This is a genomic window from Desnuesiella massiliensis (assembly GCF_001403615.1).
GTDB lineage: Bacteria > Bacillota > Clostridia > Clostridiales > Clostridiaceae > Desnuesiella > Desnuesiella massiliensis.
Window position 1 is genome coordinate 1 of the sequence record NZ_LN879452.1, and the last position, 57,671, is coordinate 57,671.

A 57,671-nucleotide genomic window follows, 5' to 3' on the forward strand; every position below is an offset into this window, starting at 1 on the left:
TATAAAGGGCGCATGGCGAATGCCTTGGCATCAGGAGCCGAAGAAGGACGCGATAAGCTGCGATAAGCCTCGGGTAGCCGCAAATAGGCTGAGAACCGGGGATCTCCGAATGAGGAAACTCACATGGGAAACCCCATGTATCATACACTGAATAAATAGGTGTATGAGGGTAAACCCAGGGAACTGAAACATCTAAGTACCTGGAGGAAGAGAAAGAAAAATCGATTTCCTAAGTAGTGGCGAGCGAAAGGGAAAGAGCCCAAACCAGAAACTTGTTTCTGGGGTTGCGGACAGAACATAAACGGGAAGGTATTGTAACAGAACACAACTGGAAAGTTGGACCGTAGAAGGTAATAGTCCTGTATGTAAAACAAGAAGATCCTAGTTCTGATCCAGAGTACCACGAGACACGTGAAACCTTGTGGGAAGCAGGGAGGACCACCTCCCAAGGCTAAATACTACCTGATGACCGATAGTGAAGCAGTACCGTGAGGGAAAGGTGAAAAGAACCCCGGGAGGGGAGTGAAATAGAACCTGAAACCGTGTGCCTACAACCGGTCATAGCACTTTAATGTGTGATGACGTGCTTTTTGTAGAACGAGCCAGCGAGTTACGGTATGCAGCGAGGTTAAGTACTTAAGGTACGGAGCCGAAGGGAAACCGAGTCTGAATAGGGCAAAAAGTTGCATGCTGTAGACCCGAAACCGGGTGACCTATCCATGGACAGGTTGAAGCGGAAGTAAAATTCCGTGGAGGACCGAACCACGTTGGTGTTGAAAAACCATGGGATGAGCTGTGGATAGCGGAGAAATTCCAATCGAACTCGGAGATAGCTGGTTCTCCCCGAAATAGCTTTAGGGCTAGCGTCGGATATGAGTAGTGGAGGTAGAGCACTGAATGGGCTAGGGGCCGTATAGGTTACCGAACCCTATCAAACTCCGAATGCCACATACTATAAGTCCGGCAGTCAGACTACGAATGATAAGATCCGTGGTCAAAAGGGAAACAGCCCAGACCATCAGCTAAGGTCCCAAAGTGTAAGTTAAGTGGAAAAGGATGTGGGATTTCTAAGACAACTAGGATGTTGGCTTAGAAGCAGCCACTCATTAAAAGAGTGCGTAATAGCTCACTAGTCGAGAGATCCTGCGCCGAAGATGTCCGGGGCTCAAACTTACCACCGAAGCTATGGGTGTACGCTAACGCGTACGCGGTAGGGGAGCGTCCTGTATGGGTTGAAGTCGTACCGGAAGGAGCGGTGGACTGTACAGGAGTGAGAATGCTGGCATAAGTAGCGAGAACTAGGTGAGAATCCTAGTGGTCGAAAACCTAAGGTTTCCTGAGGAAGGCTCGTCCTCTCAGGGTTAGTCGGGACCTAAGCCGAGGCCGAAAGGCGTAGGCGATGGACAATCGGTTGATATTCCGATACCACTATTAGCGTTATTACCGAAGGGGTGACGCAGGAGGATAAGATGTGCTAACTATTGGATGTTAGTCTAAGCGTTTAGGGAGTTAGGGTAGGCAAATCCGCTCTAACAATCCTGAGGCGTGATGGGGAAGGGAACATGTTCCCGAAGTATCTGATTCCACGCTGCCAAGAAAAGCCTCTAGGGAGTGAAGTAGTGCCCGTACCGCAAACCGACACAGGTAGGTGAGGAGAGAATCCTAAGACCATCGGAAGAATTGCAGTTAAGGAACTCGGCAAATTGACCCCGTAACTTCGGGAGAAGGGGTGCCTACGCAAGTAGGTCGCAGAGAATAGGCCCAAGCAACTGTTTAGCAAAAACACAGGTCTCTGCTAAAGCGAAAGCTGATGTATAGGGGCTGACGCCTGCCCGGTGCTGGAAGGTTAAGGGGAACACTTAGCGCAAGCGAAGGTGTGAACTTAAGCCCCAGTAAACGGCGGCCGTAACTATAACGGTCCTAAGGTAGCGAAATTCCTTGTCAGGTAAGTTCTGACCCGCACGAATGGCGTAATGACTTGGGCACTGTCTCAACTGCAAATCCGGCGAAATTGTAGTGCAAGTGAAGATGCTTGCTACCCGCGATTGGACGGAAAGACCCCGTAGAGCTTTACTGTAGCTTAGCATTGAGTTTCGGTATTGTCTGTACAGGATAGGTGGGAGACTGAGAAACTGGGGCGTCAGCCTCAGTGGAGTCACCCTTGGGATACCACCCTGACAGTACTGAGATTCTAACCGGGTGCCATGAAACTGGTAACGGGACATTGTTAGGTGGGCAGTTTGACTGGGGCGGTCGCCTCCTAAAAAGTAACGGAGGCGCCCAAAGGTTCCCTCAGAACGGTTGGAAATCGTTCGTAGAGTGCAAAGGCAGAAGGGAGCCTGACTGCGACACCCACAAGTGGAGCAGGGACGAAAGTCGGGCTTAGTGATCCGGTGGTACCTCGTGGGAGGGCCATCGCTCAACGGATAAAAGCTACCTCGGGGATAACAGGCTGATCTCCCCCAAGAGTCCACATCGACGGGGAGGTTTGGCACCTCGATGTCGGCTCGTCGCATCCTGGGGCTGAAGTAGGTCCCAAGGGTTGGGCTGTTCGCCCATTAAAGCGGCACGCGAGCTGGGTTCAGAACGTCGTGAGACAGTTCGGTCCCTATCCGTCGCGGGCGTAGGAAATTTGAGAGGAGCTGTCCTTAGTACGAGAGGACCGGGATGGACTGACCTCTGGTGTACCAGTTGTTCCGCCAGGAGCACAGCTGGGTAGCTATGTCGGGACGGGATAAACGCTGAAAGCATCTAAGCGTGAAGCCCACCTCAAGATGAGATTTCCCATAGCGTTAAGCTAGTAAGATCCCTTGAAGAACACAAGGTTGATAGGTCAGGGGTGTAAGCATGGTAACATGTTCAGCTGACTGATACTAATAGATCGAGGGCTTGATCAATATACACGAATCCAATTCTATGTGCAATTTTGAAAGAATATGTTTCTTTCAAAAAATATGTTGACAAAACATATTTGTGAAATTATAATATTAAAATGTAAGGATTAAATATCTGGTGATTATGGCGTAGAGGTAACACTCGTTCCCATACCGAACACGCAAGTTAAGCTCTACCGCGCCGATGGTACTGCAAGGGAGACCTTGTGGAAGAGTAGGTCGTCGCCAGGTAATAATATGGATCTTTAGCTCAGTTGGTTAGAGCAACCGGCTCATAACCGGTTGGCCCGGGGTTCGAGTCCCTGAAGGTCCACCATACGGGGGTATAGCTCAGCTGGGAGAGCACCTGCCTTGCACGCAGGGGGTCAAGAGTTCGAATCTCTTTATCTCCACCATAAAAGCCATGAATTTATTTCATGGCTTTTTATTTTTATATAAAAATATATATTTACAGAATGTTAATTACTATAATTATTAAAATGTATTAAAATGTAATTAGGCTTAAAGAAAGGAGTTCATATGATTTATAGAATAAAACAATTCTATTGGGATTTGTCATCAAGTTTTAAAAAAATAGATTATGATTTTTTAAATAAATATTTAAATAAAGATGAGATAGAGCTATTTGATAAATTATCTAAAAGTGAAAAACATCACTGTGTAAGAGTAGCAAGAAATGCTTTTCAATATATAAATATGAATAAAATATTAGATATAGATATAATGAGAATTATGAAAATATGTTTACTTCATGACATAGGAAAAATTGGTGTGAGTTTAAATGTAATTGATAGGTCAATTTTAGTTCTTTTAAATAAGTTCACTAGAGGTAATTTAAAGAAATATGATAATATGAAAAAGATAGATGTTTTTTATAATCACCCACAAAAAGCTATGAGTTATTTAAGAGATTTTAAATATGATGATGATTTTCTATTTATTATTAGAAATCACCATAATAAGGATGTTAACAATAATAAAACATTAGATATTTTAAAAAAGTGTGATGCTATAAGCTAATAAATACAAAATTATATAGAAATCATGGTGGTGAAATAATGGGTTCAAAAGATAGACGAGAAACTATAGAAAAAAAATTGAATACTTCAAAAGAACCTTTAAAGGGCAGTGAATTAGCAAAAGAGTTTGGGGTAACTAGACAGGTAATAGTTAAAGATATAGCTATACTTAGAGCTGAAGGAAAGGATATTATAGCTACTCCAGAAGGTTATATTATTAATAGTAACAATAGAAATTATATAAAGAAAATAGTGGCTATATGTCATAAAAGAGAGGAGATAGAGGAAGAGTTAAAGATTATTATAAAATACGGTGGTATAATAGAAGATGTAATAGTAGAGCATCCGTTATATGGTGAGATAAAAGCTATGCTTATGATAAAAACCTTAGATGATATGGAGAGATTTATGAAAAACTTTAAGGATGCTAAAGCGGAACCTTTATCTACTCTAACAGGTGGAGTTCACTTGCATACCGTGTGCGCCGATACTGAGGAAGTTATGAAAAAGATAACTGAGGAATTAAGAGTAAAGGGTTTTTTAATAGCGGAATAAATTATTATAGAAGAATATATTGTTTATAGTAATTTAAATTATGATTAGCTATTTATATAGTTTATAAGAGGTGAAAAAATGAAAAAGAAATATGGAATATTCTTTTTAATAATATTATTATTAGGATTATTTATGTTCTTAGATAAAATAGTAGAATTTTGGATTAATATAAAATGGTTTAAAGAAGTAGGATATTTATCTGTATATTTTACGCAAATAATAGCCACTTTTAAATTTATGTTACCTATTTTTATTATAAGCTTCTTTGGCATATGGATTTATTATAGAAGTCTTAGAAAAAGTTTTATTAAAAAAAATAATATTGTAGAAATAAGTAATAAGCAAAAGAAGCTAGAAAAAGCTATATTTTTTGTATTAAATTTTATAATATCTTTTGTTATAGCTTATTTTACAGCTTCCGCTTATTGGTATAGGATACTTCAATTTAGTAACTCTGTAGATTTTAATGTAAAAGATCCTATATTTAATAAGGATGTATCTTTCTATATGTTTAAACTACCCTTAATACAATCAGTATATGGCGCAGTGATGGGAATATTAATATTGCTTGTTATCATAACCTTTATTAGCTATTTCTTAACTAATGCCCAAGATAAAATAAAATCTATGGATATAAAGAATCCTTTTGCTAATGTAAAAGTAATGAAAAGTGAATTTACTAAATTAGCAGGGAAACAACTAGCAATACTTTCGGCCCTAATACTAATAATGATATCTATTCTATATATTTTAAAGGCATATTATTTAGTATATAGTCCAAGGGGGGTAGCATTTGGAGCTAGCTATACAGATGTAAATGTAACTTTAAAGTTTTATAGGGTTATAACGGGTGTTTCTATATTATGTTCTATAGTGGTGTTTATAAGCCTTTTAAAATCAAGAATAAAGCCTATAGTGATATGTATAATAGGTATGGTTGCTTTAATTGGTCTTGAGTCCATTACCTCAAATTTAATTCAGCAATTCATAGTTAAATCTAATGAAATGGAACTTGAAAAGAAATATATAAAATACAATATAGACTACACAAGAAAAGCATTTAATATTGATAATATAAAGGAAAGTGTATTTCAAGTAAAAAATGATTTTACTAAAGAAGATATAAATAGTAATAAAGATATTATAAATAATATTAAAATAAATTCTTTTAATCCTACTTTAGATTTCTATAATCAAGTGCAGAATATAAGGTATTATTATAACTTTAATGATGTAGATGTAGATAGATATAATATAGATGATAAGTATACTCAAATATTTTTAGCACCTAGAGAAATAAGCTCTGATTCCATAGAACCAAACACTTGGCAGAATAAGCATTTAGTTTATACACATGGTTATGGTTTAGTAATGAATAAAGTCAATGCTGTAACCTCAGAAGGACAACCAAGTTTTGTAATCAAAGATATTCCACCAGATAATAGTTCTGGAATTAAATTAGATAACCCAAGGATTTATTTTGGTGAAAATACTAATTATTATGCTATAGTCAATACCAATATAGCAGAATTTGATTATCCTAAAGGTGGAGAAAATCAAACTAATAAGTACAATGGCACTGCCGGCATTAAAATGTCATTGGGTAACAGGATATTATTTGCCATAAATGAAAAAAATATGAAATTTTTATTATCACAAGATATAAATAGTAACAGCAAAATATTAATTAATAGGAACATAGTAAAAAGAGTAAAAAAAATAGCTCCTTTTCTCGAATATGATATAGACCCTTATGTAGTAATAAATAATGGCAGATTATATTGGGTTATTGACGGATACACTACTTCTAATAAATACCCTTTTGCAGAGCCTTATAATAATATAAACTATATAAGGAATTCTGTTAAGGTAATTGTAGATGCATTTAATGGGGATACAAACTTTTATATAGTGGATAAGAATGATCCTATAATAAATAGTTACTCTAAAATATTCAAAGATTTATTTAAGGATTATAATGAAATACCTAAAGAAATAACAGAGCATTTTAGATATCCAGAAGGATTATTTAATATTCAGTGTTCGGTATTAGGAAAATATCATATGACAGATCCACAAGTGTTCTTTAATGGAGAAGACTTATGGGATGTAGCAAAAAATCAGAAAAAAGTAGAAGGAAAATATAACCAAAATGAAGCGTCATATATAATTACAAGACTTCCAGAAGAAAGCAAAGAAGAAATGGTTCTATTTGAGTATTTTAATATGAGGGACAAAGAAAATATGGTAGCTCTACTAGGTGCTCGTATGGATGGAGATAATTATGGAAAGCTCGTTATGTATAAATTTCCTCCACAAAAAACTATATATAGTCCATATTTGTTTAAAAATAAATTCAATCAAGATCCTAACATATCAAAAGAAATTTCATTGTGGAATACTGATGGATCTAGAGTAGAATATGGGGATACTGTAATAGTACCTATAAAAAATTCATTATTATATATAGAGCCTCTTTATTTAATAGCGCAAGGAAAAAACAGTATTCCTGAAATGAAGAGAGTTATAGTATCCTATGGAGAAAAAACTGTTATTGCAGAAAATATAGATAAGGCCTTAGAAAGTATTTTCAGCAGTACTACTACAAAACAAACGGAAAATAATACTACAATTCCTTCTGGAAGTACAGATCGAATAAAATACGCAAAGGATATTTATGAAAAGGCTTTAGAAGCTCAAAAGAATGGAGATTGGGCTAAGTATGGAGAATATATAAAGCAACTGGGCGAGGTTTTAAACGAATTGAACAAGTAAGGTAGTTTCACATCATAGTAAAAGCGTAGATTAGTCTACGCTTTTATAAAATTTTTTGTTAAATATATTCAGGAATTCGTGATACTTTATTGAAAAAATAATATAATAAAAGAGTGTGAAAAAGTGAAATATATAATTAATATAAAATTGGTTAGCTTTAAACTAGGAGGATATAAATGGATTATGATGTATTAGTTCTAGGTGGAGGTATAATAGGATGTGCCGTAGCTTATGAACTTTCAAGATATAATTTAAATATTGCTTTAATAGAAAAGGATTATGATATAGCAGATGATGTGGCCTTAGTAAATACTGCTATAGTTTATGATGGTTCTGAATGTAAGGATAGACTTATGTCGAAGCTGGAAGTTATGGGAAATAGTATGTTTGATGAGATTACATCAAAGTTTAACGTACCCTTTAAAAGAACCGGCTCCCTACTTATAGCAGAGGAAGAGCAGGGAGTGAAAATCATACAAGATATGTATGATAAAGCTAGGCAAAGAGGCATTGATAATATATATTTAATTGATGGTACTGATGCTTATGAGATTGAACCTAATCTTACTACTCAAGTAAAAAAAGCATTGTACTCTAGGAATACTGGAGTAGTTTCTCCTTACGATTTAGCAATTGGTTATGGAGAAGTAGCTTTTGATAATGGAGTAAATTTTAGATTGGAAGAAGAGGTTTTAGATATTCAAAAAATATCCAAGGGATTAAAAGTTACTACAAACAAGAATAAATTTACTTGTAAGGTAGTAGTAAATACTACTCCAGCGGAGCATTATACCATAGACAATGCGAGAACTCACGGAAAAGAAGAACAGAAACAATTAAATTATTTGTTATTAGATAATAAATATAAAAACTATTTCACTAATATAATTTTCTCAGTAAACAGTGACAATGAAATGCTTTATTCCATACCTACGTTAAATGACAGTCTTATCTCTGCCATTAGTACTGATGAAGTTTTAGATTTTGATGCAAAACTTAATAAGATATCTGGCTTAGTTAATGGTATAAGAAAAGAAAATATAAATGGAGTTTTTGATTCAGTATTGCATAATCAAACAATAATTGTAGATGATAGTGACATAAATAAAGGATATATTAAAGTTATGGGAAAACACTATGGACAAGTAACAATTACACCTTCTATAGCTAAAATAATATGTGAAACTATAGTGAGTAATCTAAATTGCAAGCTTAAAAAGAATTTTATTGATAAAAGAAGAGAATTTTATAGGTTTAAGGAATTATCTAAGAGCGAAAGAAATGAAATAATCAGATTAGATAAACGATATGGTAAAATGGTGTGCTTGTGCAATATGGTCACTGAAGGAGAAATTGTTGATAGCATAAGAAGACCATTAGGTGCAAGAACTATAGAAGGCATAAAACGAAGGACAGGAGTTACTTTTGGAAGCTGTCAAGGGGCATATTGTATTAGTAAAATTATATCTATATTAGCAAGAGAAACAGATAAAAAATTATTAGATATAGTTAAGGATTCAAAGAGTTCCAAAATGCTTTCTTCTAGGATTAAGGAATTTGATGAAATGTAAGGAGGAAGAGCTTTGATTTATAAAGCTATATGTAAAAGTTGCGAAAAAAAGTGTGTATTAGATATCTATAGCTATGAAGAGGGAGAGATAGAAGTTAAAGGCAATGAGTGTGAAATTGGTATAGACTATGCAAATGAGGAAATAAATAATACTAAAAAGATATTTACTACCCTAGTAAGGATAAAAGGGTCTGAAAGATATAATGTAGTTCCTGTAAAAAGCAGTGCCCCAATTGACAAAAAACTATGGATAGAATGCTCAAAAGCATTAAGTAGGATATATGTAGGAGCACCTACAAAAATAGGAGATGTTATATGTAAGAATATCCTTAATACAGGAGTAGATATAATTTGTGCTAGAAATGTGGAGAAGAGCTTTTAGTATTGCTCTATTGACAGAAAAACTTCACATATATATAATATAGTAAATAAGTTAATAAAAAAACCTTTGAAGAGGCTAGTATTAAGGGAAATGCTTTAAGAGAGTCAGTGCTTGGTGAGAACTGATAGGTTTGCTTTAAGAATCCACCTCGGAGGGACTGTGATGAGCAGTACGGATAAAACCGTTAGTAAATTAAGAGGATTAGTAGAAATACTAATCAATTAGGGTGGCAACGCGGAGTCTTTTCGTCCCTTTTGGGATGCAATAAGGCTCTTTTTTATTTTGTAAAATTAAGGAGGTACGTATATGTTAGATTTAAAAAGAATAAGAAATAATCCAGAAGAAATCAAAGCTGCCATGGCTAATAGAGGGGAGGACTTTGATCTATCCCTAATAGATGAGATAGTTACTTTAGATGAAAAAAGAAGAGGCATATTAGTTGAGGTTGAAAATTTAAAGAGCAAGAGAAATCAAGTATCTTCAGAGATACCAAAGCTTAAAAAAGCAGGAGAAAATGTGGAACCCATAATGGCTGAAATGAAGAAGCTGGGAGAAGATATAAAGAATTTTGACATAGAAGTAGCAGAAATAGATGAAAAAATAAAATATATAATGTTAAGAATGCCTAATATCCCCAATCCTATGGTGCCAGACGGAAAATCTGATGAAGATAATATAGAGATAAAAAAATGGGGGGAGCCAGTAAAGTTTAACTTTGAAACAAAAGCTCATTGGGATTTAGGAACAGATTTAAATATGCTTGACTTTGAAAGAGCTGGTAAAATAACTGGCTCAAGATTTACAATGTATAAAGGTTTAGGAGCTAGATTAGAGCGAGCTATAATAAACTACTTCTTAGATAAGCATATATTTGAAAATGGATATACAGAAATATTTCCACCTTTTATGGTTAACAGAGATAGCATGGCTGGAACTGGACAGCTTCCTAAATTTGAAGAAGATGCTTTTAAAGTAGCTAATGAGGATTATTTTTTAATCCCTACAGCAGAAGTTCCTGTAACAAATATGTATAGAGATGAAATTCTAAAAGGAGAAGAGCTTCCAGTAAAGCATGTAGCATATAGCGCTTGCTTTAGAGCAGAGGCTGGATCAGCAGGAAGGGATACAAGAGGACTTATAAGACAACACCAGTTTAATAAGGTAGAATTGCTTAAATTCTGTAAGCCAGAGCAGTCTTATGAAGAACTAGATAAATTAGTTCAAGATGCAGAATCTGTATTACAAGGATTAGGACTTCCTTATAGAGTGGTAAGAATATGTAAGGGTGATTTAGGTTTTACAGCAGCATTAAAATACGATATTGAAGTTTGGATGCCAAGCTACAATAAATATGTTGAAATTTCAAGCTGTAGTAATTTTGAGGACTTCCAAGCTAGAAGAGCCAATATAAAATATAAAGAAACACCAAAGGATAAACCACAATTTGTTCATACTTTAAATGGATCTGGAGTAGCTATAGGAAGAACTGTAGCGGCTATACTAGAGAATTTCCAGAGAGAAGATGGAACTATAGAAGTACCAGAAGCATTAAGACCATATATGAGAACAGAGGTATTAAAATAATTTAGTTAATAAAGGGATTTCCATAAAAGTAATTGAATTTATTACTTTTATGGAAATTCTATTTTTTTGAAGATGGTTAAAACTGTTTAATAAAATATTGCGTCTAATTGGTGAGAAGGGAGGATGTATATGGATATTGAGTCATTAGTTAAATTAGCTCAAAAGGGTGATGATAATGCTTTTTATGAGGCTATATCCTTAAATAAAGAAAAGATGTATGTTACAGCTTTCTCCTATGTCGGAAATAAAGAGGATGCTTTAGATATAGTACAAGAGTCGGTATACAAGGCTTATACTTCTTTAAAGAGGTTAAAGGAACCTAAACTATTTAATACATGGATTACAAGGATAATCATAAATTGTTCTATTGATCACATAAGAAAAAACAAAAAGGTGATATATGTTGAACATGAACAACTATTAAATCAAATGGGAGCAAAAGAGGAAAATCATGCAGAGAAAATAGATTTGCAAAATGCTATTAACACTTTAAATGAAAAACACAAAAGCGTCATTATATTAAAATATTTTCATCAATTAACCTTAACAGAGGTAGCCGAAATTTTAGAAATTCCGTTAGGAACAGTAAAGACCTATCTTAATAAAGCTCTAAAGGAATTGAGAATAGAATTAAGAGAGGAGATGTGATCATGAGAGATGAACAGGATATAAAAGAGTATTTTAAAGAAATAGATATTCCAAAAGAATTAGACTTTGTAATAGAGAAAGGAATATCTAAAGGAAAAAATAAAAGAATATTAAATAATTTTATTAATACTGCAGTGGCCTTTGCAGCTTTATTAGCTTTAACCTTTGTAGGGGGAAATATATATAATAAATTATATAAAAATGTACCAAATGACATAGGAAAAATTCATATGCAGGAATTAAAGCTACCAAGCTTTCAGAGTAAAGAGCAGATAGTAGATTTAATAAAAAATAATTTTAAAGAAGGTATGGGGAGCAAACCTATGGCTTTAGGTGATAAAGAACAAACAAAATCTCTAGACAATGCTGGAAGTCAAGTTGATAATTCTCATTCAAAGACCAATAATCAAGTAGAAGGGGTAGAGGAGAGCGATATAATAAAAACCGACGGAAAGTATATGTATATACTAAGAAGTAAGGTTTCAGAAGGCAAGGTTGAAAAGGAAGCTAGTATAGTAGAAGCATATCCTGCTGATAATATGAAGTTAAAATCAAAAATATCATTACCAAAGGAAGTCTTTAATGGAAGTATTCATATATTATCTGATAAGCTTATATTGCTTTATGACATTAATGCTAATGGCATATTACAGAGTGTGGTTAGAATATACGATAAAACAGATATAGCTAATCCTAAATTAATTAGAGAAATAACCTATAGCGGCAAAAGACTTAGCGATAGATTAATAAATAATCAATTATATTTAGTTACGGAAAAATCGCCCTATTCTAATAAAATTGGATACAAGGAAATGAATATTATAAATTCTTCCGATATTGAAGAACCTATAATAAAGGACTCTTTAGATAACAAGGAAAATAAAATAAACTATAATGATATAAAGTATTGCCCAGGAATACCCACAGAAAACTTTATAACTATAGCTTCCGTGAATTTAAATCAAATTTCTGAAAAGTCTATATCAAGAACCATATTAGCTTCTAGCGGTAATATGTATGTTTCAGAAAAAAATCTCTATATTTCTGGATATAATTTAAAAGATGAAAAGACTTTATTTTTTAAATTTGCTTTAAATAATGGTGCTATAAGCTTGGTAGGCACAGGAGAGGCCCCTGGTATGTTGTTAAATCAGTTTTCTATGGATGAATATAATGAAAACTTTAGAGTTGCTACTACGAACAGAAAAGAAAATAGCACTGAAAATAATCTCTATGTTTTTGATAAAAATATGAATATAACAGGAAAGTTAGAAGGGCTGGCTAAGGGGGAAAAGATATATTCCTCTAGATTTATGAAGGATAAAGCCTATATAGTAACCTTTAAACAGGTAGATCCTCTCTTTGTTATAGACCTTTCTGATAGCAAGAATCCAAAGGTTTTAGGAGAACTTAAGATTCCAGGATTTAGTACCTATCTTCATCCTTATGATGAAAATACACTTATAGGTTTTGGTCAAAACACTGTGGAAGTAAAAGAAAATGGAAGAGAATTTACAAGAGCCGAAGGTATAAAGATATCCATGTTTGATATAAGCGATTTTAGTAATCCAAAAGAGATCCACAAAGTTATTATAGGAAAAAGCGGAACTTATTCAGAATTACTTTATAACCATAAAGCTTTGCTCTACTCTAAAGAAAAGAATATATTTGGTTTTCCAATAACAGTAATAAAGGATAAAGGAGAAAGCTTTTTCGATGGTGCTCAAATATATAATATATCTAAAGAAAAAGGCTTTGAGCTTGTGGGAGAAATATCGAGTTCAACAGATAATACGCTTAGTAAAAGTAAGGATGGGGTTTATAGTGCACAAATAAAGAGATTGATGTTTATTGAAGATAATGTATATTTTATAACCAATCAAAGTATAAAGATTGCCAGCTTAAAAGACATGAAAAATTTGAAGGTATTGAATTATTAAAAATTAAATAAATATTATAAGGAAAATGCCAAGAAATTTTCTTCACATTTTCCTTATAGGTTTCATTAAATGATTTTTTGTATAAAATTTCTTAAAAATTTTTGAAAAATAATGTTGACATAAATTAATGTGGCTGATATAATAAAACTTGTCGTTAGACGTGGAAAGATGGTCGAGTTGGTTTAAGGCACCGGTCTTGAAAACCGGCGTGCGTGTGAGCGCACCCAGGGTTCGAATCCCTGTCTTTCCGCCATTTTTTATATAAAAAAATAAAATGTAGGGCATGGAGAAATACTCAAGTGGCCGAAGAGGCGCCCCTGCTAAGGGCGTAGGTCGGGAAACCGGCGCGAGGGTTCAAATCCCTCTTTCTCCGCCAGAAACACCTAATTTATATTAGGTGTTTTTTTATTTTGCATAGATTATATCCTGAAAAATAACTAGTTAATACAAATATATATTTTACTAGTTATTTTTCTGCGATATTTAAATATTTTAAAACCGTTTGGTAAGTTTCTGCGTCTTTTATAATGTATGGATATTTATGCAAATATTATACAAAATTATAATAATTCAAGAGGGGGAGACTTATGTTAAAAAAAATAATTCTATTACTTATTTCTGTATTTATTATGTTAGCCCCAGCAGGATGTTCTAAAAAAGATAAGGGACAAACTGTTGATAATAGCGATAAGCAAGTAGTAGAAAAAAATGAAAGTAAGGATGATGAAAATAAAAATAAAGAGGAAGTAAATAATTCAGAAGCTGAGAAAAAAGAAGAGGTTAAGAAGGAAGAAGAAAAAAATAATAATGAAGCCTCAGATCAAAATCAAAGTAATAATAAACCAGGTAATATTGCAAAACCAGAGCCACCTAAGCAAACAAAACCTGATGAAAATAATCAAAGTAAACCAAGCAATCCAGGAGAGACTCACAAACCAGAGACACCTAAAGAGCCGGAAAAACCTGCAAAACAAGAACCTTCGGTGAAGGAGATATCAGACAAAATATTGAAAGAAGTAAAATTTTCACATGTTGTTGCCATGAATGAAGAACTTTCAAAAGAATTTTATCCCTTTGATAGAAATCTTGTTTCAGAATATATAATTTACAATGCTATGATAAATGTAAAAAGTGATGAGGTAGCAGTGTTTAAAGTAAAGGATGCAAGTAATATATCAGAAGTAGAAAAAGGGATTCAGAAAAGAGTGGATCAATTAGAAAAGATCTGGCAAAGCTATTTACAAGATCAATATGATAAGGTTAAAAAACACGTTATATTGAAAAAGGATAATTATATACTGTTTTCAGTTTCAGATGATCAAAAGAAAGTAGAGGAGATATTTAATAGCTTCTTTAGTAAGTAGATTTATTAATAAGGGAGATATACCATGGTATTTAGCAGCTTGTTATTTCTTTTTATATTTTTACCTAGTTTAGTTTTAATTTATTATGTAACTCCGAGGAAATTTAGAAATTTACTATTATTTATAGCTAGTCTTATCTTCTATGCTTGGGGGGAGCCCATATACATTTTAATTATGATTTTCTCATCCCTAGTGGATTACACTCATGGAATTCTTATAGATAAGTATAGAAAGAATGAATTAATCAGTAAAATCATATTATTATCTTCAATTGTGATTAATTTAGGACTTTTGGGCTTCTTTAAATATTATGATTTTATAATCAGCACTATCAATGGATTTTTGGGAATTTCCTTGAAAACTTTAAATCTGCCATTGCCCATAGGAATTTCTTTCTATACTTTTCAAACCATGTCTTATACCATAGATGTGTATAGGGGTAAGACCTCTGTTCAAAGGAATATTATAGACTTTGGAACCTATGTATCTTTGTTTTCTCAGCTTATTGCAGGGCCTATTGTGCTGTACAAAACCATTGAAGAGCAGTTAAAGCATAGAAAAGAAACCTTAGATAGTTTTGGACAAGGAGTAGAAAGATTTATAATAGGACTAGGTAAAAAGGTTTTATTAGCAAATAATATAGGCCTTTTGTGGGATGAGGTTAAAAAGATACCCTCAGGGGATTTAACAGTGGTTACTGCTTGGCTGGGTATTATAGCTTTTGCCTTTCAAATATATTTTGACTTTAGCGGGTATTCAGACATGGCTATTGGATTAAGTAAAATGTTCGGTTTTGAGTTCCCCGAAAACTTTAATTATCCATATATATCTAAAAGTATTACGGAGTTTTGGAGAAGATGGCATATATCTTTGGGAAATTGGTTTAAAGATTATGTTTATATACCATTAGGAGGGAATAGATGCAGTAATTTAAAGAACTACAGAAACCTTTTTATAGTGTGGTTTCTAACAGGCTTATGGCATGGTGCCAGCTGGAACTTTATTCTATGGGGAATTTATTTTGGAATTATAATAGCCTTAGAAAAAGCAGTATTATTAAAATGGTTGAAAAAGATGCCAAGTTTTTTTAATCATTTCTATGCTTTATTTCTTATTCTAGTTGGATGGGTATTATTTTCCTTTGAACATTTAACTAATGGAATACAATATTTAGGCGCTATGTTTGGCATTTTAGGGAAGGGCATAATTAATTCAGATTCACTATACTTTTTATATAATTATGCTTTGATTATAATTATACTAATTTTAGCTTCTACCCCTATTCCTTTTAGATTATTTAATAAGCTTATGGAAAAGCACAGGAACATTTATTATACGACAAGTTTTGTAAGCAATGTAGTAATAATGTTTCTTTCAGTAGCTTATTTAGTAGATGCAAGCTATAATCCTTTTCTATACTTTAGGTTTTAGCTGCTAAAGATAAACATTACGAAAACTTAATTTGAACATGTTTTAAAATGGAATCTTTAAGCCATTATGAGGCATATATAAATTAGTAGTTGAAGTTGTTTATCTATATATGAGAGGAGGAATAGAGTTGAAGGTATATAGAAAAGTTCTAAGCATAACTATATTAGCATTTCTTATACTTATGGGGATTATAGGTGTATTTATGCCAGATAAAAAAGCTTCTGAAATGGAAAATAGAATACTGGCCCAAAAACCTATATTTGCTTGGAAGGATTTAAAGAGCGGAAAATTTACTTCAAAGTATGAGGAATACATTACAGACCAATTTCCTTTTAGGGATTTTTGGGTAAGCATAAAATCAAATACAGAGAGAATTCTTCAGAAAAAGGACAATAAGAATGTTTATTTAGGTAAAGATGGATATCTGATTCAAAAGCCAGAAGCTTTAGATAAGGAACTGATATCTAAAAATATAGATGCCATAAACAAATTCGTAGATAATAATAGGGATTTAAAAACATACTTCCTTTTAGCTCCTAATTCTGTGGAGATTCTAAAGGATAAGCTACCGCCTTTTGCTAACACTTATGATCAATATAGTGTTATAAATGATATAAAGAGTAGCTTAAAGCCAAATGTTAATTTTGTTGATATATATGATGATTTTAAGCAGCATAAAGAAGAATATATTTATTATAAGACTGATCATCATTGGACTTCTCTTGGAGCCTATTATGCTTATAATAAACTTGGAAGTGTCATGGGATATAAACCCTTAGCTATAAAGGATTTTAATGTAGAAAAGGTTACTGATGAGTTTTATGGGACTCTATACTCTAGGGGAAACTTTACTTTTATAAAACCAGATTCTATTCATTTATTTAAAAGCAAAGCCGATAGTTCTGCGAAAATTAAGTACTTAGATGATGAAAAGGAAAGTAATAACCTTTATGAGCCAAAGCACCTAAAAACTAAGGATAAGTATTCTGTATTTTTGGATGGTAATCATGCTCTTACCACTATAAAAACAGATTTAAATAATGGTAAAAAGCTTTTGGTACTGAAAGATTCCTACGCTCATAGCTTAGTACCATTTTTAACTAATCACTATGAAGAAATACATATGATAGACCTTAGGTATTTTAATATGCCTGTACAGCGGTATATGAAGGAATATGATATAAAGGAAGTTTTGTTACTATATAATTTTCTATCCTTCACTGAGGATAACTCAGTAATAAAATTAAAGGTTAAATAGGAGTATATTATAAAATAGACATTATCATGTATGGCTAAATGATAATGTCTATTTTTTATACTTAATTAAGATTTAAAATCATTGTCCAAGAGGTTCCCTCAGCCCCGCATTTTTTAAATCCAAGCCTTTCGTAAAGTTTAAGAGCAGAATTACCTGGATCTACACTTAAGGAAATGGCTTTAAACTCCTGAGATTTCGCATTATTAATAAGCTCCTTTAATAACATAGTGCCTATGCCTTTTCCAATATAACTCTTTACTATTGCTATAGATAGCTCTGGAGTTTCATCGTCAACAAAGCCATAGCCTTTATCTTCTTCTTGAAAAAGTCTATACCAGGCAGTTCCTAGGGGGTTATTCTGAAAGTCTATGGCTATAAATCCGTTATCGCCCTTTCTTCCCCAACCTTCAAGATATTTTTTTATATCTGGTATATTTAATAATTCTTCTTTTGAAGGTTTGTTTTCAGGAATATGCACCATTTCATAGAGCATGTCCCATAAAAAATGTATATCTTTATCTTCAATAGGTCTAATTGTTATCATAATAAAATCACACCCCTTTACGCCACAATTTTATCCTTATTATTGTCCTTTGTAAAGAATCTAAGGTATAGCTTTTCAAATAGTTTAAAAATATAAAAACCTATAATAGCTCCAATAGTATTTAATATTACATCATCAATATCTGTAGTGCGCATATCTGTAAAAAACTGTAGAAACTCTATACTAAAAGATATAATAAAGCAAAATAAAATATTATGCTTAAAGCTTCTAAATCTTTTCCAAAGCAGAGTTATAAAGAAGCTTAGAGGAGTTAAGAGTATTAAATTTCCCAGCACATTAATAAAAGCAAATTTAATCATGTAATTTCTTCCGCCTGAGAAAGCGTCATTAAACATTTTTATGGTTTCTATGGCTGGAGTTAAGTTTATTGCTCTTCTATTCCAGTAGTTTTCGCTGCGTATAGTAAAAGGAAATAAGGTCTTGCTTATTAGTAGTAATATATAAATAAAAAATATACTCAATATAAACTCTCTTTTAAATGAAAAGTTTTTATTTTTAATATTTATAAATATTCTTATTAAAATCCATATAGGAATAATAAGCATCAGTATACCATTATTAAACCAAATCATTTTCTCAAACCCTTTCCTATCTACTTTAAAAATTCTATTATATTTTTAACTATATCATTGTTGAGTATATCAGCATTTATAAAATATCTGGTAGGGGATATTTTCTCTATAGGAGTATTATTACTAAAGTTTCTTCTTGAATAAATGCTAAATATTAAACCTACCATTACCATGTTTATTATAAAGTAGCTTCCACCGAAGTTTATAAAGGGAAGCACTATACCTGTAATAGGCAAAATACTAAAATTCATCATTATGAACCATAAAATTTGAATTAAATAAAACGCATTTATGTTGAGAATCATAGATTTGCCGTAGTTATTTTTAACTAAATAGAATATCTTGAATATCCTTATTACAAATAGAATTATTAAAGTAATTAAAGCTAAAGCTGTTATCCAACCAAAGGTATAAATTACATATAATATTATCAATTCACTATTTAATGATGGTAGAGCATTTAACGTTTCACTTGTGCCATGGCCAACCAAGCTTGAGGAACTAAGCAAATTTTTTATACTGGAGCTCATGAAATCATTATAACTATAAATACCTATAAATCTGTGTATGATATAAGAATTATTAGTTAGTATATAAAATACTATCAAGGCCATCTCTCCTAAGAATAAACATAATTTCTTATAACTAGCGCCGTTATAATATGATATTATTAAAAAACATAGGGTATATGTTAATGAGTAAAAAGTGCAGCTAGTCCATATAAATAAAATATTAGGAAGTAATAATACTATAGAAGCCTTAATAATATATCTTTTGCTGCTCCAATTTATATTCTTTAATATTCCACCTAAGCTTAAGATGTAAGCTATAGAACTGATATACATAATGTCCATGTATCTGCTGAAAATAAATAAGCCTGCTCTTCTATATATAGATGCACCAGTAAAAGTAGTAATAAAGATTAGTAGAGTAGTAGCAATAAAAAGAGTTACAGAATGTTTTTCTATTTTTCTATAGTCAAATTTATAAACAAAATACATAATTGGCATACCTAAAAGTAAATAAATAATAAATTTCTTTGTATCATACATGTAATTACGAGTATTCATGGTTGTAAAATAATTTATAATAACTCCGCTAATAATCATAATGGAAACTAATATTAATAACTTCCAATCAGGTGTCTTTTTGTAGATCTTATTAAGATCAAATCCTATGGATTCACTATCACCCATATTAGCAATGGCTTTATTTATAGCTTCTTCCTCTGAAAAGCCTTCAGTCATATAATCTCCCTGCATTTCTTTTATATGATTAAGAACCTCGTTTTTTATTTCTTCATGGACTTCTTTGCATTGAATTTGAGAACAGAGAGAGTTTAAAAAGTTCTCTATTTTATTAAAGGACTAAACCGCTGTGCCAGCGGTGGCGGCAGCTCGCTTATATCAGACTTCAGCTAAAAAATAAAGTGGTACTCTTTTTCAAGAAAGTACCACTTCACTTATATATAACACTTCTTTATTATTTAACTTGCGACAGTAAAAAGTTAAAGGAGTGTTTATATGACTGAATTAGAAAATAAAATGAAATTTGAAATGGAGCTCAGAGGCTACAGCCCTAAGTCCATAAAGCATTATCTTCTTTGCGTTAGCAATTTCGCCAAGCATTATAACATGTCGCTTGAACTACTTGGTGAAAATGAAGTGCGAAATTACCTTCACTATTGTATCACAGAAAAACATCTGTGTGAAGGCACTGTAAACTATATCCATAGTGCTATAAAGTTTTTCTATACGAAAATTCTCGATAGAGATTGGAAAACTGAAAAGCTTAAAAGAATAAAGGAACGTAGAAAACTTCCAGTAATCCTGTCGCAAGCTGAAGTTAAAGCTATACTGGGAGCAACAGAAAACTTAAAGCATAGAGCAGCATTGTCTACTATTTACGGGGCTGGTCTTAGAATCAGCGAGGCTGCCAAACTTAGGATTTGTGACATTGACAGCAAGAATATGCAGATAATCATACGTGAGGGCAAAGGTAAAAAGGATAGATATTCATTGCTGTCGCAAAAGAATCTTGAGCTTCTAAGAGAATACTGGAAAAGATATAAGCCAAGTGAGTTCCTCTTTGAAGGCAAGAACCCTAGCGGGCATATCTCTTCGCGTGCTATACAAAAGGTATTTTACGAAGCTAGGGATAAGGCTGGAATTAAAAAAGATGCAACTGTTCACACATTAAGACATAGCTTTGCCACACATCTACTTGAGGCTGGGACTGATATTTGTTATATACAAAGACTTCTAGGACATACATCGCTTCAAACTACCACTATATATCTTCATCTAAGACGAATGGACTTGCTAAACATTAAGAGTCCATTGGAAACTCTTTAGCGGGTGTAGGCTATGATTGAACTACAAGATATATTTTATGAGCATGGTGAAGATTATAGAAAAACACATAGGCTTCCACTAAATGTGTTGAAAGCAATGAGTGCAATTGGAGCATGCAGAACAGCGGAGCTTGGAGGGCATGTAGATGAATGTGATGAGTGCGGTCACGTAAGAATATCCTATAACTCTTGCAGAAACAGACATTGTCCTAAATGTCAGACTCTTGCTAAAGAAAAATGGCTTGAAGATAGAAAGAATGACCTTCTACCCGTAGGGTATTTTCATGTAGTTTTCACTATACCAGAAGAATTAAACTATCTGGCACTTGCAAACCAGAAAGAACTTTATTCTACTTTGTTTCAGGCAGCATCTGAAACTCTTTTAGAGCTTGGAAGAGATACAAAGTATCTAGGAGCTGAAATTGGATTTACCTCAATACTTCATACCTGGGGGCAAAACTTGATGCATCACCCTCATGTGCATTGTATTGTTCCAAGCGGAGGCTTATCTCTTGATGGTACTCGCTGGATAAATAGTAAAGAGGACTTTTTTATACCAGTTAAGGTGCTTTCCAGAAAATTTAGAGGAAAGTTTTTGTATTATCTTAAAAAGTCTTACTATAATAGAAAGCTAAAATTTATCGGAGATAATCACGAGTTGATTGAAAATCAAGCTTTTCAATGCTTTGTAGATAAACTATACAAGAAAGAATGGGTAGTATACTGCAAGCCGCCATTTTCCAGTGCGGAGCACGTACTTGAATATTTAGGCAGATATACCCACAGAGTAGCTATTTCTAACAATAGATTGGTTTTCTTTGATAATGGATATGTCACTTTTAAGTGGAGAGATTATAGGGATAATAATAAGCAGAAGTTTATGACTGTCACAGCAGAAGAATTTATCCGAAGGTTTCTTATGCATGTTTTGCCTGATAAGTTTGTGAAAATTCGTCACTATGGAATCCTAAGCAATCGTAACAGAGTTACAAAACTTAAGAAATGCAAAGAGCTTACAGGTTCAGTTTTTAAGATAACTTCCACAACTAAATTAAGCTCGACAGAGCTACTTTTTAAGCTGACAGGGATAGACTTAAATGTTTGTCCTTGCTGCACGAAAGGGAAAATGTTAAGAACAGGCAAATTACAGCCTAAAAACTTTTCTCCACCGAAGGTAGCCAAGAAAATTTCATAGCGCACATTTTGGGGAGGGGGAAAAACTACAAAGGAAGTTTGTTAATATATTCTTTAAGATGATTATATTAGGCTTTGTTCCAATATTGGTATAAAAATTGGAGTTAAGTTTGGATTTAGGGAAAGAGAAGTTCAATTCAAACTCCATAGTTTGGTGGTACGCGGCTTCGTCCTATAGATTGTTTCGGAAATTGAGCAGCTTTTGATTCAAGGCATGATTTAAGCTTGAAATCAAACTGCTCTCTTTCTCGGCTCAACTTCCGAATCCAACTCTATTCATTTTGTGAACTCATAGATTTCCCTCCCATAAAAAATTATTAACTGCCTCACTAAAGGTTATCCATTCCTCTTGTTTTTCTTTAGCATATTTCTGGCCTTTTTCCGTAAGCATGTAATATTTTCTTTTTCTTCCGCTCTCACCATCACTCCAAAAGGATTCTATGAAGGCTTCACTTTCTAAAGCATGAAGTATAGGATATAGAGTTCCTTCTTTAAAGAAGAAAACCCCATTAGACTTTTTTTCTAACTCCTTTATCATTTCATAACCATACATATTTTTATCTTTTAAGAGGCCTAATATAAGTATGGTGGTACTGCCCTTTAAAAGCTCTTTATTAATTTTCATGAAAAACCCTCCTTTGAATACCTAGTAATACTATACATAGTATTACTAGGTATAAATATAACACTATAATTGGAATATTTCAATATAAATAATAAATGATCTAAAAATGTGTAATTAGTAACAAGCATTGGAATAGTTTGTTGATGATTGCTTTTTACAGGTATATAATTTAGTTAAGGTTTTATTATTTTAGGCATAATAAAAAATAACAAGTCAAATATACGAGTAGACTGACTAGTTATTTTTTGGAGATGCCTTATTAAGAAGGTGCTAGCTGTGTTAAAAGGTAATAGAGTATTATTAAGATCTGTGGAAAAGAAGGATGTAAATATATTCTATGAAATGTGGTGTGATGAAGAAATTAGAAAGTATGATGGTGGCTATTTAGTTCCTCCAACAAAGGAATACATACTTGAAAATTTCAATAGATTTATGAATTTAAATAAGAAGTATCTTAGCATAATAAACGAAAAAGGCGTGCTTATAGGCTATATAACCTATGAAGAGGTAAGGGATTTTAATAGTATATATGTGATGGGAATAACTTTAGGAAAGGATTTCTGGAGCAGGGGTTATGGCACAGACTCTATAAATACCTTACTGAAATTTTTATTTATGAGTAAGGCAGCACAAAGGGTAGAGCTTGATGTAGTTGATTATAATGTTAGAGCTATAGGCTGCTATAAAAAATGTGGTTTTAAAGAAGAGGGTAGAAAAAGAAAGAGATATTTTTCAGAGGGACAATATAGAGATTTGATAATTATGGGTATACTAAGAGAAGAGTTTATAAAATAACTATTATAATTTGATATACTTTATATAGAGGAGGATTTTTGCCTCCTCTATAATTTAATAAGGTTAATTTAGGTAGGTGAATTAATTTAATGAGCATACGATTTATATATGGCAGGGCAGGAAGTGGTAAAAGCACCAGGTGCCTTCAAGAAATAAAAAAGAGAATAGAAGAGGGCACAGATAAAAAGTTAATACTGATGGTACCAGAGCAATTTTCCTTCCAAGCTGAAAGAAATCTACTAAGAACCATAGGAGAGGAAAATTTATTAAAGGCTGAGGTGTTAAGCTTTAAGAGAATGGCTCATAGAGTTTTTAATGAGCTAGGGGGAGTTAAGCATAAAAGAATGAATGATGCAGGTAAAAGCATGCTCTTATACTCTATTATAGAGGATTTAAAAGAGGATATGACAGCTTTTAAAAATGCTGCTAAACAGCAAGGGTTCACGGATATTGTAGCTGAGGCTATAACGGAATTTAAAAAATATAATATTACCCCGGAAATATTAATTAATGTTAGTGAAGGCTTAGAAAGTGACTTATTAAAGGATAAAATAAAGGATTTAAGCAATATATATAATGTTTTTCAGAATACCATTCATAAAAACTATATAGACCCAGAAGATGAGCTTACCTTATTATCACAAAAACTTGAAGGTTGTAATATGTATCATGAAGCAGAGTTTTGGTTTGATGAATTTACTACTTTTACCCCTCAGCAATATGGAGTTATTGAGAGGCTTATGGTATGTGCTAGTAATATAAATATAGCCCTTTGCATGGATAGTAATAAGCTAACGGATATAGAAGAAAATACAGATATATTTGATGGAATAAAGAATACAGAAAAAAGACTTTTAGCTCTAGCTGAAACTCATAATTTAGGATATTTAAAGCCTTTAGATTTAAATGAAGAGTATTCTAAGAGATATCATAATAGGGAAGAACTTAGTCAAATAGAAAGACACTTTTTTAGTTATCCTTATAACTCTTATAAGAAGGAAACAAATAATATAAGACTATATAAAGCTTTGAATAATTATGAAGAAATAGAGAATGTAGCTAAGGATATATTGAGATTAGTAAGAGAAGGAAAGGATAAAGAGTGGCAGGACTATAGATTCAGAGATATAGCCGTGGTATGCAGGGATATAGATAATTATGAGAAGATTATATCCGTAGTATTTAGAGAATTCGGTATACCTTATTTTATGGATAAGAAAAGAGATGTTATGAATAACGCTCTAGTGGTACTCATAACCTCAGTATTCGATATATTCATAAAAAACTGGTCCTATGATAGTATATTTAGATACTTAAAAAGTGGGTTAACAGGTATATCTATGGACTCTATTGATATTCTTGAAAATTATGTACTGGCTAATGGCATAAAGGGAAAACGTTGGACTGAAGAAGAGTTTTGGAAGGATAATATAAATTATAGCTTAGATGCTAGTTCTGAAGAAATCAATGCTGATACTAATACTATAAATATAGTTAATGAAACTAAGGACGAAGTAGTAGCGCCATTACTTAGGCTGCAGAAGAGTATAAAGAAGGATAATAGTGTTAGAGGATATTGTACTGCAATCTATGACTTCTTAGTAGAGCTAGAGGTACTAAGCAGGATAGAGCAGTGGTGCGATCATTTTAGCAGTGAAGGTATGCAGGAGAAAGTAGATGAATATGAGCAGATAGTGGATTTAGTCATAGGATTATTGGATCAGATGGTAGAAGTCATGGGAGAAGAGAAGCTTGATATTAAGGAGTTCATAAAAATTCTTAATGTGGGATTCTTAAAATGTGAAATGGGACTCATACCTGTAGCCCTTGACCAAGTTACTATTGGAGATATTGCAAGAATAAAAACTCAAGGAGTGAAGGCAGTATATATAGTAGGGGTAAATGATGGCATATTCCCTAGGGCTTCTAAGGATGAGGGGATTTTATCAGATATTGACAGAATTACCTTAAAAGAAAAAGGTATAGAGTTAGCAGCAGATACTAAAACTAAGGCCTTTGAGGAGCAGTTTTTGGTATATACAGCTCTAACCTTAGCTAATGATTATATGATGCTCAGCTATCCTCTAGCAGACTTTGAAGGAAAGGCTTTAAGGCCTTCAGTGGTAGTATCAAGATTAAAGAAGATTATTCCAAAAATTAAGGAAGAAAGTGAAATAGTTAAACAAAATAAAAGTATTGTAAGCATAGATGAAGTAGCGGCACCTCAGCCTACCTTTAACAAATTAATCTCAGCTCTAAGAAGAAAACATGAAGGAGAAGAGATGGATGAGTTTTGGCAAGAGGTATATCATTGGTATGAAGATAAGAAAGACTGGAGAGAAAAAGCTGAGAGAGTTTTTAAGGGGTTAGATTACAATAATCAGGTAGAAAGTATAAATAGTGAAAAAGCCAGAAATCTATATGGAAGACCTTACTTTAGTGTTTCTAGATTAGAAAAGTATGCAGAGTGTCCTTTTGCTTACTTTGTGCAGTATGGTTTAAAAGCGAAAGATAGAAAGGTTTATGAGCTTACAGCTCCTGACTTAGGAAGCTTTATGCATGAGGTTATAGATAATTTTTCAAAGTATGTGGATGATAAAAAAATACCTTGGGAAGAACTATCCCTTGAATATTGCAGAGATATAATATCTAAGATGGTGGACGAAAAGTTAGATCAAAACAAGTCTTCTATTTTAAATAGCTCTGCAAAATACAAATACATAGCTGGAAGGTTAAAAAGAATTTTAACTAAATCTGTATCCATTGTTTCAGAGCAAATGAAAAGAAGTAATTTTAAGACACTAGCGCATGAATTGGTTTTTGGAAAAGGAGAAGACCTCCCTCCTCTTACTTTAACTTTACCCTCAGGAGAAGAGATGCAGCTTAGAGGAAGAATAGATAGAGTAGATGCTCTAGATATAGAAGGTGAAACCTATATAAGAATTATTGATTATAAATCAGGAAGCAAGCAATTAGATTTATCAGAGGTTTATTATGGATTACAAATTCAACTTTTGATATATCTTGAAGCTATACTGCAAAACTCTGAAGCTTTTATTCATAAGCAGGCCATACCAGGCGCCATCTTTTATTTTAAGATAGATGACCCTATAATCAGCGGAGATTCTCATATGCAGGAAGAAGAGATAAAGGAGAGCATATTGAAAAAGCTAAAATTAAAGGGGCTATTATTAAATGATGTAAAGGTAGTAAAAGAAATGGATAAGACCATAAGCGGATATTCTTTAATAATTCCTGCTAGATTGAATAAAGGTGATAGCCTAGGTAAAAGCAATTCTTTAATCACTAGAGAACAATTTGATATATTAAGAGAATATGTGAGAGAAAGTCTTGTGAGCTTATGTGATGAAATGCTTAAAGGCGATATAAAAATAAAACCTTCTAAGAATAAGAAATATTCTGCTTGTGATTATTGTTCCTATGCCGCCATATGCCAATTTGATCCTAGTATAAAGGATAATAGCTATAGGTATGTAAACAAGAAAAAAGATGAGGATGTTTGGAATTTAATGAAGGATAAAATAAAAGCCGTAGTGGAAGGAGGAAAGCAGCATGGGGGAAACTAAATGGACTAAGGAACAACAGATGGCCATAGAAACTAGAGGTTGTAATCTCTTAGTAGCAGCAGCGGCAGGATCGGGAAAAACCGCAGTACTAGTTCAAAGGATCATAAACATGATAACAGACAAAAATAATCCTGTTGATATAGATAGGCTGCTAGTAGTGACCTTTACCAGCGCTGCAGCTTCAGAAATGAGGGAGAGAATAGGGGAGGCTATCTCTAAGGAATTAGATAAAGACCCTAGCTCAAAATTGCTTCAAAGACAGCTTACACTATTAAATCGTTCTAATATAACCACAATGCACTCCTTCTGCTTAGATGTGATAAAAAATAATTTTCATCATATTGATTTAGACCCTAATTTTAGAATTGCAGATGAAACTGAGGGCATACTTTTAAAGCAAGAAGTGCTTCAAGAAATGTTTGAGGATAATTATGAGAAAAAGGATTCTTGTTTCTTACAGTTAGTTGAAGCCTATGGTGGAGGAAAGGATGATAAGAAGCTTCAAGAGATAGTGAATTCTCTATACAGCTTTACCATGAGTGGGCCTTGGCCTAAAAAGTGGCTAAATGAGAAAGCAGAGGATTTTAATTTACCAGAAGATTTTGATATACTTAACAGTTCTTGGGGCAAAGTTCTTAGAGAGGCTAGTGCATTAGAGCTTTTACAGTGTAAAAAGCATATACTAAAAGCTATAGATTTATGTAAGGACACTGCTGGACTAGAACCCTATGTGGAGACTTTTAACGAAGACTTAAACTTGGTAGAGGCATTAATGGAGGTTTTAGAAAAAGGATATGATGACTTTTACTATAACCTTCGTGAAAGTTCCTTTAGTAAAATAAAGACTGTTAAAAAGGATAAGATTTCAGATGAAGAGGTACAAGAAAAGGTTAAGAAAATAAGAGATGAGGTAAAGGATAGAATCAAGGATTTAAAAGAAAAAGTGTTTATAATGCCTGAAGCACAGGTAAAAGAGGATTTTAAATTCATGTATCCTTTAATAAAATGTCTTTGTGAGTTAGTAATAGATTTTAGCCACAGGTACACTCAAAAGAAAAAGGAAAGAGGCATAATTGACTACAATGATATGGAGCATTACTGCCTTCAGATTTTAACCTCAGAAGCTGAAGACGATAAGATATATCCATCTTCTATAGCTTTAAATTTAAGAGAAAAGTTTGAAGAAGTGCTGGTAGACGAGTATCAAGATAGTAACAATGTGCAAGAAACCATCATAAACATGGTGTCAAGAAAGTTTGAAAGCACACCTAATGTATTTATGGTAGGAGATGTAAAACAAAGTATCTATAGATTTAGGCAAGCAAAGCCGGAACTTTTTATAGAAAAATATAAAAGCTACTCAGAAGAAAATAGTAAAGATAGAAAAATTCTGCTATATAAGAACTTTAGAAGCAGAGATGAAGTGATAAGAGGGGTAAATTATATATTTAAACAGCTTATGTCCTCTAGGATAGGAGAATTAGATTATGATGAAAAAGAGGCTTTAAATCTAGGTGCTAGTTTTAAGGAGTTTGAAGAGGAAGAGGCTACAGTTGGAGGAGAGCTGGAGCTTCACATATTAGATAGAAGTGGAAATAATGAAGATAATGAAGAAGCTGCAGAGGAAGACGTGGAAACTGAGGAATTAGAAGCACGAAGTGACTCCGTAACAGAAGAAGAATTAGATTCCATGCAGTTAGAGGCCAGAATGGTGGCAAGAAGGATAAAAGAGCTTATTAACCCATCAGAGGGAAAAGAGTTTATGGTTTATGATAAGGAATTAGGAGATTATAGACCAGTAAGATATAGGGATATTGTAATACTGCTTAGGGCTACCGCTAATTGGGCGCAGGTTTTTACTGAGGAACTAGGTATTGAAAATATACCCGTATATGCAGACTCTTCTGTAGGTTATTTCGATACCATTGAGATCAGAACTGTGATGGCTCTACTTCAAATCATCGATAATCCTCTTCAAGATATACCTATGGTATCACTGTTAAGATCACCAATTTTCTCTTTTACTCCAGAGGAATTAGCAGATTTAAGAATTATAGACAGGGAAAAGTATTTTTATGAAACCATAAAGGACCTAGGTGAGAAAAGGGAGGAGCATAAAGAAATTTATAACGAAGCTCTATTAGATAAATGCAGTTTCGTAATAGCATGTATTAAAAAATGGAGAGAGAAGTCATTATATATGCCTATTGATGAATTTATATGGTATTTATATATGGACACTGCTTATTATGGGTATGTAGGAGCTATGCCAAATGGAGCTCAACGCCAAGCTAACTTAAGAATATTATTTCAAAGGGCAAAGCAATATAATGAAACTAGTTTTAGTGGGCTATTTAATTTTATAAACTTTATTCAAAGGCTGAGAAAAAATAGCGGAGATATGGGAAGTGCTAAAATACTAGGTGAAAACGAAGACGTAATAAGAATAATGAGTATACATAAAAGCAAAGGCTTAGAGTTTCCAGTAGTTATACTTTCAGGTTGCGGAAAAAGATTTAATATGCAGGATTTAAATAACAGCATATTATTACATGAAGACTTAGGTATCGGTGCAGATTATGTAGATATAGAAAAGAGACTTAGCTATGGAACTTTATTAAAGCAAGCTATTAAAAGAAAATTTAAGTTAGAAACCTTGTCAGAAGAGATGAGGGTGCTTTATGTAGCCTTTACCAGAGCTAAGGAAAAGCTCATTATAACAGGATCTGTGGATAACCTTGAAAAGGCATCAGGAAGATGGTGCAGCAGTGCTTCGGAGGATATGGAAAAGGTGCCTTCTTCAGAAGTAGCTAAGGGGAATAGCTATTTGGATTGGATAGCCATGGCCCTAGCTAAGCACAAAGATGGAGGGGCTATAAGAAAAGAGGCTAATGCTAATATAGGAATAACAATTTATGATGAATTATCCACATGGAAAGTGCAATTATGGAGAAAAAATCAAATAATTGTGGATAAAACTTTTGAAACTGTGGATGAATTTATAGATTCAGAAGAAGACTTAGGGGATAATTTAGAGAAGAAGTACGCTCATATTATTTCAAATAGGCTAAATTGGCAATATCCTTTAATACATTCTGCCAGCATACCTGCCAATATATCTGTATCAGATTTAAAGAGGGCAAAATTAGAAGAAGAGTATAATGGCACTATGGTAAATATGATTAAAGAACCAATAATGAAGAAACCACAATTTCTTCAAGAAAAGAAAGGACTCTCGCCAGCAGAACGTGGAACTATTGTACATTTTGTTATGCAGTACTTAGATTTAAATTTAGTCTACACTATAGATCAAATTGAGGAACAATTAAAGAAAATGATTGATAAGGAACTCATAACAGAAGAGGAAAAGAAGGCTGTAAATGCTAGAAAGATACTTAACTTTTTTAATAGTGATTTAGGTAAAAGAGTATTAAACTGCTTTAAAACCATAGGTGCTGTTTATAGAGAAATACCTTTCTTTACTGAAATATCTAGCAGGATATTAGATAGCTCCCTTCCAGAAGAGTATGAAAAGGAAATGGTAAGACTTCAAGGGGTTATAGACTGCTTCTTTGAGGAGGAGGATGGTATTGTGCTCCTAGATTACAAAACAGACTTTGTAGAAGAAGGAAAAGAAGAGGAAATAAGAAAAAGATATGCAGTACAAATACAATATTATGAAGAGGCTTTAAGAAAACTCACAGGCAAAAATGTTAAAGAAAAATACTTATACTTATTCTATAATGAAAAAGTATTAGCTATGTAATTAAAGTTAGATAATAAAGCATTGTCTCAGTAACTATTACAATGAGACGATGCTTTATTGTTTAAAGAACATATGAAAGAAGAGGATTTAATAATCTCCCCTGCCAAATTTTTTTACTTTTGTACTTACTGAAACATTAATTTTTGATTTAGATACTATTTCATTCCAATCTACCCCTGAGCTACGTCCATATTTTGCAGCCGCTACTCTACCTAGCTCTAGCATATCTGTTTTATATTGATTTTGCATTTTACTAATGAACTCTTTACACATTTTTTCGATTTTATCGCTCATTTCTTTCTCAAAAGCTTCTATTTTATCTGGTGAATTTGAAAGATCATAATAGATGTTATTGCTTATAACATCACCAGAAAGCTTTATGTCTATATTAAATATATATTCATCCTCTTTCTTAACACAACTTACTTTTCGTTTAGATTTGGCATAGAAATCTATATATTCTTTCGAGCTTTTTTGTATGCTAAGAATTCCCATGACATTTTTTTCTCTTAGTATGTTCATTAATTTTGTATTGTAAATGTCTAGTACTGTAACCAACTTATCCTTCTTGAAAACAGCCATACCATTTATTTTCAATTTATTATCTTTAATTTCTATAAAAGGCAGGACTACATTTCTACCTTCACTATCTAATCTCACATATATATCCATAAGTTTATAATTATTAGAAAAGAAATTATAAGTAGAAAGGCCTCTAACCATTCCCTCAATATAGTCTCCTGAGTTTGAATAGCCTTCTACGGGGAAATTTACTGTATCCTTAGATTCTCCTTTACAAACGACGCACAGAGTATTATCTGTAACAGTTTCTGTGGCAAACAGTATATCTATAAGATTTGTTATACCATAATTAGCCATAGCTTCCCCTATTACCATAACTTTTTCTAATCCTGGTAAAAATCTTGAGGACTCTTGAAGTTGTCTATCTTCTCTAGTTTTTCCAATAGTAGTTCCTTCTCCTTCTAGGACAAAATTTTTATTTAGTTTGTTATTGGAGTAATTATATACAGAGGACTGGAATTTATACTTTACGGTGTCTTTTGTAATCATTTCTATGTCAGCACCAATTATAGCTGGGATTCCTAATGCTTCTATAGGTACAAAAGTATTTCCTACTATAAAGAAGATATATAGTGATATAGAAATTAAGATTATTGAAATTAATTTTCTGAAACTCATGATTTAGCCTTCTTGTAAATATATTTATTTTTTTTGTTTAGATATATAAGAAAAACTAATATTAATACGTATAATATATTAAATATTATAAATATATTTGAAACTGTCCCCAAGGTAAGGGTTCTAAACTTATTTTTAGATAGCACTAGTGAGAATGCAAAAGAAAATGGTATTAAAATTATTAGTATGATTTTTTTATTAACTTTAGTTATATTAGATAATACGTTAATAGAAGCAAATAAATTATTCGATAAAGATTTGTAAACTACAAAAGCCCATACAAAAATCAAGATATACATAAAGTTATTTATTACCTTTATATTTACGCTTTCATATACATATATAAAAGGCCAGTTAGATTTTTGGCTTACCTCTACACCTAGATAAAGTACAGTTATTAAGCAACATAGTATCCACACTACACTACTGAATGATACAGCTAATAATGACCATTTTTTTATGCCCTTTGAAGGCGATACAAAAGGATAAAAATATAAAAGTATCTCCGGACCTAAATAAAAATAAAAGGTTTGTTTAGAGGCTTTTATTATATTTTTTAGTCCAGATCCTAATATAGGCTGTATATTTAATATATCTAAATATTTAAAAGAAAAAAGTGATAGTGCAATTAAAAATGCTAAAAGATAAACGGAAATTTCATTTACTTTGGCTAAGGTTTCTATGTCTTTACTTATAGTATATATAGATACAATAAAGGCAACAATTAAGATTTTTACAGGTGTTAAAAACCCTACTACATAGGTAGAGAACATTATTATAAAATCTCCCATCATAGATATAAAGAAAAATATGTATTGAATAATAAAGAAAAAACAGGTTATAGAGCCTATAAGATTGCCTAAGTACATTTTAGATATGGAAGCTATGCCTTTTGTTTCAGCATTATTTATTATATATACGCAAAGCAGAGTAATAGTAAAGGGATATATAAGGCCAAGTATAGCTGATATCCATGCATCTTGTTTTGCTATTTTTATAAGAGCACTTGGTAATCTAAAAAAACCAGGACCAATTAAAGTTCCTACTAATATGAAAAACAAGTGGTGAGGAGGTATTGTAGATGTATTATTCATTTTTATTCCTCCTAAAGTATTTTCTAAAATTATTTTGTCTAGCGGTATCATTTATAGGAATTGCTTCAGGCCTTTTATTCATTTGCCATAAAGGAGCTCGAATAAATATATCTTTTAAATCATTTTTCCTTATAGAAAAATAAGGAATACCTAAAGATTTTAAAGAACAAAGATGCACCACAATAATGAACCAACCTGTGGAAACACCAAGAAACCCCATAGCATTTGCTAAGACTAACATAGGAAATCTTAAAAATCGTATACTTAGAGACATTTGATAATTTGGTATTAAAAAGGTTGCTACCACGGAGGTTCCTATTACAAGTAGGGTAGTAGGACTTACTACTTTAGATTCTACAGCTGTATTACCTATAATGATACCTCCAACTATACTTAAGGTTTGAGCTATTTTAGTTGGAAGGCGCAACCCACCTTCTCTTAAAAATTCAACTATTAATTCCATTAATAAAATTTCTAGAAAAGGACTTAAAGCTATACCTGTTCTAGATTGCACTATTGGTATTATAAACTTTATTGGAATCAGTTCTACATTATAACTTATAAGAGTCAAATATAAGGGAGATAAGGTTATTACTATAAATACTGCTAATAACCTCAGTACTCTTGGTAAATTGGAAATAGTAATTCTTTCATTATAATCCTCTATACCTTGAAAAAATTCAAAAAATAAAGCTGGAGCCGTAAGTACGCTGGGGGTACCATTCATTAATACTGCAATTCTCCCTTGTAATAAATTTGACTGAATTACGTCAGGTCTTTCTGTAGAATAGAATTGGGGAAAAGGGGAAAATGGACTATCTTCTATATATTGTTCTATCATTCCTGTATCGCTAATAAAGTCTACATCTATCTTTTCAAGCCTAGATTTTAATCTAGATAAAACATTTTTATCCACTATATCATCTACATACACTATGTATATTTCTGTTTGAGATCTTTTACCTATTTTTAAAGTTTCAGCTTTTAGATTTTTATCTTTTAAAAGTCTTTTTAGGATGCTCAAATTGACCTCTAAATTTTCTATAAAGCCTTCTCTTGAACCCCGTATGGAGGATTCATTTGGAGGGTCTGTTATAGATCTGTGGACACCTCCTATGGTATCTAAAATTATATAATCATCATAATAGTCTACAAATATAATTGATTTACCAAGTTTTAAACTCTCTATGACTTTATTAATATCTTTTGTCACTTCTGTATTAGACATAGGAATAAAATTTTCAGTGATGTATTTTAACATATCAGGACTTATGGGAATTTCTTCTTTTGTTCCTGTCATTAAAGGCGTTAACACATCTCTATCTATTATTGTCTTATCTGATAATCCATTTATATATACAAGCATTGCACTAATTTTATTAGTACCAATAACAAACCTCTTACAGATTACATCATTTTTTATTCCAAGTTCTGCAACTATTAAATTAAATTTTTTTGATATAGAATTCATAGTATCACCTAGATATAGTATTTATGGATAAAATAAATAATATACATTTTATAATAAAATGAGCCCCTGCTAAGCAGGAGCTACAAATTTTAAAATAAGTTTTAATATATATAAGTAAATATTATCATGTAAATAGGGATAAAGACTAAACTTATAGCTGTTGATAAAGTGGACATTAAGGTAGCATATTTATAGTTGCCGTTATAAGCCTTTGTGACTATAGCAACTTGAGTCATTACAGGTAAAGAAGCTTCTATTATGAATACTTTCTTCATTAAAACTGGTATAGGTGCAAAAGCTGCTAAGGACATTATAACCAAGGGTGAAACAACAAACCTCCCTAGAATTATCAGTATAGAAGATATATCCATCTTTATATCCTCTAATTTAAAAGAGCTTAGCGTCATACCTATGAATAAAGTGGACAGGGGAGTGGTAAGATTACCTATATATTTGCAGCTATCCATTATAGATTTTGGAAGCTTTACATTTAAAACAATTAATATTACTGAAATTATAAAAGCTATTAATGGCGGGGAGGATAAATTTTTTAGGGACTCTAAGGAAAATAACGAATGCTTTATTAAACCTCCATCCTTCTTTATGCCATATATTCCAATTGTCCAAAAAACCAAGGTATTTACTATGTAATATAGTAAAACATAGGGTACAGATATTTCTCCAAAAAGAGATATGCATATGGGTAGTCCAATAAAAATGGTATTGGATAAGGAGAACATGGTAGTAAAGGTTCCTACCTCATTTTTATTTATCTTAAACAGCTTTACAATAATAAAGCTAAGCATGTACATAATTATCATAGAAGCTAATGGAACCATAAGTCCCACTAAGGATTCACTTAAATTTTCCTTTGTAAAGTTAGATAATAAATTTGAAACCATAAAGGCAGGTAAAGAAACCTTAGTAACCATGTTAGAGAAAAGTCTTGAAGTTTCCTCTGTAAACCAACCCTTTTTAGTAAGATAAAAACCTAGCCCTATCATAATAAATATAGTGAGTACACTTTGAAGCGAGTCTAATATAACCATTTATAACATCCTTTCAGCATAATCAATTAATTTGTCCTTTGAATTTAAATCCGGATTTTCTAATACTAGCTCTAATAGTTTATTTAGTATTATTCCTATCTCTTTGCCAGGGTTAACACCTAAACTTATAATATCCTTTCCACTTATATTTAAGTCTTTTATAGATAGAGGCTCCTTAGAACCGATTATATTCTTTATCCTCTCTTCTACATTCAAAAGGCCTGTATAATCCATAGTATGGCTATGAGCTTTTAAATCAGCCTTTTTAAGCTCTAGCCACCTATCTATATTTTCCATACCTACTCTTGATATAAATTTTTTTATAGTAGAGGTCTTAGCCTCATTTAGTTCCATAGAATGTTCTTTGACCAATATCTTTACCCTATCTATAGTGTTATTATCAAATTTTAATCTTTTTAAGATTTCCTCAGCTTTTTCAGCAGAACCTACATTATGACCATAAAAATGACCAATACCTTTTTCATCTAAAGAAAAGCATTGAGGCTTTGATATGTCATGAAGCAAAGCTGATAATCTTAATATTAAGTCCTTAGGGCAATAATCCACTACCTCTAATATATGATGGAAAACATCTTTATCATGGTGAGGATTGTACTGGTTAAAGCCTAGGCATCGCTTTAGCTCCGGAAGTACTATTTCTAATATATTTGTATCTTTAAGCAATATAAAACCTTGAGAGGGAGTTTCGCTAAGAAGTATTTTGCATAATTCATCCCGAATACGTTCAAAGCTTATATTTTTAATTAATCTATGATTTAGCTTTATACTCACTAAGGTTCCTTGCTCTATTTCAAAGTTTAACTGACATTTAAATCTTATGGCTCTAAGCATTCTTAAGGCATCTTCCTGGAAGCGTTTATTAGGTTCTCCTACGCACCTAATGGTATGATTTTTTAAGTCTTCTAATCCTTTGAAAGGATCTTTTAGGCCTCTATTTTCACTATAAGCCATGGCGTTTATAGTAAAATCTCTTCTAGATAAGTCTTCCTCTAGTGATGAAACAAAATTTACCTCAGAAGGATGTCTATTATCTATATAATCCCCTTCAGTCCTATAGGTGGTAACTTCAAAGGATTCTTCCTCTAATACCACTGTAATAGTGCCATGTTGAAGCCCTGTAGGTACTGTTTTATGAAATATATTCATTACTTCTTTGGGTTTAGCCTTAGTGGTTATATCCCAATCCTGAGGGGTTTTGAATAAAAGAGAGTCTCTTATGCACCCACCTACAGCAAAGGCTTCAAAACCGCTATTTTCTAATTTGTTTATTATATAATTAACCTTTTCTGGAATAATAATCATAGTTTACTCCTATAAATATAATATTTTGTATACTATCTATAATTATAGTATACAATTATTTAAAATTTTATTGTATATATCATATTAAAAGATTATTTGCATAATGAATATATAAAGTAATTATATATATTTATGATATAATTATTTCATCAATAAAAATAAAAAGGAATGATTTAATAATGGAAGCTAGAAAAATAAATGAATTTGAGGCTGGTATTAGAGTTGAAGGCTTTTTTATGATAAAAACAGTAGATTGTAAAATCACTAATTCTAATAATAAAAAGTATTTAGACTTTGTATTATGCGATAAAACAGGAGAAATAAGCGCAAAGCTTTGGGAATTATCAGAGGGTGAAGAAGAACAATATAAAAGCAATACCATAATAAAGGTTAGAGGATCTATATTGTCCTGGCAAAATAATCTTCAGTTAAAAATAGAAAAATTGAGGAATGCAGAAGCTAGTGACGATGTTAGAGTAGAAGAGTTTGTTCCTACTGCTCCTTTTCAACCTGAGGAAATGTTTCAAAGGATTAAGAATTACATAGATAATATGATAAATGAAGATATAAAAAATATTGTAGGTATAATATTTGAACAAAATAAAGATAAATTAAACTATTATCCTGCTGCAAAGAAAAATCATCATGCCATAAGATCAGGATTGTTATATCACATTATGACCATGCTTAAGGCTGGAGATAAGCTTTGTGAAGTATATGATTTCTTAAATAAGGATTTACTTTTTGCTGGAGTGATTCTTCATGATATGGCAAAGCTATATGAAATGGAAGCTAATGATCTAGGTATAGTTAACGAATATACTATAGAAGGCCAACTTCTAGGTCATATAACTCAAGGCATTAAGAATATAGAATTAGTAGCAGAGTCTATAGGCGCTGATAAGGAGGTCACTATGCTTTTACAGCACATGGTATTATCTCATCATTATGAGCCTGAATATGGAAGTCCTGTAAAGCCTATGATAGCAGAAGCTGAAATGCTTCACTATTTAGACATAATAGATGCAAGAATGTATGATATTAAAAAGGTTACTAGAGACACTAAAGCGGGAGATTTTTCAGAAAGGTTATGGTCCTTAGATAATAGAAGAATTTATAAACCAATGTTACATCAATAAAATATGTTCAATTGCATTACATAAAATGGTATAATTTATATAGTTGAATTTTGGAGGGATTATGATGAAAAAAATGAATTTTTTCGAGAAGATTTATAAAAGTATCTCTGATTTTAAAGCCTACATTTATTTTAAAAAAGAGAGTACAGGAAAAGCCTTTTTATATCTATTTTTATTAACACTAACTGTAGGATTGCTCAGTGTTATAAGACCGGTATATGAGTATAACAAGGTTATCAATAATTTAGTAACTGGTTTTGAAACTAGTGTAAATGATTTTACTTTCCAAAATGGCAAGTTAGATGTTAAGTCGGATGAGCCTATAATTATTGAAAATGAAAAGGATGGAGTAATAATAATAGATACTAAAGGAAAATATGATAAAAGCGTTTTGGATAAGTATGATAGAGGAATTTTAGTGCTACAAGATGGATGGTATAACAAAAGGAGTAGTATGCAGATTGAAGAATTCAGATTTGACCAGTTTAATTTAAGTTTTACAAAGGAAGATGTCAAAGAAATAATTCCAGCTTTAAAGGTTTTAACTGTTTTTATGATAATTTTTATGCCTATATGGTTTTTTATAAAGAATATGGTTACCGCTTTAATAGTAGCCTTGTTTGGTATGATAATATGTTCTATAAAGAAAACAGAAGAGAGCTATGGAACTCTTTATAAATTAAGTATTTATGCTTTAACTTTGCCCGCTATAGTACAGTTGATACTTACCAGCGTAAAGGTAGCCGTGCCTCATTCCTATAAATTATACTGTTTATTAGGCATGATCTATCTATGGTTTGCTATAGATGCTATAAAAGAGGAAAAGGCAGAATTAGAGATACAGTAGAGAATATTTTATTTTTAAGTTAAGATAATATATAATGAAAAATTTAAAATATTTAAAATAATAACACAAAGGAGAGTTAGCATGTCAAAAGTAATAGAGAAATTTTTAAAATACGTAAAAATTGATACAAAATCCGACGAAAATACAGGGACTACACCAAGCACTCCAGGGCAGATGATATTAGCTAAGGAGCTAGGAAAAGAATTAGAAGAAATGGGGATGGCGGATGTATCTGTAGATGAAAATGGTTATGTAATGGCTACGTTACCTTCAAATATAGATAAAAAGGTTCCAACTATAGGATTTATTGCACATATGGATACTTCTCCTGATATGAGTGGTAAGGACGTAAATCCTCAATTTGTAGAAAACTATGATGGTGGAGATATAGTGCTAAATAAAGAAAATAATATAATTCTATCTCCAAAGGATTTTCCAGAGCTTAAAGAGTATATTGGAAAAACACTGATAACTACAGATGGAACTACTCTTTTAGGAGCTGACGACAAGGCAGGGGTAGCTGAAATAATGGCTGCAATAGAGTACTTAATTCAAAATCCTAAAATTAAGCATGGTACTATAAAAATAGCTTTTACTCCTGATGAGGAAATAGGAGAAGGAGCTAACCATTTTGATGTAGAAAAATTTAATGCAGATCTAGCATATACTATGGATGGTGGTAAAATAGGAGAATTAGAATATGAAAACTTTAATGCTGCAGGGGCAAAGGTTTTTATACAGGGAAGAAATGTTCATCCAGGCTATGCTAAGAATAAAATGATAAATTCAATGCTTATAGCTAATGAATTTATAGCTATGCTGCCACAAAATGAAGTACCAGAAAAAACAGAAAACTATGAAGGATTTTATCATTTAGTTGGATATAAGGGAGAGGTTGAGAGCTCAACTATTCAATTTATAATAAGAGATTTTCATAAGGATTCCTTTGAAGCAAGAAAAGAAAATATGTTTACTATAGCCAAGAAGTTAAATGAAAAGTATGGAATGGAGTTAGTAAAGGTAGAATTAAAAGATCAATATTATAATATGAGAGAAAAAGTAGAGCCTGTTAAATATATAGTGGATAATGCACTAAAGGCTATGGAGGAGGTAGGTGTTAAACCTATAGTAAGACCTATAAGAGGAGGAACAGATGGAGCTAGACTTTCCTTTATGGGATTGCTAACACCTAATATATTCGCTGGAGGGGAAAACTTCCACGGTAAATTTGAATATATACCAACTCATTCCATGGAGAAGGCTGTAGAGGTTATATTAAAAATAGTAGAGATTTATACAAGATAATATTTAAAAGAAAAGCTCACGGCTAAAAGGTTTAGCGTAAGCTTTTCTTTTAATTTGCTTATTTAGCGGGAGTATCGTACATAATCTCAAAATATCCTTGAGGATATTTACAGGCTGGGCAAACCTTTGGAGCTTCATTTGCTTCAAAAATAAAGCCACAGTTTCTACATTTCCAGAATTGAAGAGAATCAGACTTATATAAATTGTCTTCTTTCATTCTATTATGAAGGTCTAAATATCTTTGTTCATGGCTTTTTTCAATCTCTATAATTTTTCTTAAAGCAAATTCTATTTCAGGGAAGCCTTCTTCCTTTGCTATATCAGCAAACTGAGGATAAGCTGTTCCCCACTCTTCTTTTTCCCCTTCAGCGGCATAAAGAAGATTTTCTTCAGTGTTACCAATACCTATAGGATAGTCGCCATCTACCTTTATATGTACTTTTCCTAAGCCCTGAATTAAAAAGTCATAGAACACTTTTGCGTGGGATACCTCGTTTTCCGCAGTTTCTTCAAATATAGCAGCTACATGCTCGTGACCTTCCTTATGAGCAACTTGAGCATAATAGGTGTATCTGCTTCTTGCTTGAGACTCTCCAGCAAAGGCAGCAGCTAAATTTAAGGCAGTTTTTGTACCAACTAAGCTTTTCATAAATATCTTCCTTTCTATGAATGTTACTTAGTTAGTATTTACCTTAAAAATAGGGTTTATACGTTTCTATTTTCGCCTATAAAGAATAATGCAATGGTGCCAGGACCAGAGTGAGAACCTATCACTGGACCTATATAGTTAATCATAAAATTTTTAACACCATGCTCTTTTTCAATGATTTCTTTTAAGGTTAATGCTTCCTGTAGACAATCCCCATGGCTTATAAAGACCATTTGATTTTCTGGATCTACTGCGTGGTTGCTAAATTTTTCTGCTAAGGTTTTAATTGCTTTCTTTCTGCCTTTTACCTTGGATATAGGTATAAGCTTTCCTTCATCATTTACATTTAATATAGGCTTAATATCTAGAATAGTACCTATAGCAGCACTGGCAGCAGAGACTCTACCCCCTCTTTTTAAATGATTTAAGTCATCCACTGTGAACCAATGGTTAATCTTTAATTTATTGCTCTCAACCCAATGAACAATTTCTCCCTTTGAGGCTCCATTTTTAAGCATTTCTACAGCATAATAAACTATAAGTCCTTCTCCCATAGAGGCAGAACGAGTATCTATTACAGATATGTCTGCATTAGGATTTTCTGACAATATTTCTTCTTTTGCAATTAAGGCGCTATTATAAGTTCCGCTTAAGGCAGAAGAAAAGGCAAGGTATATAATAGATTTACCTGCATCCAGATGCTTCTTAAACTCTTCTACAAATCTATAAGAGTTAATTTGAGCTGTGGTTGGCATTTCTCCATTTCTTACTTCTCTATAGAATTCATCATAGGGAATAGTTTTTCCAAAGTCTTCAATAAAGTCTTTACCCTTGAAGTTACAAATTATCCCTAAGGCAGAAATACTATTTTCCTCAATATATTTTAAAGGCAAATCACAGCATGAATCAGTAATTATAACAGTATTCATAAACAAATCTCCTTATTCATTATTGATATAAATGTATGGTTTTGGAATTGTGTTTATTTAATTATATATCAAAAATTATGCATTTAAAAGTTCAGATAACTTCTCTTCTATATAATCAACCAATTCCTTTTCACCAATATAAGTATTATCATCAAAGTCGCTAGGCTTTACTCTAAAGAAGTTTATTATAAGCTTATTTTCATTAATTATATATTCTTCTAAATGTAGAGGAGAGAAGATAACCTCCAGCTCTTCGAATTTAGTATTCTCAATTTTGCTATTTAAAGAATCCATGGTGCTTTCTAGGTTTAATTTTTTTAAGGGTTTAATCATAAGATTTGTATATTCTAAATCCTCCATCATCCACATGTTGTTATTCCAGAATCTTTTTTCTTTTCTGCTGCCGGAAGACAATAACTCCCTATTTTTTATAGCACTTAATACCTTTCTTACGGACTCTGAACTGAATTCCTCACCATAGGCATAAGTAAGACCTGGCATATTAGCTACATCATAAAAGAACATTTCAGATACGTTTTCTCTATCATTTATGGCTTGCCAAAAATACAACATAGCTTCTATTACATCTAAATTAACTTTAATTCTCTTTAACATTTAAAGTCCCCCTCTTTAATTAATCTATGCTGATTAAATTTAATATATATTTTCTATAAAAAATTTAAAAAACCTTTAAAGATAAAAAAATTAAATAAAAGTCTTCAAAAAATTATAGAACCTTAGGTATAGCCTAAGGTTCTATAATTGGAGATAAAACAATGAATCAAACTAATTAATAAGTATTATAGGCCTTGGGGGGAACCTATATGTTCTTATTATACTAGTAATACGTTAAAAAACACTTAAAGTAATCTTAAAAATTTCTTAAATTTTACAAAACATAAGCATTAAATTTCCTAAAATTGCTCATAGTTTTATGAAATTATATCCATTGTCGAAAAAAAATACCATAATATGTGATGTGTTTAAGAGGAATTTAGATTATAATGGAGAATTTAATTATGATTGAAGTTATTATTAAAATATGAAAGAGTTGTCCTTGTTAATATTTATATTATTTTGCTTTAGAACTTGTATGAAGAGGGGATTTATTTATGGGGGTATTATATAGAATTGAGAAGGGCGATATAAGGAAATTAAGTTATAGTACATATAATTTACCAAAGCGATTAAAGCTTTTAGAGATGAGGCTTGATTATCTTTATGAAAACATTGAAGAGGCTATCTTCTCCATGTCTCAAAATTATAAAATTAAAAATTTTAATCTTGCATTCATAGAACTTTTGGATTATTCAAAAGAAGAGCTAATTGGCATGTCTATTTTTAATATTTTAGCAGAGGAAGATAGGTTAAGAATAAGATATGTTTTACTGAATAATATCAGAATGTCAACTATAGAAACCAGTTTAAAGTTTTTATGTAAAAATGGCTCTATAAAAAAGTTATCAGTGACGATAAAACAAATAGCTTTCAATGATATTGAGTTTATTATTAAAAATAATGACATGTTAGAGGAGAATTTTAAATTAGAACAATATATAAAAAATATTGAGAATAGATTAAATGAACTAGCTACATATGATAAACTAAAAACAGATTTTTTTACAAATATATCCCATGAACTAAGAACTCCTCTGAATGTAATTTTAGGTGTTATTCAGTTACATGAAAGTAATTATTCCCTTGGAGATAATGGATTAACAAATTCAAATAAATATATAAAAATAATGAAGCAAAATTGCTATAGATTACTTAGACTTATTAATAACCTAATAGATATAACAAAAATAGATGCTGGGTACTATAGCTTAAATAAAAAGAGTTGCAATATAGTAAGCATAGTAGAGGATATAACCATATCTGTGGTAGATTACGTTAGAAGTAAGGGAATCGAGATTGTATTTGATACAGAAATAGAAGAAAAGATAGTAGCCTGTGACCCGGATAAAATAGAACGTATAGTTATGAATTTATTATCTAATGCTATTAAATTCACTCCGCCAGGAGGAAGCATAAATGTAGATATCTTTGATAAGGGAGATAAGATAATTATATCTGTTAAGGATAGCGGTATAGGAATACCAGAAGATAAGCTTTTAGATGTTTTTAATAGATATATACAGGTAGGAGCTAACTGCTATAATTCAGTGCATGGAAGTGGTATAGGACTATCTCTTGTTAAATCTCTAATTGAAATGCATGGAGGAACAATAAGTCTTAAGAGTGAAGTAGGTATGGGGTCAGAATTCATCGTAGAATTGCCTTGTGAGTGTAATAGTGAAGGAAATTATGAATATAAGGATACTAGATTTATAAGTGAAAAGATAGAAAGTATAAATATTGAGTTTTCAGATATATATAGCTAAAAGGACTTATTTTAAAAAGTCCTTTGTTTTTTTGATAAATTGTCTATATATTTTATCAATTAAGACTATTCAAAAAATAAATTGGATATAAAATGGAATTCAACCTATAATTATAGGTGAGTTGGCTTTTTTATAAGTACAACTAATAATATTATTATATTGGGGGGTAACCATGGATATTTTAAGTATTGTGAAAAAGATTAATGAAATATTATGGAGTTATCTATTAATTTTCCTGCTGTGTGGTACAGGCATATTTTTTACTTTTAAACTAAGATTTGTGCAAATCAGAAAATTTGGAGAAGGCTTTAAGAGAGTATTTGGGGGGATAAAATTAAAGGGGGATAAGGCAGGGGTAGATGGAATGTCATCTTTCCAAGCTTTGGCTACAGCTATAGCGGCGCAGGTGGGCACAGGAAACTTAGCTGGAGCTGCAACGGCTATAGCAGCTGGTGGACCAGGAGCTATATTCTGGATGTGGCTTAGTGCTTTCTTTGGAATGTCTACTATATTTTCAGAAGCTATTTTGGCTCAAAAATTTAAAGAAAAAGTAGATGGAGAAGTTACAGGAGGTCCAGCTTATTATATAAGAAAAGGGCTAAACAGCAAATTCTTAGCAGGATTTTTCTCAATATCTATAATAGTAGCTCTTGGCTTTATGGGAAATATGGTTCAGTCAAATTCTATAGGTGACGCCTTTAATACATCCTTTGGAATACCTACATATGTAACAGGAATAGTAATAGCTATAATCGCTGGATTTATATTTATAGGAGGCGTAGGCAGAATCGCTTCTGTTACAGAAAAAATGGTACCTATAATGGCATTATTTTATATAGTAGGAAGTCTAATAATATTAATAATGAATTATGCAAACATATTACCTTCTTTCAAAATGATATTTGTTGGTGCTTTTAACCCTCAGGCGGTTATGGGGGGAGCTATAGGTGTAACGGTTAAACAGGCTGTTAGATATGGTGTAGCTAGAGGATTATTCTCAAATGAAGCTGGTATGGGATCTACTCCTCATGCTCATGCAGTAGCAAAGGTTAAACACCCTGTAGAGCAAGGAACAGTTGCAATAGTGAGTGTATTTATTGATACTTTTGTAATACTTTCTCTTACTGCACTTGTTATATTAACCACGGGGGCTTTAGATACTAAAACTACAGGTATAGCACTTACTCAAGAAGCTTTTGCAAGGGGCTTTGGTGGAAGTTTTGGACATAGCTTTATAGCTATATGCTTATTATTCTTTGCTTTCTCCACTATCATAGGATGGTATTTCTTCGGAGAAGCAAATGTTAAATATCTTTTCGGGAAAAAGGCTTTACCTATATACAGAATTCTAGTTGTAGCCTTCATAATAATAGGTTGTATGCTAAAGGTTGAGCTTGTATGGGAGCTTGCAGATACCTTTAATGGACTTATGGTAATACCTAACCTTATAGCGGTATTAGCACTGTCCTCTATAGTGTCTAAAACCATGAAAGAATACGAAAATATTAAAAGTTTAGATAAAGACAAATCAAAAAATTTAAATATGTAAATAATAGATGCTTTCAGTTTCGTTATTAAAATGAAGCTGGAAGCTTTTTATTTTTTGGCATATAATAAGTAGTAACTTAAAATATATACATTTTGAATGAGGTGATGCTGTGAAAGGTTTTTTCAATTTATCAAAAGAAGGGCACAAGCCAAAACACATGGCCTTAGATTTTATTAAATACATAGGACCGGGCTTATTGGTTACCGTAGGTTTCATAGATCCAGGAAACTGGGCTTCAAATCTATCCGCAGGTTCAGATTATGGATATAAGCTTTTATGGATGGTTACACTTTCCACTATCATGCTCATAGTTCTTCAGCACAATGCTGCACATTTAGGAATTGTAACAGGAAACTGTGTAGCCGAGGCAGTGACTAATTATATGAAGCCTAAGGTAGGAAGAGGTATACTTATTTCTGCACTACTAGCAGCTATTGCTACAGCTATGGCGGAGCTTTTAGGAGCGGCTATAGCCCTTAATATGCTTTTTAAAATACCTATAAAAATAGGAACTTTAATATCCTTAGTGGTGGTAGGCTGGATGCTATATAGTAATTCCTATAGGAAGCTAGAAAAGCTTATAATTGGATTTGTTTCTATCATAGGAATAGCATTTATATTTGAAGTATATATGGTGAATGTAAACTGGCAAGAGGCTATAAGAGGATGGTTTACACCTTCTTTTCCTAAAAATTCTATGCCTATTATAATGAGTGTGCTTGGAGCTGTGGTAATGCCTCATAACTTGTTTTTACATTCTGAGATAATACAAAGTAGACAATGGAATCTAAAAGATAAAGAGATAATGGAAAAACAACTAAAGTATGAATTTATGGATACTCTATTTTCTATGACCATAGGCTGGGCAATAAACAGCGCTATGATATTAGTAGCCGTTACCTTTTTCGCAAATAAGATCAGTGTTACAGAATTAGATCAGGCACACATAATGCTTCAACCTCTTTTAGGAAACTCTGCAGCCTTAATATTTGCCATAGCTTTACTTTTTGCAGGCATATCCTCCAGTGTAACAGCTGGTATGGCTGGAGCTAGCATATTCTCAGGGATGTTCTCGGAGCCCTATGATATAAATGATAAACATACTAAAATGGGAGTAGGAATAACCCTAATAGCAGCAGTATTTGTAATATTCTTTGTTAGTGATCCCTTTAAAGGTCTTGTATATTCCCAGATGCTCTTAAGCATACAATTACCATGGACTATTTTTACTCAGATATATTTAACTTCATCTAAAAGAGTTATGGGAGAATATAAAAATTCAACCATGGAAAATATAGTATTATGGATCATAGGGGCAATTGTAGCTATTTTAAATATAATGCTTCTAGTTACAGCTTTATTTGGAGCTTAAACTTAGAATAATATGCATTAAGAAAGCATAAAGTGTTAACAAATATCTTCTTAATGCATATATTATTATAAATTACATAATGGAGCGCATAGTAATTGATTATTGAAAAACTTATTGATTAATAAATAGTTTTATGATAATATATTAATGTTATATATGCGGTGGTAGCTCAGTTGGATAGAGTAGCTGGCTACGAACCAGTTGGTCGGGGGTTCGAATCCTCTCCGCCGCACCAAGTAGAATCAAGAGTTGAAGTAGTTAAACTCTTGATTCTTTTATTTTGACGGGGATTGAAAATAAATATGCTTTTAAGGTATTTTATATTAAATTTTGGATATAATATTGTATATCAATTAATTTTTATTAAAATTAATGCTTATTCAAGTTTTTGAATAAAAAATTACAAGTTTTATAACTTTAAGTTCTTGACTTTAATGTGAAATTGGCTTAAAATTAAATTGTAATTAGGAAATCCTTTGCCTGTTAAGTAAGGAACATTAAATTAGGAAATCCTTTGCCTATTAAGTAAGGAACATTAAATTAGGAAATCTCTTGCCTATTAAGTAGAGAACATTAAATTAAGCAAGATAGAGTGTCTATCTTGCTTTTGTTTTAGGAGAATGTATTATGAGTGTGGACAAGCTTGTGTTTTATAACGTTAAAGATGAATACATAGAGTATTTGATTGAAGTTGATGATAAGGTTATGTTTAATAAACCTGAAGATAATACAAGACCATATGTTGGATTTGTGCTTAAGATAGATGAACTTGATTATCTTGTTCCACTATCATCTAAATTAAGAAAAACAAATGATGTCACAACTATAATTCCAAATACATTTACTAAGGAGCAATTGGAAAGTGGAGAGTATAAGAATTTTCCTGAAAAAATAGCTATCATTAAGTTTAACTGTATGATACCAATTATTCCAGAAGTAATTAGTAAAATTAATCTGAATGAAATTGCAATTGATGAGGATGGACAAAAATATAGAGATCTTTTAGTTAAAGAAATCAACTTTTGTGCAGACAACAGAGATAGAATACTAAAAAAAGCAAGCAAGGCTTATAAAATTTATAATGAAAATAAGCCATATATGAAAGAAATAGTTGATTCATGCTGTGATTTTAAAAAGCTTGAGGAAGCTTGCAAAGAATACAAAAATAACTTAATAAAAAATGGACAAGCTTTAAAAGAGACTGCTGCTAGTGTAAATAATTTAAAAAAATAACAACCTGCATTAGTGCGAGGTTATTATTTTTTTGTAAAATACGCCTCAATACAAATATTGAATTAAAAGGCAAAGCTCGCTATTTGGTCTGGGATTTGCCTTTCATCATTTTATTTAGTTCGTTTACTGCCTGTTGTTGTATATCAGGCAAAATGTGAGAGTAAGTGCTTAATGTCAATTTAATATCACTATGACCTAATCTATCGGCAACTATCTTTGGATGCACATTGGCTTTCAAAAGTAATGTAGCATGGGTATGTCTATTATGGGGAGCTCCCCATAATAGACATACTTATGCCACTAGGCTATTTGAGAATGACGTACCATTGAAAACAGTACAAATACTAATTGGGCATAGCAATATAAAAATAACTGCAGACATTTATACTCATGTAATTCCAGAAGAAAAAATAAAAGCAACCGATAAGATAAATAGCTTATTTGCTTTATAGCTTATAAGCTATTTATTATTTACTCTTTTTTATTTATATTTATTATTGTGTTGTTTTATATATTTTATTTTGAGTTGTGTTACGGTTGTGTTATTTTGCATAAAAAAGACTTCCAATATTTCTTGGAAGTCTTGACATTGGTGCGGCGGAGAGGATTCGAACCCCCGACCAACTGGTTCGTAGACAAGTAACATTATTCTTAATCAATTTCAAATATGTTTTAGTGTTTTCCCGTCAGAGTTACCGTCATTTTTCGTTAATCTAATCGATACAAATTTCACTATTTTTATGATAACTACATTTTTATCTAACTGTCTTTTGTTAATATTGTTTTCTCCTTTTCTTTATTTAAAATTAAATTCTCGACAACTAAGATTCTTGATTTAAGGTATCCAACATCATTACATGAAACTTTTTTAATCATGTAAGAAAAAAAGAACAAGGTTATTAAAACAACTACAGCAATAAAAGCATATGACTTAAGAGCTTCTCCTAAATTATTTTCAGTTCCCTTACTAAACATAAATATAGTTATGTATGAACTTACTAATGATAGTATGCCAGTAGCGAATATCACAGTTAAAGGTAATATATAAGTATCATAAAACGCAGGTTTTCTTTCCCTTTCAAGCTTACCTTCTAAATGAATTTTTTCTCTTTTTAAGTCTATTAAAGAGAATTCTTTATAAACGCATTCCATTAAATATATCTCTTTATGATAAAGCTTGCATTCTTTATTTTCAATCTCATTTGTAATAGTAAATAACTTTACTTCAATAAATAATACCTTATTTTTAAATATTAACTTTCCTATGCTTTTCAAATCTTTAAATAATAAGATAAATATGTATATATAAGATAAATAAATAGCCTCTTTTATAGATATATAATTATTTTTACTTATAACATTGTACTCCAATAGCTTTTCATTAATAGGACCAACTGCAAATAATATCATTACTAATAATATAGGTATTATCAAAAAAACTATAATATAATCACTCTTCTCAATTTTTTCTATCTTACAAAATTCCACATCATATATTGGTATGCTTCTGTACAGCCTTCTAATGCCATATAATACCTTACATTTTTGCTTCTTAAAGTAAGAATACCTATAATAACCATTAATATAAACTAATGAAAAAGTCGTAAATAATAATATTATGAAAGAAAATATATTATTAAATATAAAACAACTTATTATTAAAGAAAATACTACTAATATTAATGCTGTTATATTAGGGCTACTCTTTTTCATATAACTTTTCTCCATTCTTAAACCATATAATTTCAGGAGTTATGTATTTTGGTTCGCCTGTATGTAGCTTAATAAATGCACCATAATCATACTTTAACTTATTTGCTTCTGATATATCTGTATAACACTTAAGTTTTAAGTGATCATATTTATAACTAATTCTACTTGTAGACTTTTTAACTTCTATAGCTAATATATTTTTCAAATTCGTTCCTCTTTTATGAACAATAATGTCTGGAAAAACAGACACTTCTTGATATTGTTCTTCAAAAACACTAGTTAAACTACCATTCTTATTTTCATCTCTATTTATATTGGCTAAGTCAGACTTTAATATTTGTATCTTTTTACAATTGCTTAGTTCATCGATATTTCTATTATATTCACAATCGATATCTAAAGAATTCCCTATTACATATTGTAAATGCTCTGCTAGCTTATGAGTTAACGCCCTCTCATTCACATCACATTTTAGCAAATAAAAATCCTTTATTCTCAATAATTCTAAAGCTGTAATTACTCTTCTTTCAATTTGTTTAAAATCCAAAATATCCACTCCTAGAACTATTAAATTTGATATATATCCCGATATATTCTTATATTTACTCATATTTAAATATCAAGTTTATTCTGTTCATTAATTACTTAACATTTTTGAACATATTTATCTACTAAATTATAACATTTTTAAATACTTTAACAACCACTAATCTATAATCCAAAAAAGTATACCTTTACGAACATTGTATATAAATAATATTCTTTAATAAAAAATAAAAGGCTTGTCATAAAACAAAGCCTCTTATCTGTCTCCATAAAAACCCACGATATTTTTTTATGTCCCTTCGTGGCACCAGAGGGATAGTTTGTGGTGTATTGGAGTACGTCTACCTCCCACATTAAACTCCAAAGCCCTAATGCTCTGCACTAATTATATGTTACCACACTTGCCATGAGATATACTATCAATTCTACAACTTTAATTAATATAAGGTGAACATTTCAGTTGACAAACTTAATCATTTTTCCTCATGCTCAATGCTTTTCTTCGAGAACACCATTCCACCTAGAGCCATAAAGATAAATCCTATCATTATCAAGATTTTAGAATCTATAGGACTTCCTGTCTGTGGTAGTCTTTCCTGTGGTTTGTTTGATGTTGGAACAACCACAAAATCTACAATTCTTCTATTGCTATCCTGACTTAAGCTTAAATCCTGTGAAGGTGTTGAACTACCATCAATAACCTTTGTAACTGGCTTATTATTTTCATCTACTGCCACTGAAATTCTAAATTCTTTGATAGAGCTGTAATTTGTGTCTGATATTCTTATTACATGGTCGCCTAGCTCAACATCAGTAAATTTATAATGTCCATTTTCATCAGTAAAAGTATATTGAGGATTGCTATGTAATTCAACTCTAACGCCTTTTAATGGCTTTCCATCAATATCCGTAACTGTACCTTCAACAATTCCAGTGATTTTCTTATATATAAAAGTTATAACCTGGTCTTTATTTAATTCAGATAACTCTATTGTCTTACTGCTTTCATCATTCAAGGCATATCCTGGAAATATCTTAATTTGTTCTGTGTATTTACCTAAATCCAGGTTAGATTTTACATCTTGTTCTAATATATTTCCATCCTGGTCTTTATACTGTATTGTGTAGCTGCCTTTAATTACAGGCTTTGGAGCTTCATCTTTCTTATAACTAAATATAATAGTTTGGTCTTTATTGCTATCTGTGAGAGTTACAACCTTACTCTTGTTATCATTTAAGCTATAACCCAGGAAGCTCCTAGCATTCTCTGTATAGCTTCCTAAATCCAGGTTGCTTATTACATCAGGTGCAGCTATATCCTTATTATTTTCATCCTGGTACTTTACTGTTATGCTGCCCTTTATCTTTTGATAGCTGAATATAATAGTTTGGTATGCGTTACTATCTGTGAGGGTTACACTCTTACTATTGCTATTATTTAAAGCATAATCTGGGAAGCTCTTAGCATTATAAGTATAGCTTCCTAAGTCTAGGTTGCTTATTACATTAGGTGCAGCTATGTCATTACTATTTTCATCCTGATACTTTACTGTTACGCTGCCTTTTGGAGCTATATAAACCCCCCTGGTATAATATTTAATGCTATTACCCATAGATGGATAACTGTCATTTGAAAGAGTGAAATTATAATCATCCTTTGTATATGTAACATCAAAATTATTAAAAGTATCTAATTGAAAAAACACCTGACCTGTCGCATCCGTAACACCACTTTTTGAATATTGCCCTATTACATAATCATAGAAAGCCTGTGGTACAGGCACACCTACGTTCCCTAACGTAAATTTTGAACTAACTTGAATATTTATACCAGACATCACGGGCGTATTGGTTGATTTATAAGTAACTTGGGCTATATATTTAGAGCTATTATCCAACGTCAAATTTGTAGTTATGACATCATTAACGCCTGAGCTTGTATTGGGATATGTTGATTGTATATGATGGGAATAGTATTTCTGGCTGTAATAAATATCAACTTCCCTATTTGATATAACAGTATCATCAGAAACAGGCACATTGTCAAACTGTATGAATCCAGAGCTATCAGTAACACCCCAATTAATAAAATTACCTTTGGGCATAACTATAAGAACCCAGGTATTCGGCATTAAATTACCACTACTATCTTTAACAGTTATCTTATATGTTTTATTTACTATATTTGCAGCATAAACTTTACTTGTGTTAATAGTTATCATAGAGAGAGTTAAGCAGAACATAGTAAACAACGCTATAAATCTTTTCATAATATCCACCCCTATTTATTGATTATAAAATAAATTAAAGTTATCCCTATAACACTAGCTGCCAATATAGAAACGGTCAATTTTACAGTGTCCTTAATAAATTCTTTTATATCTATCTTTAATTTCATTATTATAACCAGCAACTACGCAAGGAGCTTGAGGAGGTTATGAGTAACAACAACACTCTACAAGAAAGACAGATATTAATATTAAGGTATGGCTGGGATAATAACAGCTGCATGACCTTAGAAGAAGTAGGCTGTCTATTTAATATCACTGGAACCAGAGCAAGACAAATTCAAAATAAGGCAATGAGAAAAATAAGACGTACACTATGGGGAAAAAATAAAGCTAAAGAGATATTATTAGAAAAGCAGTTAACTTTTAAAATAAATAAAGTCGCAGACAACATTCTGTTTATTGATAGATATTTGAATTTTTAAGTTAAAGGTGGAAGTTATATGTCAGTTAGAGAGATTATAAAAGCTACTAAAGAGTATATAGAGAGCATTTCATCCATAAAGCAAGAAATTAAAAATATAGATATATTACTAAATAACCACCAAAGGCAAGGAAAAGAAAGAGAGAACCTTGAGAATATAAGAAATGAGCTAGAGAATAAGCTCACTAGGTTACAAAATGCCATGAGTAGTTTAAATGAAGAAGAGCAGAAAGCATTATGTTATAGATACTTTGAAAGAATGTCACAAATAGAGCTATTGGAAGCCTTGCATTATCCTAAGTCAAAGCTATATAAAACTATAAATAATAGCTTATTTAAAGTTGGTAAAATATTATTTTGTATAGAGATATTAGGTTAATAAGTGATGAAATGAAGCGTAATGAAATAATAGAATTAACTGATGCCTGGCTTAAGAAATTTAACTATATGAAAGAGCAGATAAACCGATTGGATCCGGATATACATAGAAAAAGAATTAATTTATATAAACTAAGATTGAGGAAAATAAGTAAGGCCATAGGAATATTAAAGGAAGATGACCAAAGGATAATATGCTATAGGTATTTTGATGAATTAACCTATGGAGATATTGTGCAAAGAGTAGGATATTCAAATAATACTGTAGCTAGAAGGATTAAAAAGCTATTATTGATTATTGGGAGGGCTCTATTAGGTATGGAAGAAGAGTTTTGGAATGAAATACTTAATTAATAGTAAGGATAAAAGAGTATAGCTTTTTATAAATACTAGATTCTATATACATAGTGGAAATAAGTCGAAATTTAAATAAAGGGAAACCTCCTAAGATGTAGAAATTTATACATTGGAAGGGAGGTGGACATATGGATTGGATAGAACAATTAGTTTTACCATTTAGAACTCTAACTATTGATAAAAGTATCATAAGTAAGGCAACGAAAAACTTTGTTGATAAATTTAATGAAAATCTTAATAAGTATAATATAAGTGGTGTTGAGGCAATTATAGTTTCAGATGAATACATCGATATAAAAGGATATAAGAAAATTAAGATTGAGTATAATGATGAAAATGTCACTTTTTCTTTAATTGATAAAGATAGATATGAGCAAGATGTATTTATTAAATTAAGAATCGCTAAAGAAGTTGGAGCATATCTAATTGATTATGTCAATACAAGCAAGATTAAGCCACGATTAGAATCATTTATTGATGAAAATACTATTGACGGTATACTTGAAAAATTATTTGAATTAAATCAAGAAGTAGTGCAAATTAGAAGATAAGTTTTAAGAGCTCTTAACAGGGCTCTTTTTTAATTATTTTATTATTAATGTGTAATTAAGTGAAAATGAGAGTTAGAAGTTCCAATAAAAAGAAAAACCATAGAAAACTATGGATTTTAAAGAATTTAATTATTTTATTATATAACGCAATTGGCAACCCCATCATTGGGGTTTACCTCCTTTAATTACAAAGATTCCAAAAATAAAAGGAGGCCATGGGAAAAATAAAATTTTTACTTCCCATTCTAAAAGCCACCTGCGAAAAGTATTCATTTTTTTACTCCTATCAAATTTTTTATTCATAATTATAATCCACAACTTAAGTCTAAATTATACAAAGATTTGTAGAGGAGTATTTAATACACTTTATAATTGCTATAGAACTAATTAGAGTAACCACAAAAGAAAGACTATTATTATAAAGACCGAGATTGAAAATAGGCTTGTTGAATATATCTGTCATTGCCATTCCTTAATTTTGATGCATCAAAATTTAATTTTAATAGGCTTAAATAAGCGTATTAAAGCTATAGAACAGTTTTATTATATGTGTGATAAGTTATGTATCTAAAATAAAGAGTTCCTTAGAAATGATTTGAATGAGTTTTATAGTGGACGTATATTAGGAGGCATTCATGGAATATAGATACTTTTGTATTGTGCAATATATATCCTTATTTACATAAACAGCTCCATTTCAATTTAGGCAACTTCATCATTAAATCAAAAATATACATATTTAGTCAACCAGTAATACCATGTAAAAAACAAAGGAATTAAAAGATTTTTAAATATATTATGAAAAAATGTACAGGATTGGGTGTACATATAATTTATACAGTAAATTTTATATAGTATAATCTTAAGTACCATATATTGTATAGAGGTGAAATATGATTAATATATATTGTGATGAAAGTTGCCATTTAGAGCTAAGTGAGAAAAATCCCAATGAACAAAGGGCGATAGTTTTAGGAGGAATTAGCTGTCCAAGAGATTTAATTAAAGATATAAGTATACATATTAGAGAAATGAAAGCTAAGCATAATATCGGTATGTATAATGAAGTTAAATGGACTAAGGTTTCTAATAATAAACTTCAATTTTATCTAGAACTAGTTAATTATTTTTTTAGTAATGATAATTTAAAGTTTAGAACGGTAGTTTTCCAAGATAAAGCTAAACTAAATTATACTAAGTATAGTCATGATGAACTATATTACTGGATGTATTTTTTTCTTTTAAGAGAAATGATTAACCCGATAGAAAATAATAGTGTCTACATAGATAAAAAGGATACTAGAGGAGGTAAGAAAATTCTTAAGCTTCAACAAAAACTAAGAGATGAAAAATTAGATTTTAAAGCTGAAATAGTTGAAAAAATACAAATAATTAATTCCAAGGATAGCGAGTTAATGCAGATTGCAGATATTTTGATTGGAGCCGTATCGTATGCTAATAGAAAAATGGAGGAATTGAATCCGGGTTCTGCTAAATCAGAGTTAGTTGAATTAATTAGAAGTAAAACCAAGTACTCTCTTCTAAAAACTACATTAAGGCAAGAGCAAAAATTTAATATTTTTATATGGGAATCTAGGTATTCTTTATAAGGAGGGCTAGTATGGAGTATTATGGATTATCAAAGCCTAAGGTTCTAGCAAAAGGAAATATCCTAGATCTTGCCTTAGAGGAATATAGTATTTTATATAAAACTTTTCTAGATTATGAAGCTAGGCCAACACTTCAAGGAGCTAAGATATTTGTTAAAAATGATATAATACAAGGAATGCACGAAAGATATCTTCATAGTATCAGTTTAGCGGACAAGAAGTATTATAAGGCAATTTTACCATGTACTAATGAAGAAGCCTCTATTAATTGCATTACTAAATGTAAGTTGGAAAACTCAACCTTTATTTTTCAGAGATTGAAAAGGACAGAATGTCTATATAGATTATCTAGAATTCAGTGGATTCCGGAAGTAATAAAATATGCTAATGAAAACAATGAATTTATAAAAATTTGGAGAAATGAACAAAAGGATGAGACTAATGAAAAATGGGTATGGAAAAGGAAAGTAAGATACAAAAATGGACTAGCAGATTTTATAATTATTTTTAATGAGTTATATGACAAAACAAATAAGAATAAGTTAAACTATTTAGATTTTAGGACAGCATATCCAATATTCTTACCACAAGAAGGTGTAGACTTAGATAAAGAGTATGTAAAGTGTACAAAAAAATAAAAATACCGGCTTTCCCTGAGGAACCCGGTGGTCTCCTTCTACATTCTAGGTAGATGAGTTAATTAAAATGTAACACACTTTGTAACGTACGTCAATAAAAATGTATGCAATTTGCAACAAAATGGGTTACATTGTATACGTTTTGTAGTGCACTACTATATATATATGCATATAATAGTATTTTTGACTCTAAAACAAATTAATATTCACATAAAATCAATTAATTCCTATTAAATAATAAGCAATAATTAATTTTACTGTAAACTATAATAGTAATTATACTTGTTTCTGAATCGAACATATGTTCATACCTTTATTTTATAACATATTTTAAAAATTATCAAGAGAATTTCTTATAAAAACTTTCGACATAAAAATTTTTAGCAGTATACAAATAATAAACTCAATTATATATATATATATATGCTTTACTATGCAATTTTTATGATTATAGAAATTTTAAAATAGGAGTGGTTTAAGTGGATATAGTTAATAACATAGAAGAGTGGGAGTTCCTAACGAATATTTCTATACATGGTTGGGAAAAAACACTTAAAGCTATCAAGCAGATAAATTTCGATTTAGTTAATCCTAAATTGAGTAATAGAGATAAGATGGTCAGAGATTTTACAGAAGAAGATTATGCATGCATAACATTTTCAGTATTAGATAACTTTATAGAACAACAAATTGCAGTTTCATTAACATTAAGCTTATATGGTATGCTAGAAGACTGGATATTAAA

46 protein-coding genes, 5 tRNA genes, 2 rRNA genes, 1 pseudogene and 1 other annotated feature (1 of these 55 running past the window's edge) are annotated in these 57,671 nt (G+C 31.5%); of the genes and pseudogenes, 38 read left to right on the forward strand and 16 right to left on the reverse strand.

The window, feature by feature from the left end; translation table 11 throughout:
* From BN2665_RS01660 to BN2665_RS01740, 17 genes are all read left to right on the forward strand, one after another.
* Positions 1-2,897: ribosomal RNA gene (locus BN2665_RS01660) — 23S ribosomal RNA — on the forward strand; the annotation flags it as partial.
* Positions 2,898-3,008: 111 nt separating this feature from the next.
* Positions 3,009-3,125, forward strand: a 5S ribosomal RNA gene (rrf, locus tag BN2665_RS01665).
* A gap of 8 nt (positions 3,126-3,133) precedes the next feature.
* Positions 3,134-3,210: transfer RNA gene (locus BN2665_RS01670), tRNA-Ile, on the forward strand.
* A gap of 3 nt (positions 3,211-3,213) precedes the next feature.
* Positions 3,214-3,289, forward strand: a tRNA-Ala gene (locus BN2665_RS01675).
* A gap of 124 nt (positions 3,290-3,413) precedes the next feature.
* Positions 3,414-3,914, forward strand: coding sequence for an HD domain-containing protein (locus BN2665_RS01680; protein ID WP_055665387.1), 501 nt, complete (start codon positions 3,414-3,416; stop codon positions 3,912-3,914).
* A 38-nt stretch (positions 3,915-3,952) separates the two neighbouring features.
* A complete protein-coding gene (locus BN2665_RS01685; protein ID WP_055665388.1) occupies positions 3,953-4,468 on the forward strand; it encodes a transcription repressor NadR in 516 nt (171 codons plus the stop codon).
* 78 nt (positions 4,469-4,546) lie between these two features.
* The gene (locus BN2665_RS01690) at positions 4,547-7,243 is read left to right on the forward strand and encodes a UPF0182 family protein (RefSeq protein WP_055665389.1); all 2,697 of its coding nucleotides are present in this window, start codon (positions 4,547-4,549) and stop codon (positions 7,241-7,243) included.
* Positions 7,244-7,419: 176 nt separating this feature from the next.
* Complete coding sequence (locus tag BN2665_RS01695) at positions 7,420-8,814, forward strand: NAD(P)/FAD-dependent oxidoreductase (protein ID WP_055665390.1); 1,395 nt, start codon at positions 7,420-7,422, stop codon at positions 8,812-8,814.
* Positions 8,815-8,826: 12 nt separating this feature from the next.
* Positions 8,827-9,195, forward strand: a complete 369-nt coding sequence (locus tag BN2665_RS01700; RefSeq protein ID WP_055665391.1) for a DUF1667 domain-containing protein — start codon at positions 8,827-8,829, stop codon at positions 9,193-9,195.
* 57 nt (positions 9,196-9,252) lie between these two features.
* Positions 9,253-9,451 (forward strand) — a binding site (T-box leader).
* Between the two features lie 50 nt (positions 9,452-9,501).
* The gene (serS, locus tag BN2665_RS01705) at positions 9,502-10,779 is read left to right on the forward strand and encodes a serine--tRNA ligase (RefSeq protein ID WP_055665392.1); all 1,278 of its coding nucleotides are present in this window, start codon (positions 9,502-9,504) and stop codon (positions 10,777-10,779) included.
* A gap of 129 nt (positions 10,780-10,908) precedes the next feature.
* On the forward strand, positions 10,909-11,427 hold the full coding sequence (locus tag BN2665_RS01710) for a sigma-70 family RNA polymerase sigma factor (protein WP_055665393.1): 519 nt from the start codon (positions 10,909-10,911) through the stop codon (positions 11,425-11,427).
* A 2-nt stretch (positions 11,428-11,429) separates the two neighbouring features.
* A complete protein-coding gene (locus BN2665_RS01715; RefSeq protein WP_055665394.1) occupies positions 11,430-13,367 on the forward strand; it encodes a beta-propeller domain-containing protein in 1,938 nt (645 codons plus the stop codon).
* 162 nt (positions 13,368-13,529) lie between these two features.
* A tRNA-Ser gene (locus tag BN2665_RS01720) sits at positions 13,530-13,620 on the forward strand.
* A 32-nt stretch (positions 13,621-13,652) separates the two neighbouring features.
* Positions 13,653-13,743, forward strand: a tRNA-Ser gene (locus tag BN2665_RS01725).
* Positions 13,744-13,954: 211 nt separating this feature from the next.
* Entirely contained in the window at positions 13,955-14,731 is a 777-nt protein-coding gene (locus tag BN2665_RS01730; RefSeq protein ID WP_055665395.1) for a DUF4358 domain-containing protein, read from the forward strand.
* Between the two features lie 24 nt (positions 14,732-14,755).
* Positions 14,756-16,162 carry an MBOAT family O-acyltransferase gene (locus BN2665_RS01735; RefSeq protein WP_055665396.1) on the forward strand — a complete coding sequence of 469 codons (1,407 nt, stop codon included), beginning with the start codon at positions 14,756-14,758 and terminating at the stop codon, positions 16,160-16,162.
* A 127-nt stretch (positions 16,163-16,289) separates the two neighbouring features.
* A complete protein-coding gene (locus tag BN2665_RS01740) occupies positions 16,290-17,420 on the forward strand; it encodes a DHHW family protein (RefSeq protein WP_055665397.1) in 1,131 nt (376 codons plus the stop codon).
* A 61-nt stretch (positions 17,421-17,481) separates the two neighbouring features.
* Here BN2665_RS01740 and BN2665_RS01745 read toward each other — a convergent pair whose 3' ends face one another.
* From BN2665_RS01745 to BN2665_RS01755, 3 genes are read right to left on the reverse strand one after another with little or no spacing between them, the layout of a single operon-like run.
* Positions 17,482-17,964, reverse strand: coding sequence for a GNAT family N-acetyltransferase (locus BN2665_RS01745; protein ID WP_055665398.1), 483 nt, complete (start codon positions 17,962-17,964; stop codon positions 17,482-17,484).
* A gap of 17 nt (positions 17,965-17,981) precedes the next feature.
* Positions 17,982-18,557: a VanZ family protein gene (locus BN2665_RS01750; RefSeq protein ID WP_055665399.1), complete on the reverse strand. Its 576-nt coding sequence runs from the start codon at positions 18,555-18,557 to the stop codon at positions 17,982-17,984.
* Positions 18,558-18,577: 20 nt separating this feature from the next.
* Entirely contained in the window at positions 18,578-19,912 is a 1,335-nt protein-coding gene (locus tag BN2665_RS01755; RefSeq protein WP_341452544.1) for an FtsW/RodA/SpoVE family cell cycle protein, read from the reverse strand.
* A gap of 168 nt (positions 19,913-20,080) precedes the next feature.
* Here BN2665_RS01755 and BN2665_RS01760 point away from each other — a divergent pair, with 168 nt between their 5' ends.
* Positions 20,081-20,911 carry a site-specific integrase gene (locus tag BN2665_RS01760; protein ID WP_055665401.1) on the forward strand — a complete coding sequence of 277 codons (831 nt, stop codon included), beginning with the start codon at positions 20,081-20,083 and terminating at the stop codon, positions 20,909-20,911.
* A 12-nt stretch (positions 20,912-20,923) separates the two neighbouring features.
* Complete coding sequence (locus BN2665_RS01765; protein ID WP_055665402.1) at positions 20,924-22,105, forward strand: IS91 family transposase; 1,182 nt, start codon at positions 20,924-20,926, stop codon at positions 22,103-22,105.
* 288 nt (positions 22,106-22,393) lie between these two features.
* Here BN2665_RS01765 and BN2665_RS01770 read toward each other — a convergent pair whose 3' ends face one another.
* Complete coding sequence (locus BN2665_RS01770; RefSeq protein ID WP_055665403.1) at positions 22,394-22,729, reverse strand: PadR family transcriptional regulator; 336 nt, start codon at positions 22,727-22,729, stop codon at positions 22,394-22,396.
* A gap of 276 nt (positions 22,730-23,005) precedes the next feature.
* On the opposite strand from BN2665_RS01770, the gene BN2665_RS01775 reads away from it, so the two are divergent.
* From BN2665_RS01775 to addA, 3 genes are all read left to right on the forward strand, one after another.
* Positions 23,006-23,524 (forward strand): GNAT family N-acetyltransferase, encoded by a 519-nt coding sequence (locus BN2665_RS01775; RefSeq protein WP_055665404.1) that lies wholly within the window; start codon positions 23,006-23,008, stop codon positions 23,522-23,524.
* Between the two features lie 89 nt (positions 23,525-23,613).
* Positions 23,614-27,111 carry a helicase-exonuclease AddAB subunit AddB gene (gene addB / locus BN2665_RS01780; protein ID WP_055665405.1) on the forward strand — a complete coding sequence of 1,166 codons (3,498 nt, stop codon included), beginning with the start codon at positions 23,614-23,616 and terminating at the stop codon, positions 27,109-27,111.
* The gene (gene addA / locus BN2665_RS01785) at positions 27,098-30,877 is read left to right on the forward strand and encodes a helicase-exonuclease AddAB subunit AddA (RefSeq protein ID WP_055665406.1); all 3,780 of its coding nucleotides are present in this window, start codon (positions 27,098-27,100) and stop codon (positions 30,875-30,877) included. Before addB ends, addA begins: the two co-directional genes overlap by 14 nt.
* A gap of 87 nt (positions 30,878-30,964) precedes the next feature.
* Here the strand turns inward: addA and BN2665_RS01790 are convergent, their stop codons facing one another.
* From BN2665_RS01790 to BN2665_RS01810, 5 genes are all read right to left on the reverse strand, one after another.
* Complete coding sequence (locus BN2665_RS01790) at positions 30,965-32,077, reverse strand: Ger(x)C family spore germination protein (RefSeq protein ID WP_055665407.1); 1,113 nt, start codon at positions 32,075-32,077, stop codon at positions 30,965-30,967.
* Positions 32,074-33,171, reverse strand: a complete 1,098-nt coding sequence (locus tag BN2665_RS01795) for a GerAB/ArcD/ProY family transporter (protein ID WP_055665408.1) — start codon at positions 33,169-33,171, stop codon at positions 32,074-32,076. The genes BN2665_RS01790 and BN2665_RS01795 overlap by 4 nt, the downstream gene beginning before the upstream one ends.
* The gene (locus BN2665_RS01800; RefSeq protein WP_055665409.1) at positions 33,164-34,642 is read right to left on the reverse strand and encodes a spore germination protein; all 1,479 of its coding nucleotides are present in this window, start codon (positions 34,640-34,642) and stop codon (positions 33,164-33,166) included. The genes BN2665_RS01795 and BN2665_RS01800 overlap by 8 nt, the downstream gene beginning before the upstream one ends.
* A 101-nt stretch (positions 34,643-34,743) precedes the next feature.
* Positions 34,744-35,691 carry an AEC family transporter gene (locus BN2665_RS01805; protein ID WP_055665410.1) on the reverse strand — a complete coding sequence of 316 codons (948 nt, stop codon included), beginning with the start codon at positions 35,689-35,691 and terminating at the stop codon, positions 34,744-34,746.
* Positions 35,692-37,014 (reverse strand): CCA tRNA nucleotidyltransferase, encoded by a 1,323-nt coding sequence (locus BN2665_RS01810; RefSeq protein ID WP_055665411.1) that lies wholly within the window; start codon positions 37,012-37,014, stop codon positions 35,692-35,694. It lies immediately after the preceding gene.
* Positions 37,015-37,193: 179 nt separating this feature from the next.
* Here BN2665_RS01810 and BN2665_RS01815 point away from each other — a divergent pair, with 179 nt between their 5' ends.
* The 3 genes from BN2665_RS01815 to pepT all read left to right on the forward strand — a co-directional run bounded on the left by BN2665_RS01815 (position 37,194) and on the right by pepT (position 40,305).
* Positions 37,194-38,153 (forward strand): 3'-5' exoribonuclease YhaM family protein, encoded by a 960-nt coding sequence (locus tag BN2665_RS01815; RefSeq protein WP_055665412.1) that lies wholly within the window; start codon positions 37,194-37,196, stop codon positions 38,151-38,153.
* 64 nt (positions 38,154-38,217) lie between these two features.
* Complete coding sequence (locus BN2665_RS01820; protein WP_055665413.1) at positions 38,218-39,000, forward strand: DUF1189 domain-containing protein; 783 nt, start codon at positions 38,218-38,220, stop codon at positions 38,998-39,000.
* An 81-nt stretch (positions 39,001-39,081) separates the two neighbouring features.
* Complete coding sequence (gene pepT, locus BN2665_RS01825; RefSeq protein WP_055665414.1) at positions 39,082-40,305, forward strand: peptidase T; 1,224 nt, start codon at positions 39,082-39,084, stop codon at positions 40,303-40,305.
* Between the two features lie 58 nt (positions 40,306-40,363).
* Here the strand turns inward: pepT and rbr are convergent, their stop codons facing one another.
* From rbr to BN2665_RS01840, 3 genes are all read right to left on the reverse strand, one after another.
* Positions 40,364-40,954: a rubrerythrin gene (rbr, locus tag BN2665_RS01830; RefSeq protein WP_055665415.1), complete on the reverse strand. Its 591-nt coding sequence runs from the start codon at positions 40,952-40,954 to the stop codon at positions 40,364-40,366.
* A gap of 56 nt (positions 40,955-41,010) precedes the next feature.
* Positions 41,011-41,883, reverse strand: a complete 873-nt coding sequence (locus BN2665_RS01835) for a DegV family protein (protein WP_055665416.1) — start codon at positions 41,881-41,883, stop codon at positions 41,011-41,013.
* Between the two features lie 75 nt (positions 41,884-41,958).
* The gene (locus tag BN2665_RS01840; RefSeq protein ID WP_055665417.1) at positions 41,959-42,498 is read right to left on the reverse strand and encodes a TDE2712 family protein; all 540 of its coding nucleotides are present in this window, start codon (positions 42,496-42,498) and stop codon (positions 41,959-41,961) included.
* Between the two features lie 497 nt (positions 42,499-42,995).
* On the opposite strand from BN2665_RS01840, the gene BN2665_RS01845 reads away from it, so the two are divergent.
* The 5 genes from BN2665_RS01845 (at position 42,996) to BN2665_RS01865 (ending at position 48,421) form a co-directional block, all read left to right on the forward strand.
* Positions 42,996-44,267, forward strand: coding sequence for a PAS domain-containing sensor histidine kinase (locus BN2665_RS01845; protein WP_082435763.1), 1,272 nt, complete (start codon positions 42,996-42,998; stop codon positions 44,265-44,267).
* 172 nt (positions 44,268-44,439) lie between these two features.
* Positions 44,440-45,816, forward strand: a complete 1,377-nt coding sequence (locus tag BN2665_RS01850; RefSeq protein ID WP_055665418.1) for an alanine/glycine:cation symporter family protein — start codon at positions 44,440-44,442, stop codon at positions 45,814-45,816.
* 157 nt (positions 45,817-45,973) lie between these two features.
* Positions 45,974-47,188 (forward strand): Nramp family divalent metal transporter, encoded by a 1,215-nt coding sequence (locus tag BN2665_RS01855; RefSeq protein WP_055665555.1) that lies wholly within the window; start codon positions 45,974-45,976, stop codon positions 47,186-47,188.
* Between the two features lie 158 nt (positions 47,189-47,346).
* Positions 47,347-47,423 (forward strand) — tRNA-Arg (locus BN2665_RS01860).
* A gap of 392 nt (positions 47,424-47,815) precedes the next feature.
* Positions 47,816-48,421: a type III toxin-antitoxin system ToxN/AbiQ family toxin gene (locus BN2665_RS01865; RefSeq protein WP_055665419.1), complete on the forward strand. Its 606-nt coding sequence runs from the start codon at positions 47,816-47,818 to the stop codon at positions 48,419-48,421.
* Positions 48,422-48,500: 79 nt separating this feature from the next.
* Here BN2665_RS01865 and BN2665_RS26120 read toward each other — a convergent pair whose 3' ends face one another.
* Positions 48,501-48,647 (reverse strand): hypothetical protein, encoded by a 147-nt coding sequence (locus tag BN2665_RS26120; RefSeq protein ID WP_242865882.1) that lies wholly within the window; start codon positions 48,645-48,647, stop codon positions 48,501-48,503.
* 58 nt (positions 48,648-48,705) lie between these two features.
* Between BN2665_RS26120 and BN2665_RS01870 the strand changes: the two are divergent.
* Positions 48,706-48,873 (forward strand): annotated as a pseudogene (locus BN2665_RS01870) (tyrosine-type recombinase/integrase); the annotation flags it as partial.
* A 307-nt stretch (positions 48,874-49,180) separates the two neighbouring features.
* On the opposite strand, the gene BN2665_RS01875 reads toward BN2665_RS01870, so the two are convergent.
* From BN2665_RS01875 to BN2665_RS01890, 3 genes are all read right to left on the reverse strand, one after another.
* Positions 49,181-50,134, reverse strand: a complete 954-nt coding sequence (locus BN2665_RS01875; protein ID WP_055665421.1) for a hypothetical protein — start codon at positions 50,132-50,134, stop codon at positions 49,181-49,183.
* Positions 50,121-50,681: a hypothetical protein gene (locus BN2665_RS01880; RefSeq protein WP_055665422.1), complete on the reverse strand. Its 561-nt coding sequence runs from the start codon at positions 50,679-50,681 to the stop codon at positions 50,121-50,123. The genes BN2665_RS01875 and BN2665_RS01880 overlap by 14 nt, the downstream gene beginning before the upstream one ends.
* A gap of 472 nt (positions 50,682-51,153) precedes the next feature.
* Positions 51,154-52,950: a MucBP domain-containing protein gene (locus BN2665_RS01890; RefSeq protein ID WP_055665424.1), complete on the reverse strand. Its 1,797-nt coding sequence runs from the start codon at positions 52,948-52,950 to the stop codon at positions 51,154-51,156.
* A 167-nt stretch (positions 52,951-53,117) separates the two neighbouring features.
* On the opposite strand from BN2665_RS01890, the gene BN2665_RS01895 reads away from it, so the two are divergent.
* The 7 genes from BN2665_RS01895 to BN2665_RS01925 form a co-directional block, all read left to right on the forward strand.
* Positions 53,118-53,393: a sigma factor-like helix-turn-helix DNA-binding protein gene (locus tag BN2665_RS01895; protein WP_055665425.1), complete on the forward strand. Its 276-nt coding sequence runs from the start codon at positions 53,118-53,120 to the stop codon at positions 53,391-53,393.
* A gap of 18 nt (positions 53,394-53,411) precedes the next feature.
* Positions 53,412-53,771: a sigma-70 RNA polymerase sigma factor region 4 domain-containing protein gene (locus tag BN2665_RS01900; protein ID WP_055665426.1), complete on the forward strand. Its 360-nt coding sequence runs from the start codon at positions 53,412-53,414 to the stop codon at positions 53,769-53,771.
* Between the two features lie 11 nt (positions 53,772-53,782).
* Complete coding sequence (locus BN2665_RS01905; protein ID WP_154674841.1) at positions 53,783-54,124, forward strand: sigma factor-like helix-turn-helix DNA-binding protein; 342 nt, start codon at positions 53,783-53,785, stop codon at positions 54,122-54,124.
* Between the two features lie 131 nt (positions 54,125-54,255).
* Positions 54,256-54,678 carry a hypothetical protein gene (locus tag BN2665_RS01910; protein WP_055665428.1) on the forward strand — a complete coding sequence of 141 codons (423 nt, stop codon included), beginning with the start codon at positions 54,256-54,258 and terminating at the stop codon, positions 54,676-54,678.
* An 893-nt stretch (positions 54,679-55,571) separates the two neighbouring features.
* Positions 55,572-56,288, forward strand: a complete 717-nt coding sequence (locus BN2665_RS01915; protein ID WP_055665429.1) for a DUF3800 domain-containing protein — start codon at positions 55,572-55,574, stop codon at positions 56,286-56,288.
* An 11-nt stretch (positions 56,289-56,299) separates the two neighbouring features.
* Complete coding sequence (locus BN2665_RS01920; protein ID WP_055665430.1) at positions 56,300-56,926, forward strand: hypothetical protein; 627 nt, start codon at positions 56,300-56,302, stop codon at positions 56,924-56,926.
* A 479-nt stretch (positions 56,927-57,405) separates the two neighbouring features.
* On the forward strand, positions 57,406-57,671 hold the start of the coding sequence (locus BN2665_RS01925; RefSeq protein ID WP_055665431.1) for a hypothetical protein. The gene runs 373 nt beyond the window's last position; only the first 266 of its 639 coding nucleotides appear in the window; the start codon lies at positions 57,406-57,408; the stop codon falls past the right edge of the window.

Coding starts and splice junctions, on each gene's coding strand:
- BN2665_RS01680 (WP_055665387.1), top strand. CDS start 3,414: ATGATTTATAGAATAAAACAATTCTATTGGGATTTGTCATCAAGTTTT.
- BN2665_RS01685 (WP_055665388.1), top strand. CDS start 3,953: ATGGGTTCAAAAGATAGACGAGAAACTATAGAAAAAAAATTGAATACT.
- BN2665_RS01690 (WP_055665389.1), top strand. CDS start 4,547: ATGAAAAAGAAATATGGAATATTCTTTTTAATAATATTATTATTAGGA.
- BN2665_RS01695 (WP_055665390.1), top strand. CDS start 7,420: ATGGATTATGATGTATTAGTTCTAGGTGGAGGTATAATAGGATGTGCC.
- serS (WP_055665392.1), top strand. CDS start 9,502: ATGTTAGATTTAAAAAGAATAAGAAATAATCCAGAAGAAATCAAAGCT.
- BN2665_RS01710 (WP_055665393.1), top strand. CDS start 10,909: ATGGATATTGAGTCATTAGTTAAATTAGCTCAAAAGGGTGATGATAAT.
- BN2665_RS01715 (WP_055665394.1), top strand. CDS start 11,430: ATGAGAGATGAACAGGATATAAAAGAGTATTTTAAAGAAATAGATATT.
- BN2665_RS01730 (WP_055665395.1), top strand. CDS start 13,955: ATGTTAAAAAAAATAATTCTATTACTTATTTCTGTATTTATTATGTTA.
- BN2665_RS01735 (WP_055665396.1), top strand. CDS start 14,756: ATGGTATTTAGCAGCTTGTTATTTCTTTTTATATTTTTACCTAGTTTA.
- BN2665_RS01745 (WP_055665398.1), bottom strand. CDS start 17,964: ATGATAACAATTAGACCTATTGAAGATAAAGATATACATTTTTTATGG.
- BN2665_RS01750 (WP_055665399.1), bottom strand. CDS start 18,557: ATGATTTGGTTTAATAATGGTATACTGATGCTTATTATTCCTATATGG.
- BN2665_RS01760 (WP_055665401.1), top strand. CDS start 20,081: ATGACTGAATTAGAAAATAAAATGAAATTTGAAATGGAGCTCAGAGGC.
- BN2665_RS01765 (WP_055665402.1), top strand. CDS start 20,924: ATGATTGAACTACAAGATATATTTTATGAGCATGGTGAAGATTATAGA.
- BN2665_RS01770 (WP_055665403.1), bottom strand. CDS start 22,729: ATGAAAATTAATAAAGAGCTTTTAAAGGGCAGTACCACCATACTTATA.
- addB (WP_055665405.1), top strand. CDS start 23,614: ATGAGCATACGATTTATATATGGCAGGGCAGGAAGTGGTAAAAGCACC.
- addA (WP_055665406.1), top strand. CDS start 27,098: ATGGGGGAAACTAAATGGACTAAGGAACAACAGATGGCCATAGAAACT.
- BN2665_RS01790 (WP_055665407.1), bottom strand. CDS start 32,077: ATGAGTTTCAGAAAATTAATTTCAATAATCTTAATTTCTATATCACTA.
- BN2665_RS01795 (WP_055665408.1), bottom strand. CDS start 33,171: ATGAATAATACATCTACAATACCTCCTCACCACTTGTTTTTCATATTA.
- BN2665_RS01800 (WP_055665409.1), bottom strand. CDS start 34,642: ATGAATTCTATATCAAAAAAATTTAATTTAATAGTTGCAGAACTTGGA.
- BN2665_RS01805 (WP_055665410.1), bottom strand. CDS start 35,691: ATGGTTATATTAGACTCGCTTCAAAGTGTACTCACTATATTTATTATG.
- BN2665_RS01810 (WP_055665411.1), bottom strand. CDS start 37,014: ATGATTATTATTCCAGAAAAGGTTAATTATATAATAAACAAATTAGAA.
- BN2665_RS01815 (WP_055665412.1), top strand. CDS start 37,194: ATGGAAGCTAGAAAAATAAATGAATTTGAGGCTGGTATTAGAGTTGAA.
- BN2665_RS01820 (WP_055665413.1), top strand. CDS start 38,218: ATGAAAAAAATGAATTTTTTCGAGAAGATTTATAAAAGTATCTCTGAT.
- pepT (WP_055665414.1), top strand. CDS start 39,082: ATGTCAAAAGTAATAGAGAAATTTTTAAAATACGTAAAAATTGATACA.
- rbr (WP_055665415.1), bottom strand. CDS start 40,954: ATGAAAAGCTTAGTTGGTACAAAAACTGCCTTAAATTTAGCTGCTGCC.
- BN2665_RS01835 (WP_055665416.1), bottom strand. CDS start 41,883: ATGAATACTGTTATAATTACTGATTCATGCTGTGATTTGCCTTTAAAA.
- BN2665_RS01840 (WP_055665417.1), bottom strand. CDS start 42,498: ATGTTAAAGAGAATTAAAGTTAATTTAGATGTAATAGAAGCTATGTTG.
- BN2665_RS01845 (WP_082435763.1), top strand. CDS start 42,996: ATGGGGGTATTATATAGAATTGAGAAGGGCGATATAAGGAAATTAAGT.
- BN2665_RS01850 (WP_055665418.1), top strand. CDS start 44,440: ATGGATATTTTAAGTATTGTGAAAAAGATTAATGAAATATTATGGAGT.
- BN2665_RS01855 (WP_055665555.1), top strand. CDS start 45,974: ATGGCCTTAGATTTTATTAAATACATAGGACCGGGCTTATTGGTTACC.
- BN2665_RS01865 (WP_055665419.1), top strand. CDS start 47,816: ATGAGTGTGGACAAGCTTGTGTTTTATAACGTTAAAGATGAATACATA.
- BN2665_RS01875 (WP_055665421.1), bottom strand. CDS start 50,134: ATGAAAAAGAGTAGCCCTAATATAACAGCATTAATATTAGTAGTATTT.
- BN2665_RS01890 (WP_055665424.1), bottom strand. CDS start 52,950: ATGAAAAGATTTATAGCGTTGTTTACTATGTTCTGCTTAACTCTCTCT.
- BN2665_RS01895 (WP_055665425.1), top strand. CDS start 53,118: ATGAGTAACAACAACACTCTACAAGAAAGACAGATATTAATATTAAGG.
- BN2665_RS01900 (WP_055665426.1), top strand. CDS start 53,412: ATGTCAGTTAGAGAGATTATAAAAGCTACTAAAGAGTATATAGAGAGC.
- BN2665_RS01905 (WP_154674841.1), top strand. CDS start 53,783: ATGAAGCGTAATGAAATAATAGAATTAACTGATGCCTGGCTTAAGAAA.
- BN2665_RS01910 (WP_055665428.1), top strand. CDS start 54,256: ATGGATTGGATAGAACAATTAGTTTTACCATTTAGAACTCTAACTATT.
- BN2665_RS01915 (WP_055665429.1), top strand. CDS start 55,572: ATGATTAATATATATTGTGATGAAAGTTGCCATTTAGAGCTAAGTGAG.
- BN2665_RS01920 (WP_055665430.1), top strand. CDS start 56,300: ATGGAGTATTATGGATTATCAAAGCCTAAGGTTCTAGCAAAAGGAAAT.